This is a genomic window from Candidatus Pelagibacter sp. (genome assembly GCF_052049675.1).
Classification (GTDB): Bacteria; Pseudomonadota; Alphaproteobacteria; order Pelagibacterales; family Pelagibacteraceae; genus Pelagibacter.
In genome coordinates, this window is the sequence record NZ_JBNGZM010000001.1 from 880,001 (window position 1) to 937,032 (window position 57,032).

At 29.1% G+C, this 57,032-nt stretch carries 60 protein-coding genes, 5 tRNA genes, 2 rRNA genes and 1 riboswitch (2 of these 68 running past the window's edge); of the genes, 30 read left to right on the forward strand and 37 right to left on the reverse strand.

Annotated elements, in window-relative coordinates; genetic code table 11:
- From ACTT9L_RS04800 to ACTT9L_RS04815, 4 genes are all read right to left on the reverse strand, one after another.
- Positions 1–304, reverse strand: a 23S ribosomal RNA gene (locus ACTT9L_RS04800) (it extends 2,449 nt beyond the left edge of the window).
- Between the two features lie 131 nt (positions 305–435).
- A tRNA-Ala gene (locus ACTT9L_RS04805) sits at positions 436–511 on the reverse strand.
- 12 nt (positions 512–523) lie between these two features.
- Positions 524–600 (reverse strand) — tRNA-Ile (locus ACTT9L_RS04810).
- Positions 601–698: 98 nt separating this feature from the next.
- Positions 699–2,173 (reverse strand): 16S ribosomal RNA (locus ACTT9L_RS04815).
- Together the 16S and 23S rRNA genes with 2 tRNA genes alongside form the textbook arrangement of a ribosomal RNA operon.
- Positions 2,174–2,510: 337 nt before the next feature.
- Between ACTT9L_RS04815 and ACTT9L_RS04820 the strand changes: the two genes are divergently transcribed.
- Complete coding sequence (locus ACTT9L_RS04820) at positions 2,511–3,803, forward strand: peptidoglycan DD-metalloendopeptidase family protein (RefSeq protein ID WP_440928191.1); 1,293 nt, start codon at positions 2,511–2,513, stop codon at positions 3,801–3,803.
- Here the strand turns inward: ACTT9L_RS04820 and ACTT9L_RS04825 are convergent.
- The 5 genes from ACTT9L_RS04825 to ACTT9L_RS04845 are packed head-to-tail and all read right to left on the reverse strand — an operon-like array spanning position 3,800 to position 8,506.
- Positions 3,800–4,258, reverse strand: a complete 459-nt coding sequence (locus ACTT9L_RS04825; protein ID WP_440928192.1) for a DUF4167 domain-containing protein — start codon at positions 4,256–4,258, stop codon at positions 3,800–3,802. The genes ACTT9L_RS04820 and ACTT9L_RS04825 overlap by 4 nt on opposite strands.
- Before the next feature lie 11 nt (positions 4,259–4,269).
- Entirely contained in the window at positions 4,270–5,112 is an 843-nt protein-coding gene (prmC, locus tag ACTT9L_RS04830; RefSeq protein WP_440928193.1) for a peptide chain release factor N(5)-glutamine methyltransferase, read from the reverse strand.
- Positions 5,113–5,115: 3 nt separating this feature from the next.
- Positions 5,116–6,189 carry a peptide chain release factor 1 gene (gene prfA, locus ACTT9L_RS04835; RefSeq protein WP_440928194.1) on the reverse strand — a complete coding sequence of 358 codons (1,074 nt, stop codon included), beginning with the start codon at positions 6,187–6,189 and terminating at the stop codon, positions 5,116–5,118.
- A 3-nt stretch (positions 6,190–6,192) separates the two neighbouring features.
- Positions 6,193–7,290 (reverse strand): flavodoxin-dependent (E)-4-hydroxy-3-methylbut-2-enyl-diphosphate synthase, encoded by a 1,098-nt coding sequence (ispG, locus tag ACTT9L_RS04840; protein WP_440928195.1) that lies wholly within the window; start codon positions 7,288–7,290, stop codon positions 6,193–6,195.
- Positions 7,291–7,294: 4 nt separating this feature from the next.
- Positions 7,295–8,506 carry an aspartate kinase gene (locus tag ACTT9L_RS04845; protein ID WP_440928196.1) on the reverse strand — a complete coding sequence of 404 codons (1,212 nt, stop codon included), beginning with the start codon at positions 8,504–8,506 and terminating at the stop codon, positions 7,295–7,297.
- Between the two features lie 75 nt (positions 8,507–8,581).
- Here ACTT9L_RS04845 and ubiG point away from each other — a divergent pair, with 75 nt between their 5' ends.
- Positions 8,582–9,304, forward strand: a complete 723-nt coding sequence (gene ubiG, locus ACTT9L_RS04850; RefSeq protein ID WP_440928197.1) for a bifunctional 2-polyprenyl-6-hydroxyphenol methylase/3-demethylubiquinol 3-O-methyltransferase UbiG — start codon at positions 8,582–8,584, stop codon at positions 9,302–9,304.
- On the opposite strand, the gene ACTT9L_RS04855 is transcribed toward ubiG, so the two are convergent.
- Positions 9,301–9,729 (reverse strand): DUF1178 family protein, encoded by a 429-nt coding sequence (locus ACTT9L_RS04855; protein ID WP_440928198.1) that lies wholly within the window; start codon positions 9,727–9,729, stop codon positions 9,301–9,303. The two genes, ubiG and ACTT9L_RS04855, sit on opposite strands and share 4 nt — an antisense overlap.
- A 38-nt stretch (positions 9,730–9,767) precedes the next feature.
- On the reverse strand, positions 9,768–11,069 hold the full coding sequence (argJ, locus tag ACTT9L_RS04860; RefSeq protein ID WP_440928199.1) for a bifunctional glutamate N-acetyltransferase/amino-acid acetyltransferase ArgJ: 1,302 nt from the start codon (positions 11,067–11,069) through the stop codon (positions 9,768–9,770).
- Positions 11,070–11,134: 65 nt separating this feature from the next.
- On the opposite strand from argJ, the gene secA reads away from it, so the two are divergent.
- Positions 11,135–13,699 carry a preprotein translocase subunit SecA gene (secA, locus tag ACTT9L_RS04865; protein WP_440928200.1) on the forward strand — a complete coding sequence of 855 codons (2,565 nt, stop codon included), beginning with the start codon at positions 11,135–11,137 and terminating at the stop codon, positions 13,697–13,699.
- Positions 13,700–13,702: 3 nt separating this feature from the next.
- On the opposite strand, the gene ACTT9L_RS04870 is transcribed toward secA, so the two are convergent.
- Positions 13,703–14,797 carry an acetyl-CoA carboxylase carboxyltransferase subunit alpha gene (locus ACTT9L_RS04870; RefSeq protein WP_440928201.1) on the reverse strand — a complete coding sequence of 365 codons (1,095 nt, stop codon included), beginning with the start codon at positions 14,795–14,797 and terminating at the stop codon, positions 13,703–13,705.
- A 101-nt stretch (positions 14,798–14,898) separates the two neighbouring features.
- A riboswitch (glycine riboswitch) is annotated at positions 14,899–14,982 on the forward strand.
- A gap of 82 nt (positions 14,983–15,064) precedes the next feature.
- Between ACTT9L_RS04870 and ACTT9L_RS04875 the strand changes: the two genes are divergently transcribed.
- Positions 15,065–17,239: a malate synthase G gene (locus tag ACTT9L_RS04875; RefSeq protein WP_440928202.1), complete on the forward strand. Its 2,175-nt coding sequence runs from the start codon at positions 15,065–15,067 to the stop codon at positions 17,237–17,239.
- On the opposite strand, the gene recR is transcribed toward ACTT9L_RS04875, so the two are convergent.
- The 5 genes from recR to kdsB all read right to left on the reverse strand — a co-directional run bounded on the left by recR (position 17,214) and on the right by kdsB (position 21,503).
- Positions 17,214–17,831, reverse strand: a complete 618-nt coding sequence (gene recR / locus ACTT9L_RS04880) for a recombination mediator RecR (protein WP_075485016.1) — start codon at positions 17,829–17,831, stop codon at positions 17,214–17,216. The genes ACTT9L_RS04875 and recR overlap by 26 nt on opposite strands.
- Positions 17,832–17,834: 3 nt before the next feature.
- On the reverse strand, positions 17,835–18,152 hold the full coding sequence (locus ACTT9L_RS04885) for a YbaB/EbfC family nucleoid-associated protein (protein WP_440928203.1): 318 nt from the start codon (positions 18,150–18,152) through the stop codon (positions 17,835–17,837).
- Positions 18,145–19,797 carry a DNA polymerase III subunit gamma/tau gene (dnaX, locus tag ACTT9L_RS04890; protein WP_440928204.1) on the reverse strand — a complete coding sequence of 551 codons (1,653 nt, stop codon included), beginning with the start codon at positions 19,795–19,797 and terminating at the stop codon, positions 18,145–18,147. Before dnaX ends, ACTT9L_RS04885 begins: the two co-directional genes overlap by 8 nt.
- Positions 19,798–19,938: 141 nt before the next feature.
- A complete protein-coding gene (locus ACTT9L_RS04895) occupies positions 19,939–20,772 on the reverse strand; it encodes a prephenate dehydratase domain-containing protein (protein ID WP_440928205.1) in 834 nt (277 codons plus the stop codon).
- Complete coding sequence (gene kdsB, locus ACTT9L_RS04900; RefSeq protein ID WP_440928206.1) at positions 20,772–21,503, reverse strand: 3-deoxy-manno-octulosonate cytidylyltransferase; 732 nt, start codon at positions 21,501–21,503, stop codon at positions 20,772–20,774. Before kdsB ends, ACTT9L_RS04895 begins: the two co-directional genes overlap by 1 nt.
- Positions 21,504–21,616: 113 nt before the next feature.
- Here kdsB and ACTT9L_RS04905 point away from each other — a divergent pair, with 113 nt between their 5' ends.
- Positions 21,617–22,156, forward strand: coding sequence for a c-type cytochrome (locus ACTT9L_RS04905; RefSeq protein ID WP_440928207.1), 540 nt, complete (start codon positions 21,617–21,619; stop codon positions 22,154–22,156).
- On the opposite strand, the gene argF is transcribed toward ACTT9L_RS04905, so the two are convergent.
- Together argF and ACTT9L_RS04915 are read right to left on the reverse strand one after the other, a co-directional pair.
- Entirely contained in the window at positions 22,148–23,077 is a 930-nt protein-coding gene (gene argF / locus ACTT9L_RS04910; protein WP_440928208.1) for an ornithine carbamoyltransferase, read from the reverse strand. The two genes, ACTT9L_RS04905 and argF, sit on opposite strands and share 9 nt — an antisense overlap.
- 1 nt (position 23,078) lies before the next feature.
- A complete protein-coding gene (locus ACTT9L_RS04915; RefSeq protein ID WP_440928209.1) occupies positions 23,079–24,245 on the reverse strand; it encodes an aspartate aminotransferase family protein in 1,167 nt (388 codons plus the stop codon).
- Positions 24,246–24,414: 169 nt separating this feature from the next.
- On the opposite strand from ACTT9L_RS04915, the gene ACTT9L_RS04920 reads away from it, so the two are divergent.
- Complete coding sequence (locus tag ACTT9L_RS04920) at positions 24,415–24,909, forward strand: GcrA family cell cycle regulator (protein ID WP_440928210.1); 495 nt, start codon at positions 24,415–24,417, stop codon at positions 24,907–24,909.
- A 29-nt stretch (positions 24,910–24,938) separates the two neighbouring features.
- On the opposite strand, the gene ACTT9L_RS04925 is transcribed toward ACTT9L_RS04920, so the two are convergent.
- Positions 24,939–25,901, reverse strand: a complete 963-nt coding sequence (locus ACTT9L_RS04925) for a complex I NDUFA9 subunit family protein (RefSeq protein WP_440928211.1) — start codon at positions 25,899–25,901, stop codon at positions 24,939–24,941.
- Between the two features lie 14 nt (positions 25,902–25,915).
- On the opposite strand from ACTT9L_RS04925, the gene ACTT9L_RS04930 reads away from it, so the two are divergent.
- The 14 genes from ACTT9L_RS04930 to ACTT9L_RS04995 are packed head-to-tail and all read left to right on the forward strand — an operon-like array spanning position 25,916 to position 38,338.
- The gene (locus ACTT9L_RS04930; RefSeq protein ID WP_440928212.1) at positions 25,916–26,527 is read left to right on the forward strand and encodes a ribonuclease D; all 612 of its coding nucleotides are present in this window, start codon (positions 25,916–25,918) and stop codon (positions 26,525–26,527) included.
- Positions 26,527–27,495 carry a KpsF/GutQ family sugar-phosphate isomerase gene (locus tag ACTT9L_RS04935; protein WP_440928213.1) on the forward strand — a complete coding sequence of 323 codons (969 nt, stop codon included), beginning with the start codon at positions 26,527–26,529 and terminating at the stop codon, positions 27,493–27,495. Before ACTT9L_RS04930 ends, ACTT9L_RS04935 begins: the two co-directional genes overlap by 1 nt.
- Entirely contained in the window at positions 27,496–28,065 is a 570-nt protein-coding gene (lptC, locus tag ACTT9L_RS04940) for an LPS export ABC transporter periplasmic protein LptC (RefSeq protein ID WP_440928214.1), read from the forward strand. It abuts the gene before it with no gap.
- Between the two features lies 1 nt (position 28,066).
- The gene (locus tag ACTT9L_RS04945) at positions 28,067–28,843 is read left to right on the forward strand and encodes an ATP-binding cassette domain-containing protein (RefSeq protein ID WP_440928215.1); all 777 of its coding nucleotides are present in this window, start codon (positions 28,067–28,069) and stop codon (positions 28,841–28,843) included.
- A gap of 6 nt (positions 28,844–28,849) precedes the next feature.
- Positions 28,850–30,169 carry a 3-phosphoshikimate 1-carboxyvinyltransferase gene (aroA, locus tag ACTT9L_RS04950; RefSeq protein WP_440928216.1) on the forward strand — a complete coding sequence of 440 codons (1,320 nt, stop codon included), beginning with the start codon at positions 28,850–28,852 and terminating at the stop codon, positions 30,167–30,169.
- Positions 30,169–30,825: a (d)CMP kinase gene (locus ACTT9L_RS04955; protein WP_440928217.1), complete on the forward strand. Its 657-nt coding sequence runs from the start codon at positions 30,169–30,171 to the stop codon at positions 30,823–30,825. The genes aroA and ACTT9L_RS04955 overlap by 1 nt, the downstream gene beginning before the upstream one ends.
- Entirely contained in the window at positions 30,825–32,549 is a 1,725-nt protein-coding gene (locus tag ACTT9L_RS04960) for a S1 RNA-binding domain-containing protein (RefSeq protein WP_440928218.1), read from the forward strand. The genes ACTT9L_RS04955 and ACTT9L_RS04960 overlap by 1 nt, the downstream gene beginning before the upstream one ends.
- A gap of 19 nt (positions 32,550–32,568) precedes the next feature.
- Positions 32,569–32,862 carry an HU family DNA-binding protein gene (locus ACTT9L_RS04965; protein WP_440928219.1) on the forward strand — a complete coding sequence of 98 codons (294 nt, stop codon included), beginning with the start codon at positions 32,569–32,571 and terminating at the stop codon, positions 32,860–32,862.
- Positions 32,852–33,544 (forward strand): orotidine-5'-phosphate decarboxylase, encoded by a 693-nt coding sequence (gene pyrF, locus ACTT9L_RS04970; RefSeq protein ID WP_440928220.1) that lies wholly within the window; start codon positions 32,852–32,854, stop codon positions 33,542–33,544. Before ACTT9L_RS04965 ends, pyrF begins: the two co-directional genes overlap by 11 nt.
- Positions 33,541–34,164: a phosphoribosylanthranilate isomerase gene (locus ACTT9L_RS04975; RefSeq protein WP_440928221.1), complete on the forward strand. Its 624-nt coding sequence runs from the start codon at positions 33,541–33,543 to the stop codon at positions 34,162–34,164. The genes pyrF and ACTT9L_RS04975 overlap by 4 nt, the downstream gene beginning before the upstream one ends.
- Entirely contained in the window at positions 34,161–35,390 is a 1,230-nt protein-coding gene (locus tag ACTT9L_RS04980; RefSeq protein ID WP_440928222.1) for a tryptophan synthase subunit beta, read from the forward strand. The genes ACTT9L_RS04975 and ACTT9L_RS04980 overlap by 4 nt, the downstream gene beginning before the upstream one ends.
- Positions 35,390–36,190, forward strand: a complete 801-nt coding sequence (trpA, locus tag ACTT9L_RS04985; protein WP_440928223.1) for a tryptophan synthase subunit alpha — start codon at positions 35,390–35,392, stop codon at positions 36,188–36,190. Before ACTT9L_RS04980 ends, trpA begins: the two co-directional genes overlap by 1 nt.
- Positions 36,187–37,116, forward strand: a complete 930-nt coding sequence (locus ACTT9L_RS04990; RefSeq protein WP_440928224.1) for an acetyl-CoA carboxylase carboxyltransferase subunit beta — start codon at positions 36,187–36,189, stop codon at positions 37,114–37,116. The genes trpA and ACTT9L_RS04990 overlap by 4 nt, the downstream gene beginning before the upstream one ends.
- Complete coding sequence (locus tag ACTT9L_RS04995) at positions 37,070–38,338, forward strand: bifunctional folylpolyglutamate synthase/dihydrofolate synthase (protein ID WP_440928225.1); 1,269 nt, start codon at positions 37,070–37,072, stop codon at positions 38,336–38,338. Before ACTT9L_RS04990 ends, ACTT9L_RS04995 begins: the two co-directional genes overlap by 47 nt.
- Here ACTT9L_RS04995 and ACTT9L_RS05000 read toward each other — a convergent pair.
- The 16 genes from ACTT9L_RS05000 to ACTT9L_RS05075 all read right to left on the reverse strand — a co-directional run bounded on the left by ACTT9L_RS05000 (position 38,335) and on the right by ACTT9L_RS05075 (position 49,943).
- Positions 38,335–38,652 carry a thioredoxin family protein gene (locus ACTT9L_RS05000; RefSeq protein WP_075504453.1) on the reverse strand — a complete coding sequence of 106 codons (318 nt, stop codon included), beginning with the start codon at positions 38,650–38,652 and terminating at the stop codon, positions 38,335–38,337. The two genes, ACTT9L_RS04995 and ACTT9L_RS05000, sit on opposite strands and share 4 nt — an antisense overlap.
- A 34-nt stretch (positions 38,653–38,686) precedes the next feature.
- Positions 38,687–40,123 carry an exonuclease domain-containing protein gene (locus ACTT9L_RS05005; protein ID WP_440928226.1) on the reverse strand — a complete coding sequence of 479 codons (1,437 nt, stop codon included), beginning with the start codon at positions 40,121–40,123 and terminating at the stop codon, positions 38,687–38,689.
- Between the two features lie 6 nt (positions 40,124–40,129).
- Entirely contained in the window at positions 40,130–40,816 is a 687-nt protein-coding gene (locus tag ACTT9L_RS05010) for a hypothetical protein (protein WP_440928227.1), read from the reverse strand.
- A gap of 37 nt (positions 40,817–40,853) precedes the next feature.
- Positions 40,854–41,951: a DNA recombination protein RmuC gene (locus ACTT9L_RS05015; RefSeq protein WP_440928228.1), complete on the reverse strand. Its 1,098-nt coding sequence runs from the start codon at positions 41,949–41,951 to the stop codon at positions 40,854–40,856.
- 179 nt (positions 41,952–42,130) lie between these two features.
- Complete coding sequence (hisG, locus tag ACTT9L_RS05020) at positions 42,131–42,823, reverse strand: ATP phosphoribosyltransferase (RefSeq protein ID WP_440928229.1); 693 nt, start codon at positions 42,821–42,823, stop codon at positions 42,131–42,133.
- Positions 42,823–43,875, reverse strand: a complete 1,053-nt coding sequence (locus ACTT9L_RS05025; protein ID WP_440928230.1) for an ATP phosphoribosyltransferase regulatory subunit — start codon at positions 43,873–43,875, stop codon at positions 42,823–42,825. The genes hisG and ACTT9L_RS05025 overlap by 1 nt, the downstream gene beginning before the upstream one ends.
- Positions 43,853–45,247: a histidine--tRNA ligase gene (gene hisS, locus ACTT9L_RS05030; protein ID WP_440928231.1), complete on the reverse strand. Its 1,395-nt coding sequence runs from the start codon at positions 45,245–45,247 to the stop codon at positions 43,853–43,855. Before hisS ends, ACTT9L_RS05025 begins: the two co-directional genes overlap by 23 nt.
- Positions 45,248–45,251: 4 nt before the next feature.
- Positions 45,252–45,326 (reverse strand) — tRNA-His (locus tag ACTT9L_RS05035).
- 231 nt (positions 45,327–45,557) lie between these two features.
- A complete protein-coding gene (locus tag ACTT9L_RS05040) occupies positions 45,558–45,770 on the reverse strand; it encodes a cold-shock protein (RefSeq protein WP_023854396.1) in 213 nt (70 codons plus the stop codon).
- Positions 45,771–45,850: 80 nt separating this feature from the next.
- Positions 45,851–45,925: transfer RNA gene (locus ACTT9L_RS05045), tRNA-Phe, on the reverse strand.
- A 4-nt stretch (positions 45,926–45,929) separates the two neighbouring features.
- On the reverse strand, positions 45,930–46,145 hold the full coding sequence (gene infA / locus ACTT9L_RS05050) for a translation initiation factor IF-1 (protein ID WP_023854397.1): 216 nt from the start codon (positions 46,143–46,145) through the stop codon (positions 45,930–45,932).
- A 2-nt stretch (positions 46,146–46,147) separates the two neighbouring features.
- Complete coding sequence (hisD, locus tag ACTT9L_RS05055; protein ID WP_440928232.1) at positions 46,148–47,431, reverse strand: histidinol dehydrogenase; 1,284 nt, start codon at positions 47,429–47,431, stop codon at positions 46,148–46,150.
- Between the two features lie 2 nt (positions 47,432–47,433).
- A complete protein-coding gene (locus tag ACTT9L_RS05060) occupies positions 47,434–47,823 on the reverse strand; it encodes a DUF2948 family protein (protein WP_440928233.1) in 390 nt (129 codons plus the stop codon).
- Complete coding sequence (murA, locus tag ACTT9L_RS05065; RefSeq protein WP_440928234.1) at positions 47,820–49,097, reverse strand: UDP-N-acetylglucosamine 1-carboxyvinyltransferase; 1,278 nt, start codon at positions 49,095–49,097, stop codon at positions 47,820–47,822. Before murA ends, ACTT9L_RS05060 begins: the two co-directional genes overlap by 4 nt.
- 3 nt (positions 49,098–49,100) lie before the next feature.
- A complete protein-coding gene (dcd, locus tag ACTT9L_RS05070; protein ID WP_440928235.1) occupies positions 49,101–49,652 on the reverse strand; it encodes a dCTP deaminase in 552 nt (183 codons plus the stop codon).
- A 90-nt stretch (positions 49,653–49,742) separates the two neighbouring features.
- Positions 49,743–49,943 carry a hypothetical protein gene (locus ACTT9L_RS05075; protein WP_440928236.1) on the reverse strand — a complete coding sequence of 67 codons (201 nt, stop codon included), beginning with the start codon at positions 49,941–49,943 and terminating at the stop codon, positions 49,743–49,745.
- 101 nt (positions 49,944–50,044) lie between these two features.
- On the opposite strand from ACTT9L_RS05075, the gene ACTT9L_RS05080 reads away from it, so the two are divergent.
- Positions 50,045–50,118, forward strand: a tRNA-Thr gene (locus tag ACTT9L_RS05080).
- 2 nt (positions 50,119–50,120) lie between these two features.
- On the opposite strand, the gene ACTT9L_RS05085 is transcribed toward ACTT9L_RS05080, so the two are convergent.
- Positions 50,121–50,840, reverse strand: coding sequence for a TVP38/TMEM64 family protein (locus ACTT9L_RS05085; RefSeq protein WP_440928237.1), 720 nt, complete (start codon positions 50,838–50,840; stop codon positions 50,121–50,123).
- Positions 50,841–50,938: 98 nt separating this feature from the next.
- Between ACTT9L_RS05085 and rpmH the strand changes: the two genes are divergently transcribed.
- The 9 genes in view from rpmH to ACTT9L_RS05130 are tightly spaced (at most 14 nt apart) and all read left to right on the forward strand, a layout consistent with a single transcriptional unit that may run on beyond the window.
- On the forward strand, positions 50,939–51,079 hold the full coding sequence (rpmH, locus tag ACTT9L_RS05090) for a 50S ribosomal protein L34 (protein WP_023854404.1): 141 nt from the start codon (positions 50,939–50,941) through the stop codon (positions 51,077–51,079).
- A gap of 4 nt (positions 51,080–51,083) precedes the next feature.
- Positions 51,084–51,425: a ribonuclease P protein component gene (rnpA, locus tag ACTT9L_RS05095; RefSeq protein ID WP_075484842.1), complete on the forward strand. Its 342-nt coding sequence runs from the start codon at positions 51,084–51,086 to the stop codon at positions 51,423–51,425.
- The gene (yidD, locus tag ACTT9L_RS05100; protein ID WP_440928238.1) at positions 51,425–51,676 is read left to right on the forward strand and encodes a membrane protein insertion efficiency factor YidD; all 252 of its coding nucleotides are present in this window, start codon (positions 51,425–51,427) and stop codon (positions 51,674–51,676) included. The genes rnpA and yidD overlap by 1 nt, the downstream gene beginning before the upstream one ends.
- Positions 51,676–53,355, forward strand: coding sequence for a membrane protein insertase YidC (gene yidC / locus ACTT9L_RS05105; protein ID WP_440928239.1), 1,680 nt, complete (start codon positions 51,676–51,678; stop codon positions 53,353–53,355). The genes yidD and yidC overlap by 1 nt, the downstream gene beginning before the upstream one ends.
- Positions 53,356–53,369: 14 nt before the next feature.
- Positions 53,370–54,218, forward strand: coding sequence for an acetylglutamate kinase (gene argB, locus ACTT9L_RS05110; RefSeq protein ID WP_440928240.1), 849 nt, complete (start codon positions 53,370–53,372; stop codon positions 54,216–54,218).
- Entirely contained in the window at positions 54,215–54,886 is a 672-nt protein-coding gene (locus ACTT9L_RS05115; RefSeq protein ID WP_440928241.1) for a pyrimidine 5'-nucleotidase, read from the forward strand. Before argB ends, ACTT9L_RS05115 begins: the two co-directional genes overlap by 4 nt.
- A 4-nt stretch (positions 54,887–54,890) precedes the next feature.
- Positions 54,891–55,718, forward strand: a complete 828-nt coding sequence (dapD, locus tag ACTT9L_RS05120; RefSeq protein ID WP_440928242.1) for a 2,3,4,5-tetrahydropyridine-2,6-dicarboxylate N-succinyltransferase — start codon at positions 54,891–54,893, stop codon at positions 55,716–55,718.
- A gap of 1 nt (position 55,719) precedes the next feature.
- Entirely contained in the window at positions 55,720–56,877 is a 1,158-nt protein-coding gene (dapE, locus tag ACTT9L_RS05125) for a succinyl-diaminopimelate desuccinylase (protein ID WP_440928243.1), read from the forward strand.
- Positions 56,874–57,032, forward strand: partial view of a histone deacetylase family protein gene (locus tag ACTT9L_RS05130; protein ID WP_440928244.1) — the 5' end (the start) only. Its footprint extends 771 nt past the window's final position; only the first 159 of its 930 coding nucleotides appear in the window; the start codon lies at positions 56,874–56,876; its stop codon lies beyond the right edge, outside the window. Before dapE ends, ACTT9L_RS05130 begins: the two co-directional genes overlap by 4 nt.

Below are 57,032 nucleotides of genomic sequence, written 5' to 3' on the forward strand. Positions count from 1 at the left end.
GCATTTCCAAACTATTCAAATTTTTTTAACAAAACTGCTGGCCTAGTCCGCGTTCGCTCGCCACTACTAACGGAATCTCAATTGATTTCTTTTCCTCTGGTTACTTAGATGTTTCAGTTCTCCAGGTTGTCTCTTTAAACCTATGTATTCAGTTTAAAGTACCATATAAAATGGTGGGTTTCCCCATTCGGAAATTTTCGGATCAAAACTTACATACAGCTCCCCGAAACTTATCGCAGTATATCACGTCCTTCATCGGCTTTCAGTGCCAAGGCATCCACTACACGCCCTTAAACGCTTGATTTATGCACAGAAAAAAATTCTGTGTTGAATCAAATTTTTATTATGAACATTAGCTAATAACATTACTAATGTTCGGATATAGATATTGATATTAATTATTATTTTTTTACGATTTTTTATAACTAAGTGTTTTGGTGGAGGATAGCGGGATCGAACCGCTGACCTCCTGAATGCAAATCAGGCGCTCTCCCAGCTGAGCTAATCCCCCATGATCTTAAATTGGTGGGCCGAGAAAGACTCGAACTTTCGACCCCACCCTTATCAAGGGTGTGCTCTAACCAACTGAGCTACCGGCCCCTATGCAAAGAGAAACACTTCTTTAAGAAGAGAAATGAGGACGGTCAACATTACCTGTATATTATTTAGAATGAAATTTTACTTTCATTCATCCTTAGAAAGGAGGTAATCCAGCCGCAGGTTCCCCTACGGCTACCTTGTTACGACTTCACCCCAGTCGCTGACTATACCGTGGTCAAGGGTTTTAAACCTTGCCTTAAGGTAGAACCAACTCCCATGGTGTGACGGGCGGTGTGTACAAGACCCGGGAACGCATTCACCGTGGCACGCTGATCCACGATTACTAGTAATTCCAGCTTCATGCACTCGAGTTGCAGAGTGCAATCCGAACTGAGGTATCTTTTAAGGATTTGCTTAACGTCGCCGTCTTGCTTCCTGTTGTAGATACCATTGTAGCACGTGTGTAGCCCAACACGTAAGGGCCATGAGGACTTGACGTCATCCCCACCTTCCTCCAGCTTATCACTGGCAGTTCTTTCAGAGTGCCCAACTTAATGATGGCAACTAAAAGTGAGGGTTGCGCTCGTTGCGGGACTTAACCCAACATCTCACGACACGAGCTGACGACAGCCATGCAGCACCTGTGTTTCGTCCGGCCGAACCGAAAACTTTAATCTCTTAAAGTCGCGACGAACATGTCAAGTGTTGGTAAGGTTCTGCGCGTATCTTCGAATTAAACCACATGCTCCACTACTTGTGCGGGTCCCCGTCAATTCATTTGAGTTTTAACCTTGCGGTCGTACTCCCCAGGCGGTGTGTTTATCGCTTTCGCTGCGACACTGAAAATAAATTTCCAACGTCTAACACACATCGTTTACGGCATGGACTACGAGGGTATCTAATCCTCTTCGCTACCCATGCTTTCGTTCCTCAGTGTCAGTAATGATCCAGAAAGCTGCCTTCGCAATTGGTATTCTTTCTAATATCTACGAATTTCACCTCTACACTAGAAATTCTGCTTTCCTCTATCATACTCTAGCTGAAAAGTTTTGATGGCAGTTCCAGAGTTAAGCTCTGGGATTTCACCACCAACTTTTTCAACCACCTACGAACTCTTTAAGCCCAGTAATTCCGAACTACGCTAGGTCCCTTCGTATTACCGCGGCTGCTGGCACGAAGTTAGCCGGACCTTCTTATTCGGGTACAGTCATTTTCTTCCCCGACGAAAGAGCTTTACAACCCAAAGGCCTTCTTCACTCACGCGGCATCGCTGCATCAGAGTTTCCTCCATTGTGCAAGATTCCCCACTGCTGCCTCCCGTAGGAGTTTGGGCCGTGTCTCAGTCCCAATGTGGCTGATCATCCTCTCAAATCAGCTATTGATCACAGTCTTGGTAGGCCATTACCCCACCAACAAACTAATCAAGTGCAGGCTCATCCAATGGTGCATAAAGCTTTCTCCGTAAAGACTTATCCGGTATTAGCACAAGTTTCCTCGTGTTATTCCAGGCCAAAGGGCAGATACCTACATGTTACTCACCCGTCTGCCACTAAGTATTGCTACTTCGTTCGACTTGCATGTGTTAGGCGTGCCGCCAGCGTACGTTCTGAGCCATGATCAAACTCTCAAGTTTAAAAACGGCGCACACTAGCTTCCATATAAATTCTAAGAATAAAATTTATATGATGTTGAAGTGTGTACGACAAATTTTTGGTAACCTTAACCGTCCACACTTCTCTTCTTAAATTTAAACTTTTTAAATAGCTAATTGAGCAAAAAAAAGCCCAATATTACTTACTAATTTATTGTGTCTACAATAATTTTAGTGAGAAAGTTCAGTGCTTATAGGCTAAAATTTAAGGAAATCAAGCATTTAACATTAAAAAAATTAATAAAAATCACAGATTTTAAAGGGTTTTTTTTGATTTTTAAGTATCTCTAAACTAATAATTGAAAGTTACTCATTTTAAATGATTAAATATTTAAAAATTAAAATAAAAAAAAATATTGAGATCTTCGGACTAGTTGTTCTCACTATAGTAACCGTCATTTCTATAACTTATTTTAATTACAAAAAAAATGTAAATCACGAAAAGTATACTAATTTTATCGATAATATTTATTTTAAAAAAACATTAATCAATATTATAGAAAATCTTGAACCTAAATACAGAAAAGTTAAACATAAAATTAGATCTGGTGAAACTTTTGATAAAATTTTAGAAAGTTATTCGATAGAAAAAAATGAAATATTAAAAATAAAAGAGTCACTTAAAAAAAAAGTAAATTTAAATAAATTAAATACAAAACAAACTATTCAATTTAGTTTAGATAAAACAAATAATAAAGTTACCGAATTTACATATCAAATTTCTAACAAGCAAAAGGTATTATTGAAAAGAAACATTGAAATGGATACTTTTAATGAGGAATTGTTGTCTATTAAATTAAATAAACAAATTATCTACAAAGAAAATATAATTTTACAAAGTCTTTATAAAGCTGCAACTGAACAAGCAATTCCAGCAAACGCAATTATTGAATTTGCAAGTATTTATGGATTTCAGGTTGATTTTCAAAGAGATATAAGAAAACAAGATAAGTTTCAAATTATGTATGAAATTTTTTTGAATGAAAAAAATGAACTGATTGAAACTGGAAATATTCTTTTCGCAAATTTAAAACTTAGTGGTCAAGATAATAGATTATACTATTTTGATAATGAAGGTAGTGAAGGACATTATGATAAAAATGGTAAAAGTGTAAAAAAAGCACTAATGAAAACTCCAATTAATGGAGCAAGACTTTCATCACCATTTGGAATGAGAAAACATCCTATTGATGGTTTTAATAAAATGCATAGAGGGACAGATTTCGCTGCACCAATGGGTACACCAATAATGGCTTCGGGTGATGGTATAGTAAAAAAAGCAGGATGGTGTGGTGGTGGAGGAAACTGTGTAAAAATAAAACATAACTCAACATACCAAACTGTTTATGCTCATATGTCTAAATTTGCGCGTGGAATTAAAAATGGTGTCAGAGTAAAACAAGGTCAAACTATTGGATACGTTGGTTCAACAGGAAAATCTACAGGACCGCATTTGCACTATGAAGTGATTGTAAATGGAAAAAAGGTTAATTCACAAAAACTAAAACTTCCCTCAGGAAAAATTTTAAAAGGTAAGGAAAGAAAATTATTTGAGACTAAAAAAATTAAGTTAGATGTTCTAAAATCTGAAAAAATACTTGGTATAAACTAAATTATTTCTATCTGGGGTTTTTCATTTTTTTGTACATTGGTTTCATCACCAGATGTTTCCAATATATTTTTATCAGAATTTTGATCATTATTTTCGTCACTTTCTTCGACCCTATCTATATTATTTTCAGTTTTGCTCTCCGAATATTTTGCTTTTTTATAACTCTCTCTTTCATTCAGTATTCTTGTAAAGTGGTCAGCATGCTGTAAATAATTCTCTGACAAAATTTTATCACCATTTGATAAAGCTTCTCTAGCTAAATCATTGTACTTTTCAATTAATTTTGGAGCATTGTGATTATTTCTTCCAGGTGCTTTTCTTTTAAAATTATCATTGTTAGAGAAATTAGAACCAAATTTAGATTGATCATTATTTGTCTTAAAATTTCTAATATTTCTTCTAAAATTACCTCTTCTATTGTTATTATTATTGTTGTTATTTCTAAAGGTTACCATTTTTTATTTTTTTAAATTTTTGTACTAACAATACACCTATCATTATTAGCAAGATCTTTATGGGCACTATTTATATAAAAACCCTCATTTTTTAATAAGTTAATTACTTTATTTTTTTGATCAAATCCAATCTCTAAAATAAATTTTCCATTTTTTTTTATCAGTTCAGATGATTTTTTTATTACTTTTCTGATTTCTGATAAACCATCTAACCCACCATCTAATGCCAATCTTGGTTCAAATCTAAAAACATCTCTTTCCAAATATTTTAATTTACTTGTTTTAATATAAGGAGGATTAGAAACAATTAAATCATATTTACCTAAATTGAATTTGTCAACATCTGATTTAAATAATTTTAATCTTGAATTAACCTTAAGATTTATTGCATTTATTTTACTTATTTTTAAACATTTTTCATTTACATCTATACCAGTTCCATAAAAATTTATCTTCTCTTTTAAAACTGAAAGTAAAATGCACCCTGAACCAACTCCAATGTCTAATATTTTAACTTTATTTTTATGTTTTGTTAGTCTTAATACATTTTCAATAATTAACTCGGTATCGGGACGAGGAATTAAAGTATCTTCTGTAGTATAAAACTCTGAGTTCCAAAAGAATTTTTTATTAGTTAAATAAGCAATAGGATTGCCTAAGGATCTTTGTTTAATTAATTTATAAAAGAAATTTATATCATTTTTATTAAGAAAGTTATTTGGATTTAATAAAATATAATTTCTATCTTTGTTGATTGTTTTTGCCAATAAAATTTCAGAATCTAATTTAGGATTCGGAATAAATTTATTCTTTAAAATTTTTGAACCATGATTTATTAACAAATTTATATTCATATATTATTTTAAATTACTAAGACTTTCTTCTTGTGCTTGTAAAGTTAAAGACTCAATCATTTCATCGAATACCTCTCCTTCCAAAAATTCATCTAATTTATGAAGTGTTAAATTAATTCTATGATCTGTAACTCTACCTTGAGGGAAGTTGTAAGTTCTTATTCTTTCGGATCTGTCTCCTGAACCAATTTTTGTTTTTCGGTCTTGAGACCTTTCTTGGTCAATTCTTGATCTTTCAAGTTCATAAAGGCGAGCTCTTAAAATTTTCATACCTTTAGCTTTATTTTTATGTTGTGATTTTTCGTCTTGTTGAGATACAGATAGTCCTGTTGGTATGTGAGTGATTCTTACCGCACTGTCAGTTGTGTTTACCGATTGTCCTCCTGGTCCACCTGCTCTAAACACATCAATTCTTAAATCAGAGTCGTTGATCTTTAAGTCAACCTCCTCAGCTTCAGGTAATACAGCTACTGTTGCTGCCGAAGTATGAACTCTTCCTTGGGTTTCTGTGTCTGGAACCCTTTGAACTCTATGGACCCCACTTTCATATTTTAATGTAGAATAAATATTTCTTCCTTTAATAGAAGCTATAACTTCTTTTAAACCTCCAGCATCACTTCTTGAAATAGATATTAATTCTAAAGTCCATTTTTTTTTATGACTAACTTTTTCATACATTTTAAATAAATCAGAGGCAAATAAACTTGCCTCTAAACCACCTGTTCCTGCTCTAATTTCAATAATCGCATTTTTTTTATCTGCTTCGTCTTTTGGCAATAAAAATAATTTTAATTTTTTTTCATCAATTTCATGTTGTAAATTTAAATCAGTTAATTCTATTTCAGCCATTTTTTTAAATTCATCATCTGATGTTTGATCATTTAAGATTTTCTCTAATTCCTGTTTATCCTTTTCAAAAGAGATATGTTTTTTTGCAACATCTATGATTTCATTAATATCTGAATACTCCTTAGATTTTTCTGCATAAAATTTTTTATCTATATCCCCTGAAGAAAGCTCTTTTTCTAAAGCTGAATGTTTTTCAATTAGCTCTTCAATTGTTTTTGATGGGATCATTTTTTATTTATTTTCTATTTCTGCTGCTTTTTTTTCAACTTCTGAAATTACTTTATTTATAATCTCTCTAGTTAAAACTTTTTCACTCTGAACGCCTGATAAATAAAGCATATTATTTCCTTTACCACCGCCAGTTATACCAATATCAGTCAAAGCAGCTTCACCTGGACCATTAACAACACAGCCTATAATAGATAGTGTTATTGGAGTTTTTATATGTGATAGTTTTTCTTCTAGTATTCTTACTGTGTCTATAACTTGAAAGGCTTGCCTTGCACATGATGGGCAAGATATAATTTTTACCCCTCTGTTTCTTAATCCCAACGATTTTAAAATTTCATTTCCAATTTTTACTTCTTTTACAGGATCATCAGATAAAGATACCCTTATGGTATCACCAATACCATCTAAAAGAAGTGATCCAAGACCTATAGCAGACTTAACACTACCTGTAACAAAACCTCCAGCTTCTGTTATTCCTAAATGTAATGGATAATTCATGGCGTTAGATAGTTTTCTGTAAGCTGCAATCGATAAAAATACGTCAGAAGATTTAACACTTACTTTAAAATTAAAAAAATCTTCATCCTCTAAAATTTTTATATTTCTTAAGGCACTTTCTACCAATGCCTCTGGGCAAGGTTCTTTATATTTTTCAAGAATATCTCTTTCTAAAGATCCTGCGTTAACACCTATTCTAATTGAACAATCATTATCTTTTGCAGCTTTTAAAACATCATGAATTTTTTTTTTATCTCCAATATTTCCTGGATTGATTCTTAAACACTTTGCACCATTTTCTGCAGCTTCAATAGCTCTTTTATAATGAAAATGGATATCGGCAATTACAGGAATTTGAATATTTTTAGTAATTTCTTTTAAAGCTTTTGACGAGTCTTCATCTGGACAAGACACTCTTACAATATCAGCACCTTCCTCATGAATTGCTTGAATTTGTTTTATTGTTGCCGACACATCAGTTGTCAATGTGTTGGTCATAGATTGAACTGAAATTGGATTATTCCCTCCAACTTTTACATCTCCTACTTTAATTACTTTAGTTTTTTTTCTATCAATATTTCTAAAAGGCCTAAGGCTCATAAAATTAGTCTAGTTTAAATTCTTTGTGTAAGACCGCTAAAGCTTTTTTAACACTCTTAGAGGAAATAAGAACTGAAATTTTTATTTCAGACGTAGAAATAACAAGAATATTTATTTTTTTCAAAGCTAATGCCTGAAACATCCTATAAGTTATACCAGGTGTAGTTATCATCCCTACTCCAATAATAGAAACTTTTGATAAATCTCTATCAAAAGACAATTTTTTATATGATATTGACTTATTTTTTTTTATTAATCTCTCAGTTTTTTTTAAATCCTCAGACTTAACTGTAAATGTTAAATCAGTTTCTTTTCCATTTTGAGAGATATTTTGAACAACCATATCAACATTAATTAAATTTTTAGATAACGGTCTAAAAATTGATGCTGCTACTCCAGGTCTATCTTTAACACCTACTATCGTAATTTTAGCATCATTTTTTGTCGAAGAAATTCCAGTTATAATTTGATTACTAAAAGTCTTTTTTGAGCCTGTTATCAAAGTTCCACTTTTAAAAACGAAAGAGGATTTAACTTTGATATCAATTTTATTTAACTTTGCATCCTGTACGGAAGTAGGCTGCATTACTTTTGACCCAAGAGATGCCATTTCTAACATCTCATCATAAAAAATTTTTTTAATTTTTTTTGCTTTTTTATGTTCCCTTGGATCTGTTGTATAAATTCCATCTACATCAGTATAAATTATACATTCATCAGCTTTAATAAATTTTGCAAGCATAATTGCTGTTGCATCAGATCCACTTCTTCCTATAGTAGTAATTCTAAAATCATTATTAATACCTTGAAAACCAGTTATTATAGGTATACCGCCTGACTTAATATATTTATTTAGTTCTTTAATACCTACTGAGCTAATTCTTGCACCAGAATAAGGGCCATCTGTTAAAATAGGTAATTGCCAAGATGTCCAAGATCTAGATTTAAAACCATTATGTTTTAATCTTCCTGCAATAAGTGCACATGACACTTGTTCTCCAGTTGAAACCAGTGCATCGTATTCTGCTCTATCAAAATTATTACTAATCAGTTTGGATTTATTTACTAATTCATTTGTCACACCACTCATTGCTGATGAAACAACAACTACTTTATTTTTATTTTTTTTATAAAAAGCAATTATTTTACATACTTTTTTTATTCTATCTATACTTCCTACAGATGTTCCCCCAAATTTTAATACGATTGTTTTCATGCTAGCTTTAATTATTAATATTTAATAAATAATGGATAAAATACATCTAAATTATTATGTCAACTATTTATCAAAATGACTAGTATAAATAAAAAAGAAATAGACAAATTTTCTAAAATGGCCAATGAATGGTGGGATCCAGAAGGTAAATTCAAACCACTTCATAAATTTAATCCAACAAGAATAAAATATATAAAAGAAAATATAATTAATAATTTCAAATTAAAGAATAAATTCAGACCTTTGTCAGGAATAAATATTTTAGATATTGGATGTGGTGGAGGGTTACTATCTGAACCAATGTCAAGAATGGGAGCAAATGTAACAGGTATAGATGCATCTGATAAAAATATAAAAATTGCAAAACTTCATTCAAAAAAAAATAAACTAAAAATTAATTATTTTTGTTCTTCACCTGAAAAACTTAAAATTACAAAAAAATTTGATGTTATTTTAAATATGGAAATTGTTGAACATGTAGAGGATATAGATTTTTTTTTAAAGTCTTGCTCAAAACTTTTAAAAAAAAATGGACTAATGTTTGTTGCAACAATAAATAAAACATTAAAATCTTATATCTTTGCTATTGTCGGAGCAGAGTATGTTTTAAGATGGCTTCCGATTGGAACACACGAATGGGAAAAATTTGTTAAACCTGAGGATCTTAAAAAAATTTTAATGAAATACAATTTATCTCTAAATAAATTAGAGGGTATGAATTTTAATATTATTAAGGATGAATGGAGTATTTCTAGAGATTTATCTGTTAACTATATAGCAAAGTTTATTAAAAACTAATTTTCTTTTTCATCTATCCAAGGGATCATTTGAGCATCTATACCTTCCTCTTTTAATTCTTTCAAATCTTGCTTTGATGCATTACCGTAAATACCCTTTGATTTTTTTTTACTATTATAATGAATTGATCTCGCCTCATAGGCAAAGTTATCACCAACATAAGTAAAATTATCTTTAATAAATTTTTGATAATCTTTTATTGTTTTTTTTACTTTATTATATTTTTCTAAATTTATTTTTTCATCAGTTTTTGATTTATGACTTATTAGTCGAGGCGCCATAATTGTTTTTTCAACTTTTACTGAATTACAATTGTGGCAATTCAAAAGTTTTTTCTTTTTTAATCTTTCATACTCATTTGAAGATGCAAACCAACTATCAAATTTTAAATTACATTCTTTACAAAAAAGTTTATATTTAATCATGATTGTTAAATAATCATAAAATTTGGATTTTCAATAAATTAGCTTCTATAGTCTGCATTAATTTCAATATATTTTTTCGTTAAATCCATTGTATAAGCTGTGAAGTTTTTCTTTCCTGTAAAAATTTCAATATTTATCTCTATATTTTCTGCTTTCATATAATTTGCTGTTTGTTTTTCATCATAATTTTGATTTAATTTCCCATTTTCTATAATTATTATATCTCCAAACTTTATTAATAATTTTTTTAAATTAACTTTATGTCCTGCTTTACCGAGTGCCATTACAATTCTTCCCCAATTTGGATCTTCTCCACCAATAGCAGTTTTTACTAAAGGTGAGTTTGCAACTGAGAAAGCAATTTTTTTAGCTTCTATCTCATTTTTGCACTTACTAACATTTATTGTAATAAATTTTGATGCACCTTCTCCATCTGAAACAACTCTTTTAGCTAAGTTCAAAAGAACATTATTTAGAGCTTTATCAAAACTTTTAATTTTATTTTCATTTATGCTTTTTACTTGTGAGTTTTTAACTTCATTGGTCGCAAAAATAGTTGCCATATCGTTAGTGCTTGTGTCTCCATCACAAGTAATTGCATTAAATGTATTTGATATGTTTTTTTTTAATAACTTTCCTAAAATATCATTAGATAAAGTTGCATCAGTAAATATATACGCAAGTGTCGTAGCCATATTTGGATGTATCATTCCTGATCCTTTAGCTATTCCGTATATTTTTACTTTTTCACTTCCAATATGACATTCCTCCATAGCCAATTTTGGCTTAGTATCCGTAGTCATGATTGCAAGTGCTGCCTTCATCCAAATAAATTTATTTTGGGTATAACGAATTTTTTTGATTAAATTTGGAACATTATTAAAAATTTTTTCATATGGAAAAATTTCTCCAATAGTACCAGTGCAACCAAAAATAATATTTTTTGGTGAAATTTTTTTAGGGTTATCGTCATCTTCCTCCTGTTTTTTATTCAGTTGTTTGGCTGTTAAATCAGCTATTTTTTTTAAACTTTCATATCCTTGCTTTCCAGTGAAAGCATTTGCGTTTCTTGTATTTACAATGAGAGAATATATTTTTTTTGGTTTTTGATTTATATTCCATTTTATATTCTCAGATACTATTTTTGATTGAGTATAAACAGAAGCGTAATTAGCACCTTCTCTGAAATAGAACATTGTTAAATCATCTCTAATATCTTTATATAAATTTGCCGAAACAACTGAAATTGAAAGACCGTCTAAATGATCAAGGTCCTGAAAATCAATCATTTTAGTATTTTTTGATTGAGATGATAAAAAATTTGATAAATTAATTCCCATATTGTTTAAATTATTTATTTAATACATATATTAAACAATATAACTAAAGAATAAATCAAATAGTCATGTTTAACCCGTTAAATTTAATTACAAAATTTATCAAATCTAGCAATCAAAAAGAGCTAGATAAAATTGGTAAAATTGTTGAAAAAATAAACTTACATGAGGATGATTATAAGAATTTAAATGAAGACGACTTTCCAAAAAAAACTTATGAATTTAAAAACCTCTTAAAAGATGGAAAAACTTTAGACGAGTTACTTCCAAAAGCTTTTGCTTTAGTTAGAGAGGCCGCCAAACGAACACGAAATGAAAGACACTTTAACGTTCAGTTAATAGGAGGAGTGGCCTTACATGAGGGTAGAATTGCTGAAATGAGAACAGGTGAAGGAAAGACTTTAACCATAACACTTGCAGCATATTTAAATGCATTGAGCGGTAAAGGTGTTCACATAGTAACCGTAAATGATTATCTTGCAAAAAGAGACTCAATCGAAATGGGAAAAATTTATAATTTTCTTGGTCTTTCATCAGGATTTATTAATAATTATCAAGATGATGCTGAACGTAAAAAAAATTATAATTGTGATGTAACTTATGCAACTAATAGTGAATTGGGTTTTGATTACTTAAGAGATAATATGAAATTCTCTGAGGAGCAAATGGTTCAGAGAGATCATAATTTTTCAATAGTAGATGAAATAGACTCATGTTTGATTGACGAAGCAAGAACACCCTTGATAATTTCTGGTGCAGCTGAAGATAAAACTGCTCAATATCTAGCAATTGATAAACTAATTAGAATCTTAAATAATAAAGACTTTGAAATAGATGAAAAAGAAAAGAGTATTTTATTGACAAATGATGGAATTAATAATGTTGAAAAACTTTTTTCTAGCGCTGGTATTTTAAAAAATAATAATTTTTATGATCCAGAAAATTTACATTTAGTTCATCATGTTAATCAAGCTTTACGAGCAAATCATTTATTTGAAAAAGGTAGAGACTATATTGTTAAAGATGGAAGTCTTAAAATTATTGATGAACTTACTGGAAGAATTTTAGAAGGTAGACGTTTTGGAGATGGTTTGCATCAGGCATTAGAGGCCAAAGAAAAAATTCAAGTACAGGCTGAAAATCAAACGTTAGCTTCAATAACTTATCAAAATTATTTTAAACTTTATAAAAAAATATCTGGCTGTACCGGTACAGCCGCTACAGAGTCTGAAGAATTTTTTGAAATTTACAATCTACCCGTTGTTGTTATTCCTACAAATAAAGAAATGATCCGAAAGGATTTTAATGATTTAATTTTTAGAACGGAAAAAGAAAAGAATGATGCAATTATAGAAAAAATAATTGAGAGAAACAAATTAGGTCAGCCTATTTTAGTATTTACCTCAAGCATTAATAAATCTGAAGTTTATTCAAATATATTAAATCAAAAAAATATAAAACATGTTGTGTTAAATGCAAAAAATCATGAAAATGAGGCTGAGATAATTGCAAACGCAGGAAAAGAAAATTCATTAATTATTACAACAAGTATTTCAGGAAGAGGAGTTGATATTCAACTTGGTGGTAAAAAGGGTTCTGTACCAGAAGACCAACTTAAAATAGATAAAGATAAAATTAAATCCTTAGGTGGTTTATTTGTAATTGGCACAGAAAGAATGGAGTCTAGAAGGGTGGATAACCAAGCAAGAGGAAGATCCGGAAGACAAGGAGATGAAGGTAATTCTGTATTCTACGTAAGTCTAGAGGATGATTTGATGAGAATTTTTGGATCAGAATCTATGAATAGTATGCTTGAAAAACTTGGACTTAAAGACGGTGAAAGTATTGATCATCCATGGATTAATAAAGCATTAGAGAGGGCGCAGCAGAAAGTGGAAGCTAGAAATTTTGATATAAGAAAAACGCTTATAAAGTTTGATAATGTTCTTAATGATCAAAGGCACGTTATATTTTCTCAAAGAAGAAATGCAATGAACAGTGAAAATATCTTCGATTATTCAAATGAATTTTTAAAAGAAATATCTGATGATTTAATAAAGTTAAAAATTTCAAATTTATCTAATCCAAAAAGTAATGAATTTAGCAATAAAACAAAGCAAATAGTTGGAAAAAGCTTTGAAGAAACAGAATTTAAGGATTTAATTGAGTCAAAAGATAAAGATTTTAGAGAAAAAATTTTTAATAAATTTCAAGAAACAAGAAATGATCGGATTAAACTTCTAGGTGAGAGTCATGCAAAAGAAATTGAAAAAAGAATTTTTTTGCAATCGATTGATTTAAATTGGAAATCACATATCCAATATTTAGAGCAATTAAGACAAGTTATAGGGTTAAGATCTTATGGTCAGAGGGATCCGTTAGTTGAATATAAAAAAGAAGCATTTGAATTATTTTCAAATCTTTTAGAAAAATTAAAATTAGATTATGTAACTATTTTAATGAACTTAAAGGTAGTAATGGAGCCAAATAACGAAGAAAAAAATTCTAAAAAAATAAATCCATCTGATAATCCAAAATGTTTATTATTAATAAAAAAAAATCAAAAAATTTCTAGAAACGATAGATGTGAGGCTACAGGAAAAAAATTTAAAAACTGTTGTGGAGCCTTATAGAATTTAAATTAGTAAAAAGATTGAAGAAACTAAAATTAATCCACCAATAACCACTAACAATATTTTTTTTGATTTAAAAATTTGATCGAAATTATTTTTCTTAATTGTTAATGTACTTAAATCTTCAGTACTATTCATAAAACCATCATTTCTTCCAATTTTTAGAAATTTATTTTTTCTCTCAGTCATTATTTCTTCTGAGGATAATTCGTCAAAATAATTCAAATTTTTTGTTAAAGTTTGTCTGATATTGTTTAATATTATATCTCTATCTCTGTGCGCACCACCTAATGGTTCATCAATTATTTCATCAATAACTTTTAATTTAAGTAAATCTTTAGCTGAAAGCTTCATGGCTTTTGCAGCATCAAGCATTTTTTTTGGATCTCTCCATAGGATAGTTGCACATCCCTCAGGAGATATTACTGAATAAATTGCATTTTCTAGCATAAGGACTTTATTTGATGAAGCTAATGCAATTGCACCACCAGAACCACCCTCACCTATAATTATTGCAATTGTCGGAACTTTAAGCTCCATACAGCACTCGATTGATTTTGCAATTGCTTCTGCTTGTCCCCGCTCTTCAGCTCCTACACCTGGATATGCTCCTGGAGTGTCAATAAAAGAGATTATAGGAATATTAAATTTGTTTGCTAATTTCATTAACCTTATAGTTTTTCTATAACCTTCTGGCCTCATCATTCCAAAATTTCTTTCTATTCTGCTATCTAGATCTTCTCCTTTTTCTTGACCTATAACTAAAACAGATTTTCCATTGAATTTTGCAAATCCAGTTAATACTGATTTATCTTCCCCATAATATCTATCTCCAGAAAGTGAGATGAAATCATCAAACAGATTATCAATAAAAAATTTTGCTTTAGGTCTATCTTCGTGACGAGCAACCATTGTAGTCTGCCAAGGATCAAGATTGGAATATATATTTTTTAATTTTTCATCTATTTCATTTTGAGTACTTGAAATTTTTTGTGTATTCACTTCTGACAGTCCCTCTTGATTGTATGGATCTTTTAATTTTTCCAGTTCATTTTCTAGATCTTTAATTTCTGTTTCAAAATTTAGATAATTTTTCATGTTTTATTTATAACGGATGGTTAAAATACAAAAAAGGCAATAAAATGATATTAAATAAGGTGTAATTCTTATTAATTGACTTAAATCATTTAACAGATACAAATTCATTATCGGGAGAGACTATTTATAGCGCCGAAGGAGCAACCACCCCGGAAACTCTCAGGCAAAAGGACCGATTAAAGCATAACACTCTGGAAAGAGATTGATTTCCGCCGAAGGAGTAAAACTCTCAGGCAAAAATACAGATGGGGTACGAACTTAAGTGCTATGCAAGAAAAATACATTAAAATTCATAATCTTCAAGTATCACAAAAACTATTAAACTTTGTAAAAGATGAATTATTGAAAAATACAAATATATCTGTAGAAAATTTTTGGTTGGGCCTTGAAAAAACTCTAGATGAGCTTGTACCAAAAAATAAAGAATTAATTAGATTTAGAGAAGAATTGCAGAAAAAAATAGATGTTTGGCATATAGAAAATAAGGGTAAAGAAATAAAGCCAGATGTGTATAAAAAATTTTTACTAGAAATTGGTTATTTAAAAAATGAGGGACCTGATTTTAAAATTGAAACAGAAAACGTTGACGAAGAAATTTCAAGTATAGCTGGACCTCAATTGGTTGTACCTGTCATGAATGCAAGATATGCACTAAATGCTGCCAATGCAAGGTGGATGAGTTTATATGATAGTCTTTATGGTACAGATGTAATTGAACAGTCTGAAGATAGTGTATCTGAAAGATATGATCCTTTAAGAGGTGAAATGGTTATAAAATATGGAAGAGATTTTTTAGATAAGTACTTTCCATTAGCGGGATTGAGTTGGAAAAAAATTACAAGTTTTGCTGTAAAATCTGGAAAATTAAAAGTTTTAAAAGGTGCTGACATTTTTGATTTGGAAGACGAAAATAAATTTGTTGGACACAGAGGTGAAAGCGATAATCCATCCGCAATTATTCTAAAGAATAATAATTTACATATCGAAATTCTAAAAGACTCGAGAGCTTTTGCCGCCCAACAAGATCATGCTGGTATTAGTGACATAATACTAGAATCAGCTATTTCAACAATTTGTGATAATGAGGATAGTGTAGCAGCGGTAGACTCAGAAGATAAAATTATTTGTTATCGAAATTGGCTAGGTCTAATGAAAGGAGATCTTAAATCAAAATTTGAAAAAGAAGGTAAATTATTTGAGAGAAAATTAAATCCTCACAGAAGTTATATCTCAAAGGATGGTAAAGGTTTAAAGTTACATGGAAGAAGCCTTTTACTTGTAAGAAACGTTGGTCATCTCATGACAAACCCCTCAATTTTATTAAGTGATGGAAGTGAAATACCAGAAGGTATTATGGATGCTTTTATAACTACAGCAGCTGCGCTACATGATATTAAAAACAAAAATAATTCAAGAACTGGATCCGTTTATATTGTAAAGCCTAAAATGCATGGTCCAGATGAGACGGCATTTACAGATTTAATTTTTTCTAAAGTTGAGGAGGTTCTAAATTTACCTAAGTACACTTGTAAGATTGGTATTATGGATGAAGAGAGAAGAACATCTGCAAATTTAAAAGAATGTATTAGAAGTCTCAAAAATCGAGTTTTTTTTATTAATACTGGTTTCTTAGATAGAACCGGTGATGAAATGCATACATCAATGGAAGCTGGTCCTATGATTAAAAAAGGAGATATGAAATCATCTAAATGGATTACTGCATACGAAAACAACAATGTTGATATTGGTTTAAGTTGTGGTTTTTCTGGTAAAGCTCAAATTGGAAAAGGAATGTGGGCGATGCCAGACAAAATGAGAGATATGATGGAGCAAAAAACAAGACACTTAAAAGCAGGAGCAAACTGCGCATGGGTACCTTCTCCAACAGCAGCTGCATTACATGCTTTACATTATCATGAAATAAATATTTTTAATGAACAAAAAAAATTAAAAGATAGAGAACCAGCTAAACTTGATGATCTCTTTACCATCCCAATAGCAGATAGACCTAATTGGTCTGTAGAAGACATAAACAAAGAAATTTCTAATTCTGCACAAACTTTATTAGGGTATGTTGTAAGATGGGTCGATCAGGGTGTAGGTTGTTCAAAAGTGCCTGATATTAACAATATAGGCTTGATGGAAGATAGAGCAACACTAAGAATTTCTTCACAACATATAGCCAACTGGATTCATCATGGAATTACAACAAAAATACAAGTAACTGAAATAATGAAAGAAATGGCAAAAATAGTAGATGATCAGAACAAAGATGATCCACTTTATGTTAAAATGAGTAGTGATTATGAAAACTCTATAGCATTTCAAACTGCTTGTGATTTAGTGTTTAAAGGTAAAGAGCAACCTTCAGGTTATACTGAACCATTACTTCATTTAAATAGATTGAAAAAAAAATCTAATCTGAGTTCGAAACCAAATTAGACCTATTTTTAAAAGCAGAAAATAAAGTTCCATCATCTAAACTTTCAATTTCTCCACCAACAGGTAATCCTTGTGCTAATTTTGTAATCTTAACATTCAAGTTTTTTAAACTATCTTGAATATAATATGCAGTTGTTTGACCTTCAACTGTCGCACTGGTTGCAAGTATGACTTCTTCTATCTTATCTTTTTTAACTCTTTGTACTAAAGAATTAATTAATAAATCCTCTTTTTTTTGTCCAGCTGATGAAATAGTGCCTCCTAAAATGTGAAAATAACCTTTATATATATTTGAACTTTCTATACTCCACTGGTCAGATATATTTTCTACTACACAAATTTTTTCATATTTTTTATCTACAATTTTACAATTTTCATAATCACATTCTATTGAAATAGATTTTAAAGCCCCACAAATTTTGCATCTAGAAATATTTTTATAAACATCCGCTAATGATTTTGCTAAAGGCTTTACTAATTCATCTCTATTATTAATTAACTTTAATACAATCCGCTTTGCTGATTTAGGACCCAAGCCAGGCAATTTTGATATCAGTTTTATTAAGTCATCTATCTCATTACCATTTTCCATATCTTATAAGGGCCATTTAAAACCTGGAATTCCAAACCCGCCTGTTGCTTTTGAAATTTCCTCAGTTGTTTTTGATTTAAGTTGAGATTTGGCACTATTGTGTGCTGCAACAATTAAATCTTCAATTATGGTTTTGTCTTCTTTCATAATTTCATCAGATAACTTTATCGTTTGCATCTCTCCCTCCCCATCCAAAGTTATCTTTACAGAATTTGAACCCGAAACTCCCTCAACTTTAATTTCCTTGATCTTTTGTTGGCTTTCTTTCATTTTGGCCTCAAGTTCTTTTGCTTTATCTAAAATTTTGCTAAAATCAGTCATTATCAACTCCATCTTTTTTTGAATTTACATCTATTAATTCTGCATCCGGAAATCTATCTAAAACACTTTTAAATATTTCTGAATTTTTCATTTCATCTACTAATTGTTTTTTTTCATTTTTTTCTTTATCTTTTACTGACATTTGACCTTTTAATTTACTAAATGTAATAATCCATCTCTCACCAGTCCATTCAAAAAGTTTTGATGATAAATCTTTTACAAAATCTTTATCTAAACTTTCATTAAAAGATATTTCAATTCTATTTTTTTCAAATTTTACGAGATTAACATTTTTTTCTAATTCATATTTTAGTTTGATCTCCTTTTTTTTTAAACAAATTTCAATTAGATCATCAAATGCATTTATATTAATTTTCTTTTCTGCTTTAATTTCTGTTTGTGCTTCTGGTTTAGTTTTTTCTTCTTGTACAACATTCTTAATTTGGTTGATTGTTTTAGAAGTTAATTCAGTTTCTTTATTGTTAACTAAATTTTCACTCTTTAAATCAATCTCAACTTTTTCAACTTTATTTTTAGATTTTAGAGATGTTAAATGCATTAGTCTTATTAAGAACATCTCAATTGAAAGGTGTTGATTAGAAACTATGTCAATTTCTTCGAGAGAAGAAATGGCAAATTGCCAAAATAATATTAATACCTCTGAATCTATTTGATTTGATAAATTTTTAATTTTAGAAAATTCTTCATCATTTAATGAAAAATTTGTACTTTCTAAAGTTAAAGAATTAATATTTTTAAAGTAGTAAAGTAACTCTAAGAAATCATTAATAAAAACCTTTGGTTCGACACCTTGGTCATAAATTTTTCTATAAATACTTATTACTTTTGTTTCTTCACCTTTTAAAATTAATTCAAACAAATCTATTAATTGAGATTTATCGAAATATCCAAAAATTTTCTGAGCTGAATTTAAATCCAATTCCCTTCCATCATCCAAACTTAATAATGCTCTATCTAATAATGATAAAGCATCTCTGACAGAACCTTCCGAAATTTTTACTATAAGCTTTAAAGCATCTTCTGTTATTTTTCCATTTTCCTTATCTTTAATTTTTTTTAAATATTCTAATAATTCTGAGGATTTAATCCTAGATAAATCAAATCTTTGACATCTAGAAACAACAGTAAAAGGAATTTTTTTAATTTCTGTAGTTGCAAAAATAAATTTTAAATATTCTGGTGGCTCTTCTAAAGTTTTTAATAATGCATTAAATGCTTGTTTGCTGAGCATATGAACTTCATCTATTATGAAAATTTTATATTTTGCAGATGTTGGCCCATATCTAGAAAATTCAATCAAATCTCTTACATCATCTACGCCTGTTTTGCTTGCTGCATCCATCTCAAGAACATCGATATGATTTGAGTTTGTAATCGCATCACAATTATCACATTTAATTTTACATTTATTTTCTATTCCATTTGAGCAATTAAGTGCTTTTGCAACAATTCGTGCTGTTGTGGTTTTGCCTATTCCCCTTATTCCAGTGAATAAATATGCATTCGGTATTTTATCTGCTTTAATCGAATTGGTAATAGTTTCTGCAACAACCTCTTGACCAATAAGATCATCAAAAGTTTGTGGTCTATATTTTAATGCTAATACTTTTGAGTTATTATTCATATATTTAACAAGGAGACTAGAACCTGAATAACTGTCTCTACGACTGCTTCCGTTAAGATCTGGTCGGGTTCAAGCAGCATCCACCTCTAGCCTCCAGAACCATTATAGCAGTTAAAATTTCTAATCTACAAGAAAAGATTCTTATTTTTTTTGTCTCAAGTTATCTGCTTCAAAAACACCTAGAACGTGAAAATCCTCACAATGTAGACCTAGCTCTTCAAGAGATTTCTGAACTTTTCGATCTTCGATGTGTCCATCCAAATCACATAAGAAAAAATAAGAATCGAAACTATTTTTTTCTGGATAACTTTGTAGTTTAGTTAAATTTACACCATTAATAGCAAAACCTCCTAGTGATTGGTAAAGAGCAGCAGGCTTACTTTTCAATTTAAATAAAAAAGAGGTTATATATGTTTTATCTTTAAATTCTGGTTGAGAAATATTTTTTCCCATAACCAAAAATCTTGTCAAATTTCCACTTTCATTTTCTATATTTTTTTTAATTACTTCCAAACCATAAATTTTAGCACTTAATGAAGATGCTATAGCTGATTGCTTAACATCTTTTGTTTTAGAAATCATTTCAGCAGATCCAGCAGTATCTGCTCTAATATGTTCTGCTAAATTATTTTCTTTTATAAATTTTGAACACTGGGACAATCCTTGTGCGTGTGAGTATACTTCTTTGATATCTTTTAATTTTGCCCCAGGCTGTCCTAATAAATTATGCTCAATTTTTTGAAAATGCTCTTTATAAATATTTAGCCTATGTTTAAAAATTAAATATTCAATTCCAATGTTGCCAGTAATTCTATTTGACTCTGGAATTATAATTCTGCTATTTGGTTCATTAGATGCTTTGTTAAAACAATCATCAAAAGTTTTACAAGGTAAGATTTCTGCTTTAGGATCAATAGAAAGCGCTGCTAAATGAGAATATGCACCAAAGGTTCCCTGAAAATAAATTTTACTCATCAATTCTTATATTCCATTATTTTTTTTAAGGCTAGATAATCTTCCTTTGTATCTACCCCTACTGGAGATGACTTTGCAAGTGAAACATTAATATCAATATTATTATCTAATGCTCTTAATTGTTCTAATCGATTTTCTATTTCATTTTTAGATTGACTTAGTTGAACAAATCTTTCGAGTGAATCTTTTGAATAGCAGTAAACTCCAATATGATGATATATATTATCTATCCTCTCAGACATTCTTAAAAAAGAAATACCCTTTGGAAAGTTGTTCTCTGCTAAAGCATTTTCGGTAATAACCTTTACAATATTTTCATTTTTCAAATTTTTATTTTCTTTTATTATCGATGCAAGAGTTCCTATTTTAGAGGAATTTTGTAACATTTTATCATTCAATCTTACTAAATCTTGTATGTCTATTGCTGGTTCATCGCCTTGTAAATTCATAATAAAATCAACATCCTTGATATTTGATTTTTTAAGTGCCTCGTGAATTCTATCTGTGCCTGTTTTGTGTTTATTGCTAGTCATAATAGCGTTGAAACCATTTCCTTTAACATCGTCAATAATTTCCTGGTCCTCTGTTGCTACAATCACATCTCCAATATTGGCCTCTTCTGCTTTTTTAGATACATGTGAAATAATTGATAAACCATTTATTTTTAACAAAGGTTTACCTGGAAGCCTTGTAGCGGACATCCTAGAAGGTATAATTACTAAAGTTTTCATTATATTTTCAAATTATTATACTCATTAAACAACTATAGAGGCAAATTTATACATTAAATTTTAGCTTTTTTTTGATTTATCATGTTATACGTTCTCTACAAAATTTAGAAAAAATGGATTCTTTCGAAATAAATAAAATAGTTGCTGCAGTTTTAATGGTCGCTTTGCTTATTATTGGTATTGGAAAATTATCTGATGTTATATTTCACGTAGAAAAACCTGAAACACCTGGTTATTCAGTTGAAGTAGAAGTTGCCACTACTGTATCCACAATCAGCCCAAGCACGACGTCAGACAAAATTGATATATCAGCATTGATGGCAATGGGAGATATTGCGCATGGTGAAAAAGTTTTTAAAAAATGTGCAGCTTGTCATTCAATTGTTAAAGGAGGAAAGAATGCTATAGGTCCTGCTCTGTATAATGTTGTAGGAAGAAAAGTTGGAGCTGTTGAAGAGTATAAATATTCCAAAGCGCTATCAGCATATGATAAGAACTGGACTTTTGAAGAACTGAACGGATTTTTAATTAAACCTGCTAAATGGATAAAGGGAACAAAAATGGCATATGCAGGACTTAGAAAAGAAAAAGATAGGGCCTCTGTAATAAAATATCTAAATGAGAATTCAGACAGCCCTTTGCCGCTACCTTAATTTTCCAAAACAATATAATAAAATACTTTTTTGCACATGAACTCTATTAAGTGCTTGCTGCCAAACGTGAGATTTTTTACCTAAAAAAACCTCATCGCTTACCTCATCGCCTCTCGGTAAACAATGTAAAAAAATGCAATTTTTTTTTGCATAACTCATCAATTTTTGATCAATTTTAAAATTTTTAAATGCTTGTATTTTTTTCTTCTTATTAACTTTGTCATTTAAAGAAATTACTTTATCAGAAAAAATTACATCTGCCCCAGATATTGCTTTTTTAGGATCGTTATAAATAAAAATTTTTTTATTATTTCTTTTGACCCAAGCTCTAACTGTTTTTCCTGGTTCAAATTTTTTTGGACAACCAATACTTAGTTTAAAAGAAAATTTTACTGATGCAGCTATTAAACTATCCAAAACATTGTTTGAGTCTCCTATCCAACAAATATTTAATTTTGAAATAGGTTTTTTCATTATTTCTTCAACTGTAAAAATATCAGATAAAACTTGTGTAGGATGTGACGACGGGCTTAAACCATTAATAATTGGTATTGATAAATGTTTTTTGAAGTCTTCTATCTTTTTATCACTATCAGTTCTCATCATAAATCCATCACCATAAGTAGAGAGGATTTTGGCAGTATCTGCAATACTTTCTCCTCCATGACCTAAATGAAGCTCGTTAGATCGAAGAGTTAAAGTGCCCCCTCCTAGCTGTTTTATTGCTAAATAAAAACTAATTCTTGTTCTCGAGCTAGCCTTCTCAAACATTTGTATTAAAATCTTTCCTTTAAGAGGTGCGCCTTTGTCAACCTCAAGAGTACTTATCTTTTTTCTTAAACTTTTTCTTTTTTTAGCATCAGTAATGATCTTTCTCAGATCATTTTTTGGTATATCTTTTAAATTTATGAAATGTTTCATATTATTTTAATTGTAAACAAACCTTTTCGATAATTTTAATGGCTAAATCTATTTCATTTTTTTTAACATTTAATGGAGGTAGAATTCGAACAACATTTTCTGCTGCTCGAATAGTCAATAACTTATTATCCATCAATTTTTTAATAAATACATTTTGATCTTTATATAACTGTATACCAATCAAAAAACCTCTTCCTCTTATTTGCTTAATTATATTTGGATATTTTTCCTGAACTTTATTTAATTTAAATAAAAAATATTTTGAAAGACTTTTTATATTATTTAAAAATTTCTTATTTGATATAATATCCATTACTTTATTTCCAACAGCCATTGCTAGAGGATTTCCTCCAAATGTTGATCCATGGGTACCTGGTGTCATCCCTGAAGCAACTTTTTTATTCATTAAAACTGCTCCGATAGGAAATCCTCCACCTATTCCTTTTGCGATTGGCACAATGTCAGGTTTTACTTTTGATTTTTCAAAAGCAAAGAAATCACCAGATCTTCCTATTCCACACTGAACTTCATCTAGTATTAATAATATTTTTTTCTTATTACATAATGCTCTTAACTCTCTTAAGCACCAATCAGGGATAACTTTAATGCCACCTTCACCCATTATAGTTTCAACCATAATAGCAGCTGTGTATTTATTAATTTTCTTTTTAAGAGAATTATGATCACCAAAGTTGAAGTGATCGAACCCTTTTACTTTTGGACCAAATCCCTCTGTCATTTTCTTTGACCCACTAGCAAAAATTGCCGCTAAAGTTCTTCCATGAAATGAATTTTTAATGCATAAAATTCTATTTTTATTTGGTTTGCCTATAGAGTAAAAATATCTTCTAGCAACTTTAATTGCTGCCTCCGTAGCTTCAGCCCCACTATTTTGAAACATTACATAATCAGCAAACGTTTTATTACATAACTTTTTAGCTAATTTTTCTCCCTCAGGAATTTGAAAAGCATTAGATACATGCCATAATTTTTTCGATTGATCTTTTATAGTTTTTACTAATTGAAGATGTGCATGGCCTAAAGAATTAACCGCTATTCCCTGCACAAAATCTAAATATTTTTTTTTATCTGTGGAATATAGATAACTACCTTTGCCGTATTTAAAGGAAATTTTTTTTCTATTATAATTTTTTGCCAAATAACTCATAAATTTAATTTGTTTTATAAAGTTTAATTATTAATACAAGTTGGGATTGAAAACATTTACATACTTACTAATTAAATTTAGTGTTGATAAGTCTCATTTTTTGATTGTTTAATTTTATTTTATAACAGTATATTGTTGTTTAATATAAACACAGTACAACATATTGATTATGAGCTGGACTGAAGAAAAAATTGCTAAATTAAAAGAACTTTGGGGTAAAGGCAATACCGCAAGCCAAATTGCTGAGATTATTGGTGGAATGAGTAGAAATGCCGTAATAGGAAAAGCCCACAGACTAAATTTGTCAGCAAAAATCAAAACAAGAACAGCTACCTCAAATCAGTTTTTTGAAAATTCTTTAGAAGAAAAAAGTAAAAAAATTAAAAGAGTACGCAAAAGTAAATTTAAGTCATTAATTATAGAAAAAGATTTTGAACCAGAAAATCCTAAACAGTTAGAAGATTTAGATGAAAGTGTATGCAAATGGCCAATTGGACATCCTGATGAAAAATCATTTTATTTTTGTGGAAGATCTTCCCTTAAAGATTTTTCATATTGTAAGTTACATTTGCTTTACGCGTATCAGCCCAAAGGTAAAAAAGAAGATGTTTCTGAAAAAGATGAAAATTTAGAATTTATTGGAAAAAAAATAAAATCGGCTTAGTTGCATTGATTAGATTTTGAAACTAAATTTTATTCCGTTTTATACTTTTCGGTAGAGAATTGTCCTCCGTCCCTCCACATATAACAATATTTTTTAACTTCATTTTCAAAATATCTTAAACTTGGAATTCCGATATCTGAATTTGTTTTATATTTTCCAGATGGAATATTATCGTATTTTAATAATTTCAATTGGTCTCTAGTCAATAAAGGTTTAGGCATTATTTCAAATAATCTAGCAGTTAGCTCAGCAACTGGTAGAGGAAGAGGTAATAAAATTCTTTTTTTATCAATTAGTTTCAATAATTTTTCTATTAATTCTTTAAATGTAAATATTTCAGGACCAGAGCATTCTATTATTTTTGAGTATAAATTTTTTGAAATGATATTATAAATTATATCCGTTAAGTCTGAACAGTGAATCGGGGCAAATTTAGTTTTGCCATTATAATAAAGAGGAAAAAAAGGCAGTCTATTCAAAAGTGTCATAAAATTAGTTGAAAAATTATCATCAGAGGAATAAACAACAGAGGGTCGAAGAATTGTAGCCAGAGGAAAATTTTTTAAAATATTATTTTCTCCTTCTAATTTACTTTTAGCATAATCTGAATCAATTGCTTCATTTATACCTAAAGCTGATAAATGAACAAAATGTTTAATTTTGTACTCTTTACACAATTTTGCCAACAAAGACGGAAAAATAGTATGAATATTTTTAAATGTGTTCCCCCCTTTTTTTTCAAATAAAATTCCAATTAAATTAATACAAACATCAGATGTCTTGAAAAGATCTCTAATTTTTTTTTCATCAAAAATATTTGCCTCAACTATATTAATATAACCAGCGTTTGCTTGTGTTTTTATAATATAACTTTTTTGATGAATATTCCTTGTTACAACAGTGACAATGTAATTATTCTTAGTAAGTTTTCTAATTAAGTTTCTGCCAATTTGACCACTTCCACCAAAAATTAGACAATTTTTTTGTTTCATATATATATTTAGTAATGAGTATTAATATTAAATTGTATAAAAATGATCTACCAGATGATTTAAAATTAGGCAATATAATAGCTATTGATGGAGAGTTTATGGGTTTAAATGTCAGAAGAGACCCTCTGTGTTTGATCCAATTATCCTCAGGAAATTCAGATGCACACATAGTTCAATTTGATAGAAAAAATTATGAGGCTCCAAATTTAGTTAAATTACTAAACAGCAATGATATAACTAAAATTTTTCATTATGGCAGAGCTGATTTAGCACATATCAAGTATTATCTAAAAATTGAAACAAACAATATATTAGACACTAAAATTGCATCAAAGCTAGCTAGATCATATTCAGATAATCACTCTCTTAAAACTCTAATAAAAGAATTTATAAATATAGATATAAGCAAACAATTTCAAAACTCAGATTTTGGGGGTGAACTTACACCAGCGCAACTAAAATATTGTGCAAATGATGTGATATATTTACATAAAATTCATGAAGAATTAAAAAAAATATTAGAAAGAGAAAGTAGAATTGAATTGTATAATAATTGCTTAAAATTTTTAAAGACAAGAGTAGAGCTTGATTTGGCTTTATTTAAAGATGATATCTGGTCTCACTGATGAACAAAAACAAATTTATAATAAATGCTAAAGATGTAATTAACCTTGAAATTTTAGCATTACAAAAATTAAAAAAAAGTTTAAATAAATCATTTAATGATGCAGTTAAGCAAATTGCTAAATGCCAATCAAAAGTAATTTTATGTGGTGTAGGAAAAAGTGGTCTGATTGCATCAAAAATTGCTTCTACTTTAGCATCAGTTGGAACCCCCTCATTTAATTTATCTGCAAGCGAAGCTTCTCATGGTGATCTAGGAATGATTTCGAAAAGAGACATCTTGATACTAATGAGTAATTCCGGAGAGACAAATGAGCTTAAAAACATTATTCAGTATGCAAATAGAAATAAAATATTATTAATTGGCATTGTATCAAAAAAAGAATCTGTTCTTTATAGAGCTTCAGATATAAAACTTTTAATACCTAAAGTTATTGAAGCAGGAGGAATAGTTCCAACTTCAAGCACTACAGTACAACTTGCCCTAGGTGATGCTCTAGCCATTTCAACAATGCAATACAAAAAATTTGGAAAGATGGATTTTAAAAAATTACATCCAGCTGGGAGTTTGGGGGCGCAATTAAAAACTGTTGAAGATATAATGTTAACGGGAAACAAAATACCTTTTATAAGCGAAAATATTAAAATGAATAAAGCACTTAATATTTTGAGTGAAAAAAAACTTGGAATTTTAATTGTAATTAACAAAAAAAAGAAAACTATTGGAATTATTACTGATGGTCAAATAAGACGTTTCAATTTAAAAAATTCTAATTTACATAGTAAAACTGCTGCAGAAATAATGACAAAAAATCCAATAAGTGTTGATAAAAATATATTAGCTGCAAAAGCTTTATCAATTATGAATAGTAAAAAAATTACGTCCTTATGTGTATATGAAAAAAAAAATAAATTTAAAACAATTGGAGTGGTTCATATACATAATCTTTTGCAATCAAATATTTCATAAATGTATAAAAAAATAATTAGTATAATTATTATAATTATATTGGTAGTTTTTTTATCAATAACTTTACAAAAGAAAACGAATTTTGATAAAAAAGTCGAGGTTGGGGAGCAGGTTTTAGAAACAAAGACTTATAGTTCGAATATTATTGAAAATGTTGAATATACTTCAAGAGATGCTAATGGAAATGAATATATTATTACTGCGCAAAAAGGTGAGGTAGATATAAGTAATAATAATATTATTTTTTTAGAAAAAGTTAATGGAATTATTAAATTAAACAATAAAAATCAAATAACCATTTCATCTGATTATGGAAAATATAATATTAATAATTTTGATACAATTTTTTCTAAAAATGTATTAATAAATTATTTAAATAATAAAATTACAGGTGAATATTTAGACTTTTCAATCAATAGAAGTACTATGATAATGTCAAAAAAAATAGTTTATTCAAACCTTAATGATACAATCGAAGCTGATGTAATAGAAATTAATATTAAAAATAAAGATACTAAAATATTTATGTATAATAAAAATAATAAGGTGTCTTTAAAAAAGATTAATTAAAATGGGTGTTGTAAAAAAATTTAGAATTAAATCATTTAAAAAACAAAGACCATTGATTGAGTTTGAAAATGTATCTTTATCATATGGAAATAGGTTAATTTTAGATAATATAAACTTTAAAGTAAACCAAACAGAAATTTTTGGGATGTTGGGTCCTAACGGGGTTGGCAAATCTACTATTTTTAATCTAATGACTGGACTTATTTCTCCAAAAAGTGGAAAAATAAAAATAAATGGTGAACTTGTTAATGACTACCCAATTTACTTAAGAACCAAAAGATTTAAAATTGGTTACGTTCCACAATATGGTGGATTCTTTGGTGATTTAACTTTATTTGAAAATTTAAAAGCTATCGGTGAAATTGTAATTGATGATAAAAATACAATTATTAACAGAATAAACTATATTATCTCAAAATTTGAATTTGAAAATATTAAAGATATCAAAGCTAAATTTCTTTCTGGCGGACAGAAAAAAAAACTTGTTATTGCACTTGCCTTATTAAGTGAGCCTAGAGTACTTTTACTAGATGAGTGTTTTGCTGCACTAGATATTTTAACAATAAAAATGATTCAAGAAATAATTGTAAATTTACAACAAGAAAACCAAATAACTGTTTGTATCTGTGACCACCAAGCAAGAGATCTATTGGCATGTGTTGATGTAGCAATTATATTAAGTAACTGTAAAATAGTCGCCCAAGGATCACCATCAGGTCTAATTAAAGATATTAATGCCCAAAATGCTTATTTTGGAAGTTCTTTTAAGATCAACTAATTTATAATGTCCAATAAAATCATTATAAAAACAAAAATTAAAAATTTTAATAAAAAGATATATGTTAGTGGAGATAAAAGTTTGAGCATTAGATGGGTCCTATTTGCTTCGTTAGCAAAAGGTATTTCCAAAGCAAAGAATTTATTAATTTCACAAGATGTTATCGCAGCAATAAACATTATTAAAAAATTAGGAATTAAAGTTCAGTTTAGTAAAAAAATTTGTAAAATTTATGGTAAAGGGATTGATGGATATAAATATAAAAAAAATTTAAACTTAAATGCACAAAATTCAGGGACTCTTGGAAGACTAATACTTGGATTATTAATTAATACCCCTTTTCCAATCAAACTATTAGGAGATCAAAGTTTGTCTAACAGAGATTTTAAGAGAGTTACAGATCCTTTAAGCGAATTTGGAGCTAAATTTAAACTACATAAAAATAAAAACTTACCACTAACAATCTATGGATCTAATAATTTAAAACCTATTATTTATAGAGAGAATAAAGGATCAGCTCAGTGTAAAAGTTCAGTAATTTTAGGCAGCATGAGAGCTAATGGAATTAGTACAATAATAGCAAAAAAATCAAGAAATCATACTGAACTACTTGCTAAATACCTAAAATTGCCGATTAAAATAAATACCTTTAAAAACTATGATTTAATTAAGGTTAATAGAGTAAAAAAAATTAAAAAAATAAATTATGAAATTCCTTCTGATATAAGCTCGAGTGCTTTTTTTATAGTTTTAACTGCACTAAATAAAAATTCTAAACTTACAATTAAAAATGTAAATATTAATTCATCTAGAACTGGCATAATAACCATTTTAAAAAAAATGGGAGTTAATATTATCTTTGAAAATAAAAAAATTTATAAAGGTGAAAAAATCGCTGACATTAAAGTTAATGGTGCAAAATCTTTGAAAGCTATTAATTGTCCTTCTAAACTTAACAGTGGTGCAATAGATGAATTTTTAGTTATATTTCTGGCTGCGGCAAAGGCAAAAGGTATATCTTATTTTAAAAATCTAGGTGAATTAAATCAAAAAGAAAGTCCTAGACTGAAATGGGGTAAATATATTCTAACACAATTAGGAATAAAAACAGCTGTGACCAAGGATTCTATCAAAATTTTTGGTAACCCAAAATTAAATATAAATAAAAAAATTATAATTAAAAATTATCTAAAAGATCATAGAGTATTTATGACAAGTGTCATAGCAGCACTATCTTTTGGTGGAGAGTGGAGTATATACGATAAAAGTTCTATAAATACATCTTTTCCTAATTTTTTAAAAATAATAAATGAATTAAAAAAATAATGATTAAAAGAAAAAATATAATAAAGATTGCAATCGATTCCCCTGCAGGTGCAGGTGCAGGTACATTAGGAAAAGCTTTGTCTAAACATTATAATCTTTTTTATCTTGATACAGGGAAAATATATAGATTTATTGCATATTTAAATTTGAGATATCCAAAAAAATTTAATTATCAATTTATAAAGTACAAAATTAAATCTTTAAAAGTAAAAGATCTTGCAAATAAAACTTTATTAACCAATGAGGTGGGTATAAAAGCTTCTGTAATTTCAAAGAAGAAAAAAATTCGAAAAATCGTACATTTATTTCAGATTAATTTTGCTTATAATCCGCCTAATAAATATAAAGGGTCTTGCCTTGATGGAAGAGACATAACTTACAATATAGTTCCTGATGCAGATTTTAAATTCTTTATAACAGCAAATTTGAAAACAAGAGCTTTAAGAAGATATAAAGAGTTAAAAACTATAAATAACAAGATAACTTATTATGAGGTGTTAAAAAGCATTAAAATACGTGATAAAAATGATTATAATCGTAAAATTGCACCTCTAAAGAAAACAAAAGATTCACTATTGATTAATACGACAAACCTTAATAAAAGGGCATGTTTTTTAAAAATAAAAAAAATAATAGATAGGAAACTTAATAATTAATGGAAATATATAAAGATCTCTCAAATCCAGCCTCTCAAGAATTCGAAAAATTACTTAATAGCCAACTGTCAAAAATTCAAATAGAAGAAGGTAAAATTATTAACGGTAAAATAAATAAAATTACTGAAAAGTTTGTATTTCTTTTTGTTGAAGGTCTTAAATCTGAACCAGTTTTAGATATAAATGAATTAAAAAGTATGGGCCTATCTGAGAAAATTAAAATTGGAGAAACTATTCCAGTTTTGTTAGAAAAGATTGAAGATAAACACGGAGAGGTACTAGTTTCCGCTAGTAAAGCTCAAAAAATTAAAGGTTGGGATAAGTTAGTTGAAGCTTATGAAAAAAATGAGCCTATCATGGGTAAAATTACTTCTAAATGCAAAGGTGGTTGTATAGTTGAACATATAGATACAGGTTCGTTAATGTTTCTACCTGGTTCACAAATAAGTGATAAGCCTCTTAAGGATATAAGCCATTTAATGAATGAGCCCCAAAAATTTGCTTTAATTAAACTAGATAAAGTCAGAGGAAATGCCTGTGTTTCTAGAAGAGAAATTATTTCTTCATTTAAAAAAGAGGATAAAGCAAAAATAATTGAAAAATATAAAGTTGGAGACATTATAAAAGGTGCAGAGGTTAAAGGTTATAGCAATTTTGGATGCTTTTTTAACGTAAATGGAGAATTAGATGTTTTAGTCCATTTACAAGAAATTTCATATTCAAGAGTTAATCATCCAGATGAGGTATTCAATATTGGAGAAAAACATGATTTAAAAGTTATAAGCGTGGATATGGAAAAGTTGCAAGTAGGTTGCTCTGTAAAACAGTTATCTCCTGATCCCTTTGAACATATAGAAAATTATGAATTAAATAAAATTTATAAAGTAAAAGTTGTAAAACTAATGGACTTTGGTGCATTTTGTGAATTAGAGCCTGGTTTAACTACTTTGCTGCATTCTAGTGAATTAAGTTGGACAAAAAAAAATTTGTCTGCAAAAAAAATGTTTAAAGTTGGAGACGAAATCGATTGCGTTATAACAGAAATTGACAAAGACAAGAGAAGAGTTGCGATATCACACAGACTAACAAAAGAGAATCCTTTTGACACTTTTGAAAAAAAATATCCTGTTGGAACAATAGTTGAAGGTGAAATTGTAAATAAAAATGAATACTCTTTATTTGTTAAAATTGAAAACTTGGATGTGGATGCTTTTTTACACTGTAACGATTTAACATATTTAAATAATGGCGAAGAAGAATTGAACAATTATAAAAAGGGTCAAAAAATTAAGGTAAAAGTTCTAGAAATTAAATCTTCAGAACAGAAAATAAGAGTTGGTTTAAGACAAACTCAAACTGATCCTTTTGATTGGTTCAAAGATAAAGTTAAAAATCAAACTATAACTGTTAAAGTTATATCAACGGATAACAAAGGTTTAATAGTTAGACCTGAGGGATGCGAAATGGATTTTCAAATCAAAAAATCGGCAATTGCAATTAATACTGCTGATGCTAGACCAAGCAGATGGACTGGAGGTGAAAAACTTGATTGCGCTATAGCTGAGCTAGATTTCAGTAAGAGAAAAGTTATACTTAGTATTAAATTATTAGAGGAAATAGAAAAGAAAGAAGCACTTGAGAAATATGGATCAGAGGGTTCTGGTAAAAATCTTCCATTCTCCTCTTTGTCTGAGGATTTAAAAAAAAAAGAAGAAGAAAAATAATTAATAAAAAAGGCTAAATTTGGCTGTTGTAAAATCAAATCTTTTAAAGCAACTCTCAAACAACTATCCTAATTTTCTTAAAAAAGACCTTGAAAAATTTACAAATATAATTTTGCTAGAAATTAAAAGAGCTCTCAAAAGAGGTGACAGGGTAGAATTGAGAGGTTTTGGTGTCTTTTCCACTAAAATACAAAAAGCTAGAATATCAAGAAATCCTAAAACAGGTGAAAAAGTTAATACTCCTGAAAAAAAAACTATTCACTTTAAAATGTCTAAAGACTTATTTAAAAAATTAAATAATCATGAAGAATAAAACTATTTTTGTTGCATGTGACACATCAAATTTAGAAAAAATAAAAAAAATAATTTCTCAAACAAAAACAAATAAACTTAAAATCATTCCAAAATTTGGCATCCAATTCTATTACTCAAAACATGGAAGAAAATATTTAGAAAAAATTAAAAATGATTTTTGGTTAGATTTAAAAATTAATGATATTCCACAAACAGCTTTATCTGCAATTGATAGCTTAAAAGATTTAAAAAAATGTAAATATATTACTGTCCACGCGAATGGTGGGTTACAAATGTTGAGGGCAGTAAAAAAAAAAGCAAAAAAAATAAATAAAAATTTAAAAATATTATGTGTTACAGTTTTAACAAGCCTAAATAATAAATCTTTAAAAGAGATAGGCTACACTAAAAGTGTTAAACAATTAGTTCTTAAACAAATTGATCTTATAAAAAAATCTGGTTGTGATGGAATAGTTTGTTCAGCTCAAGAAGCCATGATGGTAAGAAAAAAAAATAAAAACTTATTAATTATAACCCCAGGAATAAGATTACCAGGAGATAGTTTAAATGATCAAAAAAGAATAATGACACCTCAAGATGCTTTTAGAAATCAAGTGTCAGGAATTGTTATAGGAAGATCTCTTACAAAAGGTAATATAAAAAATAATACAAGAAGACTTTTAGATCATCTTAATAAATGATTAAAGGTTCAAAAATTTGTGGGATAAAAGATCTTAGTACTTTAAACTTTATAATAAACTATCCATATCCTCCAAATTTTATTGGGTTTATTTGTAATTATCCAAAAAGCTCTAGATATGTATCAATTACTGATTTAAAAAAGTTGTTAAATGTAAAAAAAAACAAAAGTGAATTTGTTGCTGTTTTGGTAAAACCAAACAATCAAATATTAGAGGAAATAAAAAGTTTACCTTTTGATTATTATCAACTGTATGACTGCACACCAGATGAAATTAAATTTATTAAACAAAAATATAAAAAAAAAATTATTACTGCTTTTACAATAAAAAATAAATCTGATGTTGATAATTACAAATCATATTATGATGTTACAGATATTTATTTATTTGACAGTAAAGGATATGAAAAAAGTGAAAGATTTAACCATAATCTAATTAAAAATATTAAACTCAATAAAGAATTAATGTTAGCTGGAAATATAAAATATGATGATAATCTTAGAAATTATGAAAAAATCGCTAATTATTTAGATTTATCTGGAGGCCTAGAAACTTCTGGATTAAAAGATACATCCAAAATAGAAATTTTTTTAAATAATTTATATAAACTAAAAAAATGAAACTTAAAAAAAATATTCCTTTAATTGATCAACATGATCGTTATGGGTTTTGGGGAAGCAAATTTGGTGGGAGCTTTATTCCTGAGACTTTAAAGAAACCTATAGAAGATTTAACAAAAGAGTTTTCAAAACTAAGAAATAATAAAAAATTTTTAAAAAAAAGAGATTATTATTTCAAGAATTATATAGGATCACCTACATCATTTGTAAAATTAGAAAATTTGTCTAATCACTTAGGTGGTGCTCAAATATGGGCTAAGATTGTTTCTGAAGCTAATGGTGGAGCCCACAAAATATATAATGCAACTGTTCATGCTTTAATTTGTAAAGCCATGGGTAAAAAATATATCGTTGGAGATACAGGTGCAGGTTATGCTGGTAAAATGTTAAGTATGGCTGCAAAGAAATTTGGTCTAAAATGTAAAATTTTCATGGGTGCAAAGGACATCATTAGACAAAAGCCAAATTGTGATGCTATGAGAAAAAATGGTGCTGAAATAGTTCCTGTATATTCAGGTAGTCAAACCTTAGTCGATGCAGTCAGTGAGTGTATGAGATATTGGGTATCAAATTGTGACACTACACACATGTGTGTTGGAAGTACAGTTGGTCCAAATATATTTGTAAAAATTTGCGGATGGAGCACTGCACAAATTTCAAGAGAATTAAAAATACAAATTAAAAAAGAATTCAAAAAAATTCCGAAAAAAATTAAATTAATTAACTGTGTGGGAGGTGGAAGTTCAGCATATGGTTTTTGGAGTGAATTTATAGATTTTAAAAAATCACAAATAGAATTAGTTGGCGTAGAGGCTGGAGGTCCAAAAAAATCGAAACTCCATGCTGCTCCTTTAAGCAGAAATGCTAAAATTGGAATTTTACATGGCGCAGCTTCTTATGTTTGTCAAAACAATGAAGGTCAAATTAATGACACTGAATCAATTAGTGCTGGATTGGATTACCCAGGTGTCAGTCCAATACATTGTTTTTTAAAAGATACAAAAAGAGCCAGATACACTTATGCAACTGATGAGGAAGCACTAAAAGCACATGTGATGGTAACTAAATTTGAAAAACTTAATCCAAGTTTAGAACCTAGTCATGCATTTGCTGAGGCGATAAAAATTGCGCCAAAATTAAGCAAAGACACAATTATAATCGTTAACTCTTGTGGTGATGCTAAAAAAGATAGAGATATCTTAAAAGAGAGACTTGGTAAAAATTAATGAGTTCATTAATTAATAAGGCCTTCTCAGATGCAAAGAATGAAAAAAGGCCTGCTTTACTGACATATACTGTAGCTGGAGATAATACTAAAAAAAAATCTTTAGATATATTAAAATCGATCTCAAATTATGCAGATATTTGTGAATTAGGTTTTCCACACAACACTCCTATAGCTGATGGTGGACAAATACAAACAAGTGCTTATCGAGCAATTAAAAATGGTATTAAAATTCATGATGTATTTTCAATTGCAAAAAATTTTAAAAAAATAAAAAAAAATAAACCAATTATACTGATGGGCTACTACAATATGATCTATCAATACAATGAAAATAAATTTTTAGAAAAATGTAAAAAATCAAAAGTTGATGGTTTAATAGTCGTAGATTTGCCATATCCTGAAAATAAAAATTTTGCATCAAAGTGCAGAAAGAAAGGAATTAATTTTATTCAATTAGTTTCGCCAACAACTTCAAAGATAAGATTAAAAAAAATCATAAAAGATTCCCACGATATGATTTATTATATAAGCATGTTATCTACAACAGGTGGAAAGCTCAAAGTATCCCCAAAGAAAATATTAGAAAAATACAATAAAATAAAAAAACAAAATAAATTAAAAAATGTTGTTATAGGTTTTGGAATCACCGAAAAAACTATTAAATCTCTTAAAAAAGCTGATGGTTTGGTGGTTGGTAGTGCAATTTGTAAGGAAATCTCTAAATCAATTGAAAAGAGACAAAATGCTGTCACAAATGTTACTAATATCGTTAAAAGATTAAAAAATAAAATTTTATGAACTGGATAACAAAAATTATTAAAGCAGGTGAAAAAATTAAAACTGCTATACGTGAAAGAGCTACAAAAGAAGATATTGCAAAAAGTGATTGGACATCTTGTTGCAAGGGTCCAATTTTAAAAAAAGATTTAGAAGAAAACTTGTGGGTATGTCCAGATTGTAAACGTCATCATAGAATAAAACCACATCAAAGATTTGATATTTTGTTTGGAAAAAATAATTATGAGATTTTCAAAACTCCAATACCAAAAGACGATCCACTAAATTGGACAGATTCTAAATCTTACAAAGAAAGATTAAAAAGTGCTCGGAAAAAAACAGGATTAGAATGTGGAATGATGGTTGCCTCTGGAACTATAAATAATATTAAAATTACAGCTGTAGCTTCTGATTTTGATTTTTTAGGCGCTTCAATGGCAGCTGCAGAAGGTGAGGCTTTTTTATATGGAATACAACATGCAATAGAAAATCAAACACCTTTTTTATGTATTAGTGCAGGTGGAGGAATGAGAATGATGGAAAGTTTAATTTCATTATCTCAAATGACAAGAACAACTCTTGCAATTAATGAATTAAAGAAAAATAGTCTTCCATATTTAGTTTGTATCACTGATCCAACAGCAGGAGGTATTACTGCATCATATGCTATGTTAGGTGATATTCATATTGCAGAACCAGGAGCTTTAATTGCATTTGCAGGTGCACGAGTCATTCAAGGAACTGTTAAAGAAGAACTTCCTGAAGGTTTTCAAAAAAGTGAATATGTTGAAAAAACTGGTTTTGTTGATTTAATCGTTGAGCGAAAAGAACTTGCATCTAAAATAGGAACTTTATTATCAATATTGTTAAAGAAGAATTCTGATATAAGTGCTGAACAAAATGAAACTTCAGAAGATAGTCAGTCGCTTACAAGAGCTGCATCCTAAAGAAATAGATTTAAGTCTAGATCGTATTCAAATTCTATGCAAAAAATTAGGAAATCCTCAAGATAAAATCAAAGCAATTTCAATTATTGGTACTAATGGAAAATATTCAACCATCCAAGCAATGTTATCAATTTTAAAAGAAGCAAATTTCAAATGTAATGTCTATACAAGCCCACATATCAAAAGTATTAACGAAAGGTTTGTTTTTAGTAATGAAGAGTTGAATGATGAAGATTTAGCAAATTTACTTGAGGAAATTGAAAATGCTAACAATAATGAACCGATTACTTTTTTTGAAATACTTACTGCAGCTTATTTCTTAAAAGCATCTCAATACCCAGAAAATATCAATTTAATTGAGAGTGGATTATTTTTTAGATTTGATGCTACCAATATCTTGAAAAATAATCTTGCTAGTGTTTTAACGTCTATTGGCCTTGATCATTTAGATTGGTTGCCTGAAAATGATCAAAATGTTGAAAGAATTATTTTTGAAAAAACATCAAGTCTTTTAAAATCAAATATTATAGTAGCAAAACAAAGTACTAATCAAATCACGGATAATATTAAAAAAACAATATCAAATAATAGATCAAGTAAGGTTTTCCATAATGAAAATTATAGTTTTACAATGCAAGAAAATGACTTCTTTTATTATGAAGATCAATTTGGAGGAATAAAGTTACCTATGCCAAATGTTAAGGGTCAATTTCAATTAGAAAATGTGTCAACAGCTATTGCAACCCTAAGAACTTTGAAAGATTTGAATATTAAAGATGATCACATAAAAAAAGGTGTTTTAAAAATAAATAGTATTGCGAGATTACAAGAAATTAAATCTGGAAAACTTAAAGCACTTGTAAAAGATCACAAACTTTTTGTTGATGGATCTCACAACCCTTTGGGCGCAAAGGTTTTGAATGAATACTTGGAAAGTTTAGATTGTAATAAACATATCATTCTTGGAATGATGGCTAATAAAGATCATAATGAATATGTGAGTTTCTTTAAGAATATTGCTACATTGACTACAATAGATATACCCAATCAACCTAATTCAATTAAAGGAGAAGAGCTTAAAGATAAGCTAAATCACTTTTCAAATATAAATTATGAAGAAAGTATAGAGGACGCTATAAAGTCAATCCCAGTAAAAGAAAACGATATAATACTGATTACTGGGTCTTTATATCTCGCGGGTGAAGTTTTAAATTTAAATTAGATATTTTTATCTAAAAATTCTTTCATATGACTTTCGGGAACTCCACCAACTTTTCTATCTACTTCAACACCTTTTTTATAGATAATAACTGTTGGAACACCTCTGATCCCTGCTGCACTTCCAGTATTTATTCCACCATCCTCAACATCAGCATAATAAAAACCAGCCTTATCTTTATATTCATCAGATAATTTATCCATTACTGGTTTTAGTGCTTTACATGGACCACACCACTCAGCTGAAAACTGAATGACTGAAACATCTTCATTTTTAATTTTAGTATCAAAATCTTCGTCTTTAAAATTTGTAAGCATAAATCCTTTCTATTAATTAGAGCTTTAAAGTCAACTAGGCAATTTCATATTTTTTTTCTATAGACATAATAAATTCATTTATTTCATCTAATTTTTTTAGTTCTTCTTCATCATCCTTATTAGAAGCCTGGTCTCGCAAAGTATCAATTTCTTGATAAGCCATTCCAATAGTTTGCCATTTTTCTTTATTTTTACTTAGAATTCTTCTAGCAATTTCACTTTTTATATTTTTATATAAATCTGGTGGCAAAATATGTGGTGCTTCTTGATAAAGAATTTTTTGCCCAAACCAACTACATCTTTTATCTTGAAACTTATCCAACATTCTTAATTTATCTTCCCAAGAAGAGCTATGCCAAGTTTTAAACAATTGGGTATCTTTATTAGGAATAAATTTTTCATATAAAGTTTCCTCTGGTAATAAATCTTCTTGAGCGTGAGTTTGAGCTTTTTCTTCAGCTGCTTCTCTATTAATGATTTGAATATTTTTACAAAAATTTTCACTATTTCTAACCATTTTTGCTCTTTTTCGAATGGTCTCTAAATCCAAGTCTGTATACGCCTTTTCCTTTAATGCAAACTTTTTATCTAACACAACTGGAGCTTTGTTTGTTTTGATTACTCTAAATGCTTTTGGACTAAACTTTTTTAAATAAACTTTAAGATCATTTACTGATAAATTTAATAATGGTTCAGGATCTCTTCTTAAATCAAATAAATATCCCCAAGATGAGTAAGATGGATGAAAACAATGATCTGGATGTAATGTAGAGACAAGGTACATCATATTTTTTCCTTTAACATTTTCAAATATTGAATAAATCCCCTCACTTTTTAAAATAGTTTCAACGCTATTTTTTGTCGAAGTGCTTAAGAAATTTTCCCAATTATCTTTGTGTTTATCTTTTATAATTCTAAGAATTTTTAAGCTTGTGAACGCATCATGATATGCTGTGTGTTGTTGAGATGTATCAAATCCTTGTTGTCTAGCTAAACCTTCTAAAGCAAGACTTTCGTTGCCCGCCTCGGTTAATTCAGTCTTTAAAGTTTCAGGATTTAAAGTTTGAGCTACTCTTGCAACATGTAAACCATCATGTTCTTTATTGGGTGATGAGTGTGTAATATATGGATACCTGTTACCTTTAAAAAAATTAAAGTGAAACATCCTCCTATCAAAATTTAAGTTACTCCACCCCATAAACAACGCTGGTGCAGCTTTTGAAAAGAAGTTTTCAACGGCTCCTAAAAAATCATAATGCGAATAATTTCCTTTAGTAAGTAAATCAATACTTGTTGAATTGACTAATAAGGCCTTTGCACTTGGAACCTCGCCTTCAGGCATTCTGCCACGAATATTAAGCTTACCAATTTCTTTTAGGTTTTTATCGACAACTACAGCACCTACTTCAATTATTGAGCCCCAAATTGTGCTATTGGTTGTTTCTGTATCGTAAATTACTATTTTATCCATAAAATCCTAAATTAAATTTGATAACTCATTAAATTTTTTTAATCTCCCCAAAAACAAATTTTGATAAACAATTAAATCATGCCCTTGAATTTTAAACTCTTGGAATAATTTATCTACTGTGCAAACCAAAATTACACAAGAAGTGATATTGGAGTTATACACAATATTATGTGCTAATGAATATGCACCTGTTTGAAGAAGCCATGAATCTATATACTCAGCTTTTTTTGGTTTATTACTTTGTTTAAAATCAATGATTGTTTCTTTTCCTTCATACACTCCAACACAATCAGCAGTACCTGCATACTTCTCTGGGTAATAAAGAGTGCATTCAACTCCCCAAATTTCATCCAATCTATTTTTTAAACCTTTTTCTATAATTTCTTTAGCCATTAATTTGTGTTGTTCGTTATCCTCAAAAAAACTTAAATTCTCTCTTCCAAGTAAATAAGACTCTAAATAGTTGTGCATTTGAGATCCCCTGCTACTTGCTGCTTTTGTAATTGCTTCAGCTTCTTTTTGCCCAGTTCTTTCTCTCCAATTTGCCAATGCCGCTTTATCTTCTTCAGATCGAGTTGCATCTAAAATTGAAGTGACACTTGGTAATTTTGTTTCCCCCAATAAGTATCTTCTAATGCCATCAACTGTTGCTCTTGAAGATTTTGGATAATCATATTTTTGATTCCACTGCATGAGATTTCTTATAGACGTTATTACGGAAAAAAAGAAATTAATTTTTAAGCTGCCTATTTCGTTCAATAAATTTTTCCACGTTTTCAGTTTGTACAGCTTTCTCAACCTGCTCGGGATCTTTAATGTTTTCTAAAGTTCTTGAAATTGATCTTGCATCTGTTCCAAATTTATCAACAACTCCCATAGCATCTTCTAACTTTTTTCTAAGAACTATAATGTTGTCAAAATGTTTAGAAAATCTTGTACTGATTGTTTTCAAATGATTATAAATTTCTGTTGCTCCTTTTTGAACTTTCAATGATTGAAATCCCATATGTAAAGATTGTAAGTAAGCAGAAAGAGTATTAGGCCCACATATTACGACTTTATATTTTTTCATTAACTCTTGAGTTAACAATTCTTTTGTACTTGGATCTTGGTATTCAGTTAACTCTTTGTATAAGCTTTCTGTAGGAGCATACACAATTGCAAAATCAGTAGTTTTTGGTGGAACAATATATTTTTCATTAACGCTTTTAGCTTTTGCTTTAAACGCTGAGGCTAATTTTGCTCTAGCATCTGCAACAGCCCTTTTGTCTTCCGCGTCATGACCATCGGTAATTGCTTTGAATTTTTCTACTGGAAAATGACTATCAACAGGAACCAAAACATCTCCTTGAAGCTTAATTGCAAACTCAACATTTTCACTTGTGTCCTCTTTCATTTTTGCATTTGTCATGAATTGAGAAGCTGGCAGCAAATCTTTAATTAATGCATCTAAGCTAAATTCCGCAAGAGTTCCATACTTCTTAACCCCAGCTAAAATTTTTGTTATCCCCTCTTGGCTTTGATTTAATAATTGAACTTGCTGATTAAAATTTCCAACTTTTTCTTCTACCTTGGTTAAAGTTTCAGTCATATCTTTAGTAACCCCAGTTGATAGGTTGTTAAATGAAGTCGACATTGCACCAAGTGAGCTGTTGATCGTAGTATTTAAGGTATCTTTTAAACTTGAAATTTCTGATTTTAAATTAGCTATTTCTTCACCCTCTTTATTCTCGTTTTCCTGATTAGGCTTAGTTTTTAAATTTAGATAAAGAATAGCTAAAACACCCCCTAACAATAAAACTAGCAAAATTAATAATATAGTGTCCATGATTCTAATTCTTTTATTTTATAGTAAATATTTGATTAATGTATTTAAATATTTAAAAATACTTTATGGAACTAATTTTAGTATTAAAAATATTCTTCATTATTTGTGTTATTGTTGCGCTTTATGCAATTATTAGAAATCTTGATATTATCAAAATTATACTAATTTATTGGAAAGACTTAATTTTTAGAAAGTAATTTTAATATTTTTCTTAGGCCTGTTTTGTTATTTGATGACTTAGAAATCATCATACAAGCCTCTGATCTAAGTATCTCTCCATCCCTTAAAATACGTAGATTATTTGCTTTTAAAGTTTCCCCAGTAGACGTAATATCTGTAATTATCTCCGAAGAGCCTGTGAAAGGATAAGCTTCAGTTGCACCCAAACTATCAATTAATTTAAATTGGGTAACACCCTTTGAAAACAAAAATTGCCTTGTTAAATTTGGATATTTTGTTGCCACTCTTAATCTTTTCTTTTTCTTATCTTTAAATTCAAATGCAATTTCCTCTAAATCTGCAACGGTTTGTACATCTATCCAAGGATCTGGGATTGCCACTACCAATGTAGCTTTACCAAAATCATACTTTTTAATAACATTAATTTTCTTTTGAGTATTTATTTCACTCTCTTTCAATAAATCGAAGCCAGAAAAACCTATATCCAAAGATCCGTCTCCCAATCTTTCGATAATCTCTCTTGCATGAAGATATAAAATCTTAATATTTTTAAATTGTTTTATTGATCCTAAAAGATCTCTTTCTCCTCTTTCAGAAATGAGATTTAATTTTTTTTTTTTAAAAATGTTTAAAACATCTTTTCTAAGTCTGCCTTTGCTTGGGATTCCAATGTTTAAAATATTTTTTGTCATTAATAATTTAAATTTAAAGCAGCACCAACTGCTGGAGTTTTTTTTTTTGATCCTAAGTCAGAAATTAAACCATCATAACGACCACCATTTATTATATTTTTTAATGAGTTTTTAGATTTAATATCAATTTTAAAGACCATTCCGGTGTAATATTCTAGTTGCCTTCCAAAGGATGCTGAAAATACTACATTCAATTTTGAAACCTTGTTATTAGAAATTGGAAAAAATTTTTGATCTACAGCTAAATTTATTTTGTTTTTTTTAAAAAATTTATTTAACTCAATTGCTGCTTTATTTATGGGACATTTAATTTTTAAAAAATCTTTTATTATTTTTGAAACATTCTTTCCTTTACTAGCTCTTCTAGGATCTTTTATTTTCTGATCAAACCTTTTTAATATTTCATTAATTGTTCTTCCTGCAACAATATTTGAGAAATCTTCTTTAAACATTTTCACGTAACGCTTTTTATCTATTTCTACAATTGTCGGATCAACATCTGAATTAGTTTCTAATCTTTTTAATAAATCATTGAAATATTCCTCTCTCCAGAAGTGTCTGGATAATCTTAGTTTCCATCTCTTTGGAATATCTAATTTTGAAATTAATAAATTAAATATTTCAACATTTCCAATAGTGAGTGTTCCTGAAGAATATTTAATATTTTGAAGTGATTTAAGAGATGTATTTATAATTTCTTTATCATCATTTTTTTCATCCTTAGATCCCAAAATTTCAAATCCAATTTGATTTCTTATGATTGAGTCTTTTTTGTTTTGTGATTTTCGATAAGCTTGACCGCTATAAAAAATTTTTTCCTTGCCGTTTAAATTATTTTCTAAATATCTTAAACAAGATGCAATCGTTAAATCTGGTCTTAAGCATAACTCGCTTCCATTCTGATCAGTAAAAGAAAAAATAAATTTTCTAAAATTTTCTCCAGATCTTTGAACAATGTGATTAGCCTCGATTACTGAGGGTAAATCAATATATTTAAAACCCTTAGATTTTACTGATCTAAGGATATTTTCAGATAAGTTTTTTGACTTCATTAATTAAATTTTCTTTTGGAAATGTTTTATTGTTTTCACCCTTAACACCTTTAAGGCTTTTTATCGTGACTGTATTTTCATTAAATTCATTTTCACCACATATTATCGCAACATCTAACTCACGTTTATTTGCTAAGGTTAGTTGCTTACCTAAATTTTTCTTTATATCTAAAAATATTTCAGCATTGATATTATTATTTCTTAATAGATCTAAAATTTCATAGTAATTTTGAATATATTTTTCATCCATCACACAAACTAAAACTGGTTTTTGACTATCTACTTTTATTTGGTCTAATTGCATCAAAGCAAATAACAATCGATCAACTCCAAAACTAATTCCGGTACCTGGAATATCCACACCTTTAAATCTCGAGATTAATTTTGCATAAGCTCCTCCTGAACAAATACTACCTATATCGACCTCTTTACCCTTATTATTTGTAACTTTAAAATTAAGATTTGTTTCAATAATAAAATCTGAGTAATAAGCTAATCCCCTAACAATTGTAAAATTTGTTTTGACCTGATTTAAATTTGAACTGTAACCCAATACTTCAAATACTTGTTCTATTTCCTTTATACCTTCTTGAGACAATGAATTTTTTAATGTTTCTTTTAATTCTTTTAAATCTTTAATTTTTAGAAAATTAAGTATTTCGGAAGCTTGTTCGCCGTTTAAATCTGCACCCTTAGTGATTGCACCACTTATATCTTTTCTCTCTTTTTTAAGAAGATCTTCAACACCTTTTAAACCAAAACCTGGTTTATCTAATTTATCAATTGCCCTAATTACTTTTGCCTGCTTTTCTTCTGATATTTTTAAATCATCAATTAATCCTTGGACTATTTTTCTATTACTAACATTAATTGTAAATTGATCTTTTTTTAGACCACAATCTAACAAAGTACTTGATATTAAATTACAAAGCTCTGCATTTGCTTGAGCAGGATTAACATTTCCCACAATATCGAAATCTGCTTGCATGAATTCTCTGTATCTTCCGTTACCAGCCTTTTCATTTCTAAAGACATTTTGAATAGCGTACCTTTTAAAGATTGATGGAAGCTCCTGATTATTTTGAGCAACAAATCTAGCTAGTGGGCTTGAAAGATCATACCTAAGAGTAATACTTTTTTCTCCATCCTGAAATGAGAATACATCTGACATAGGATTAGTATCATCTTCTGCCAAAAAAGATCCTATATTTTCACTTATCTCAAACGAAGGGGTCTCCAGAGCCTCTGCTCCAAATTTAATAAAATTACTCTCAATAGCTTTTAAAAGCTTTTTTTTGAGAAGAAGTTTTTTATCCCAACGATCTTCAAATCCTGGAGGTAATCCAGGAATTAATTTTTTTTCTTTATTCATTTTTTGGTACCCGGGCTGAGAGTCGAACTCAAACTTAAAGTTCCACAAACTTCCGTGCTAACCATTACACCACCCGGGCTTATCCTCTATGTTTTTATCTTATTTTATGTGAATTTAAAATTATAATATAAATAAATAGCCTACTGGCTATGGAAACAGTTTCTGTGAGTACTTCTAAAAGTCTTTCTGTATGTAATATTTATATTCATGAGCAGTCTTTTAGACAAAAAAAATTAATATTCAAGCTCTAAATAGAAAAAGGACGTTTATCTATTTGATAAATAAAACGCCCTTTAAAATAATTTCTAAATTAGTCTATTTTTTTTAAATTAACTGCAGAAGGACCTTTGGGACCATCTTCTAAAGTGAATTCAAGTTTATCACCTTCATTGAGATATCTCATACCAGCAGCTTTTACCGCTGAGGCGTGAACAAAGGCATCTTTTTCTTTATCATCTCTTTCTATGAAGCCATATCCCTTTTTACCATTATACCATTTAATTTTTCCTTGTAGTGTACTCATCTTATTTCTTAGTCCTTTTGTTATTTATTATCTATTGAAGTTAATTTCTTTTACGATTATTTCAAGATGAAACTTTGTGGTGGTGGCTGAGGAAGGATTCGCACCTCCGACACAAGCCTTTTCAGGGCTCTGCTCTACTCCTGAGCTACTCAGCCTTATTTATCCCCTAAATATAATTCTTCCTTTAGTAAGATCGTAAGGTGTCATTTCAACTGTCACATTATCACCTTGGAGAACTCTAATTCTGTTTTTTCTTAACTTACCAGCTGTATGGGCAGTAACGGTATGTCCATTTTCTAATTTTACTCTAAACATAGCGTTAGGAAGTAGGTCTATCACCGTACCTTTAAATTCCAGTAAGTCTTGTTTTGACAAATTTATTTTCTCCTAATTCGTTTTACTACAGATTGAGCGTGTCCAACCAACCCTTCGTAATTTGCAAGTGTTATAACTGATGGTCCAAGACTTTCAATACCCTTTTTTGATAAGTTTATGTATGAAATCCTTTTATAAAATTCATTTACACTTATACCGCTTGAGTATTTTGCAGAACCATTAGTTGGTAATACATGGTTTGATCCAACATTATAATCAGTCATTGCCATCACTGCATATTTTCCTAAACATATTGATCCTGAATTTTTAATTTTTGGAACTAACGATTTATAATTTTTAATATTTAATTCTAAATGTTCTGGTGCAATTTTATTTACAACACTTGTTATTTTAGCATCTGAAGAAATATACATAAGAATTCCATTGTTAATCAAACTTCTTCTTGCAACAGAAGCTCTTGGAATTTCTTTTAATTGTTTAGTAATTTCAATTTTTATTTTATCTAGCAAATTTTTATCTTTTGAAATCAAAATACATTGTGCAAGAATATCATGTTCAGCTTGTCCAATTAAATCACTTGCAACCCACTCAGGATTTGAAAATTTGTCACAAACAACAGTCACTTCTGAGGGACCTGCAGTCATACCTTCAATTCCAACAACACCAAAAACTTCTTTTTTTGCTGCTGCAACATATGCGTTTCCTGGTCCAACTATTTTATGAACTTTTTTAATTTTTTTAGTCCCATAGGATACTGCTGCAATAGCTGAAGGACCCCCGATTGAATAGATTTCTTTTATTTTGCATTTTTTTGCTGCATATAATACGGCTGGATTTTGTTTTCCTTTATGGCCTGGATTAATCATAACTATTCTCTTAACACCTGCTACAATTGCTGGGATAGCATTCATCAATACACTGGATGGGTATGAGGCAGTAGAACCAGGAACATAAATTGCCACAGACTCTAAAGGTACATATTTATATTCAAGTTTGTTTTTTAATTTATCTTTATAAGAAATATTTTTAAATTTTTGAAGTGAATGAAATTTATAAATTCTATTATAAGCCGTATCAATTGCTTTCTTTACTTTTTTATCAAGTGAATTTATAGATTTTTTTATTTGTTTTGAGCTTGGAATAATTATGTTGTTTTTGTTAAATCTTTTCTCGTATTTTAATAATGCTTTATCTCCATTTTTTTTAACATCTTTAATAATATTTGTTACAGAAACAGAGTTTGATTGAATTTTTTTTTTTCTTTGTAAAAGCAAATTATCTAATAATTTATCAAAATTTTTACTTTTACTATTTAATATCTTCATAGCTATTTAATTTCACTTTGATCCTCTAATCTTGCTTCAATTGTTTCTGTAGTTAAAGCAATATGAGAATTATTATTAAAAATAAGATTTATTTCATAAACATCATTATTTTTCAAATAATCTATACCTACTAATTCTAAAATCGCTCCTTGTTTTGTTTGATCTATGTTCTTAGATCTTACTTTATCAACAAAATCAAACCTCAAGATACTATTAACTTTTTTATCCTCATTTTCATTTTCGACTTTAACTCTCTCAATTGACAATAAAAATACTTTATTAAATGCAAGGTACTTAATATCTGAAATTTTAACTTTAGCTGCTGAACTGCAAGCTGAAATCATCTGTAATCCCTCTTGATCACTTGCAATTATTTTGGCTAAATATTTCACTTTTTAAATCTTTTAATTTTAACACCAATTTTTTTTAGTTTATTTTCAAAATTTTCGTAACCTCGGTCACAATGATAAACCCTCGTCACTATTGTGTTGCCTTTTGAAACGATACCAGCAAGCACTAAAGCAGCCGATGCTCTTAAATCACTTGACATTATTTCTGCTGCTATAAAGTTTGTATTACCTTCTATCTTTGCGGTTCTGTTTTTTATAGTTATTTTGGCTCCAAGTCGCTGAAGCTCCATTGCATGTAAAAATCTACCTTGAAATATATTTTCTGTAATTGAGCTTATACCACTAGCCTTACAAAGAAGGACCATAAATTGAGGGGCAAGATCTGTAGGAAATCCAGGGTACTCCTTGGTGGTAATATTTCTTATACTTTTTATTTTTTCTGGTCCTTTGACATGAATGCTATTTTTGAATAATTTAATTTTTGCTCCAACTTTTTTTAATATATTTAATTCAGTTTTAATTAACTTTGGATCAAAATTCTTAATTAATAAATCTCCTTTTGCTAGTGTAGCTGCAACACAAAAAGTTCCAGTTTCAATTCTATCACCCATTACTGAATATTTTGTTTCTTTTAGAGAATTTACACCAATGATTTGACAGGTTCTTTTACCAATCCATTTAATTTTAGCGCCTGCAGAAATTAAAAAATTTGTTAAATCTAAAATTTCTGGTTCGCATGCTAAGTTATACAACAAAGTTTTACCTTTTGCCAAAACTGAGCTCATTATTAATTGCTGACTAGCACCTACGCTAATTTTTGAAAACTTAATCTTATTACCTTTTAATTTACCATTAGATTTAGCATGTATATATCCTTTTTTTATTTCATATTTCATTCCAAGTTTTTTTAAGGCCTCCAAATGTAAATTAATTGGTCTACCAGAATTACCATTCAAAACACATCCACCAGGAAAACTGGAGATAGACTTATGATATTTGGCAACTAACGGTCCAAGCACGAGTATTCCTGCTCTCATTGTTTTCACAATTGAATAAGATGCAAACTGCTTTTGCTTTTTCGTCTTTGTAATTTTTACTATTTTTTTATTGTTTAAAAATTGAACTTTTGATCCAAGAGATTTTAATAAGTTCAGCATTGTATCGATATCTCTTACTCTAGGTAAGTTTTCGATTATTACAGGTTTATCAAACAAGAGTGTTGCAGCAAGTATTGGTAAAGCAGCGTTTTTAGCGCCTGAAATCGAAACTTCACCTCTCATCACTCGACAAGGACCAGTGATAGAAAATTTATCCATAAATTATTTTGATTTTGCTAAAGTAATTCCCGTTTGACCTTGATACTTTCCATCTCTGTCAGCATAAGAAACTTCTGGCTGTTCTCCTTGAAAAAAAAGAATTTGGGCTGCACCACTATTTGCATAAAGCCTAATACTATTTGAAGTATGATTTGAGAATTCTAAAACTAAAACACCTTCCCAACCTGCCTCTAATACCGTTGGTGGAACACCTAAACCGCACCTTGCATAAGTTGATTTTGCTGTCACAAGACCAGTAACATTTCTTGGCATTTTAAAATATTCAAGACTTGCAGCAAGTGCAAAGCTATTGGGTGGGATTAAAATAGACTTTTCATCTTTTACTGTAATAAAGTTATCCTCACTGAAATTTTTTGGATCCGCTGTAGCTCCTTTAATATTTGTAAAAATTTTAAATTCAGATCCACAACGAAGATCATAACCAAATGGATTAACACCATGACTAATTCCATTAGCAACACTTTTATTCACAAAAGGACTAATCATTTCATCTTCCTCTGCTAATTTTATTATTTGCTTATCGTTTAGTATCATTTTTCTTTTTATTCTTTTTTTGAAAAAGCTTTCTTTTCTTTAAATTTTTTCTAAGCGCTAAGCTTAAACGCTCATTTTTATCTTTAGAACTCATTCTTTATTCGGGTTAGTAAGGAAATCTAAAGAAATTGGTTTGTTGGGATCTAATGCAGGTGTTTTTTCCTCTTTTTTTTGGGGGCCTTCTTTAGCTAAACGTTTAGCTTTTTTTTCTGCAAGCTTTTTTTCTCTTTTAGCTTGCTTTTCCATAAGCTTATTACCTTTAGTTGATTTGTAATCGTAATGAATTCCCATAACATTTATTTCAAACAGATATAAATCAAAATTATCAAAAAATTAAGGCAATAATTTGTAAAAAATGCTTTATTATCAATAAATTATAAAAACTTTTTATCGCCCCCATAGTTAAACGGTATAACGTGTCCATGGTAAGGATAAATTTCAAGTTCGATTCTTGGTGGGGGCACCAAACTATTTGTTATAAAAAAATTTTCTTATTATTACTGTAATTAATACCAAAAACAAAAAAGCAATTATAGGAACATAAATATCTGGAGATGAAATTAAAGCACCAAATTCAGGAGCCTCTTCATTTTGATCAATAATTTTTTCTAGCCCGCTACCAAGAGAAACCCAAATAAATACTTGGGGCACGATACCAACCAAGGTTGCAAAGAAAAAATTAATTGCTTTGACATTAAAAATACAAGGTAAAATATTAGAAATAGCAAATGGTATTCCACCTACAAAACGATAAATTAATAAATAATTAAATTCTGACTTTTTGAATTTTTCTTCTAGATTTTTATACCTATCAAGAAATTTTTCTTTTATAATATCTTTTAAAAAAAAATTAGCAAACAAATATACACCTGTTGCTCCAATAGACATACCTAGAACAACAAGAGACACACCAATCCATTTTCCAAAAACGAAACCTGCAAAAAGAGCTATTGGAGTAGCAAACCCTGAAGCAAGAGTCCAAATAACACAGAATAAAAAAAATAAAAAACCTATTAAAAATATATTTGCCTCACGGAGTTCAAAAAAATAATCTCTATTATTTTTAATAAAATCATAACTAGTTAGTTCTTCTAGGGAAAACTTAGTAAAGAAAAAATATAAAAATAATAAAACAGCTGAAACATAGAATAAAGCAATAAAAATTTTGATTTTTTTTGTTTTTTCCATAAATATTAATAATAAAATTTAAATCTTCTAATTGCTATTTATAAATTAAGTTAATATAAAGAGCCAAATTTTAACAATAATTTAATCGAATTACACTTATGAAAAGAACCTATCAACCCTCAAACAAAAAAAGAGCTCGTAAACACGGCTTCAGATCAAAGATGAAAACCAAAGGTGGTAAAAAACTTTTGGCTAGAAGAAGAGCAAGAGGAAGAAAATCACTAACAGTTTCTGTATAGAATAATGAAAAGCAAAATACTTGCTCTTTCAAAAAACGAGGAATTTAAAAATTTACTTAAACAAAAAAAGATTACCAATAAATACGTAAGTATTTTTTTTGGAAAATTATTAAATAAAGATAAAAAAAGACTAAATATCAGTTTTGTGACTAAAAAAAAAATTGGTAATGCAGTAAAGAGAAATAAAATTAAAAGAAGATTAAGAAACATTATGAATGAAGCTGTTAAAAAAGTAGAGATAAACTTTGATTATTCATTTCTTGTTATAGCCAAGTCTTCTATGCTAAATAATGAATACAAAATTATAAAAGAAACTCTTTTTCAGGATTTTGCAAAAATAAAATAATGAATATATTTACTTTAATTTTAATTAAATTTATCAAAGCTTATAAATATTTGATTAGTCCATTATTGGGTCATTCTTGTAGATATTTACCAACGTGCTCTGAATACAGCATAGATGCTTTAAAAGAATACGGTTTTTTTAGAGGTTTATTAATTAGTATAAAAAGAATTTTATCCTGCCATCCAATAAAATTTTTAGGGGGTGGCGAAGGGTTTGATCCAGTTAAAAAAGAAATGAAGGACAATAAATAATGGAAACTAGAAATATAATTGCTGCCATAAGTTTATCAGCTGCTGTAATTATATTATACTCTCTATTTTTTGCACCACCTCCTGTAACGAAAGAAAATTTAACTAAAAAAACTAAGACTGAACAGAATTCAGATGCGCCTAGTCTTGATCAAAAAGAAAATTTAGCCGAAATTTCACGAGAAGAAGCACTACAACAAAGTGAAAGAATTCAATTTGAGAACCAAAGTATTGTTGGATCTATTTCATTAAAAGGAGCCGCAATAGATGATCTAACCTTCAAAGAATATAATGTTAGTTTAGAAAGTGATGAAAAAGTAAAATTTCTTGCACCACGAAGCTCTAAAGAAGGTTATATAATAGAAAGTGGTTTTATAACTACTGATAAAAATATCGATATTCCAAATGCAGACTCAATTTGGTCAGTTTATGGAAATAATAAATTAACTGATCAATCTCCTATAAAACTAAGTTGGACTAATGATCAAGGTATTACTTTTGAAAAAGAAATTGCATTAGATGATAAGTTTTTATTCACAATAAAACAAAGAGTTATAAATTCTACTGACAAAAACTATGACTTCTATTCTTATGGACAAATTATAAGAAATCAAATCCCTGAAGGTTTAACCGATTTTTACATTCTTCATGAAGGCCCAATCGCTACATTAGATGAAGAATTAATTGAGGAAGATTATGACGATATTGAAGAGAAAAAATTTTCAAGAACTGCCCAAAAAGGGTGGTTAGGTCTAGGAGATAAATATTACATATCAACTCTAATTCCACCGAGAGAAAAAGAATTTAAAACTACAATGGATTACAAAAACAAGTATAGAATAAACTTTGTTACAACAGAACCATTAGAAATAACTGGAAACTCCTCTATAGAAGAAAACTTGCAAGTAATAGTAGCTGCAAAAAGAGTTGATGTAATTGATGGGTACGCAGAATCATTAAAAATTGATAAATTTGATCTTACGATTGATTGGGGTTTCTTATATTTTTTAACACGTCCTTTGTTTACTGCTTTAGAATATTTCTTTAAAATATTCGGTAATTATGGATTGGCAATTATTGCTGTTACTATTTGTATTCGTGTAGCATTTTTTCCACTTGCTAATTTTTCATTCAGAAGCATGGCTAAAATGAAAGCTCTTCAGCCTGAGATGGCAAGACTAAAAGAAGTACACAAAGATGACAAGATGAAACTGCAACAAGCAATGATGGCTCTTTACAAGAAGGAAAAAGTTAATCCTATGTCTGGATGTTTACCAATTCTGATTCAAATACCTGTATTTTTTGCTTTATATAAAGTTTTATTTGTAACAATAGAAATGCGTCATATGCCTTTTTATGGTTGGATCCAAGATTTAAGTGCTAAGGATCCTACTTCTATATTTAATTTATTTGGATTGTTTCCTTATGACGTACCTTCTTTCCTTGTAATTGGAGCATGGCCAGTTGCTATGGGGGTATCAATGTGGGTGCAACAAAAGTTAAATCCTGCTCCAACAGATCCAATGCAAGCAAAAATATTTATGTTCTTCCCTCTATTTTTAACAGTAATTCTTGCACCATTCCCAAGTGGGCTAGTAATTTATTGGACAGTTAATAACATTTTAACAATGGCTCAGCAGGTTGTAATAATGAAACGTACAACAGTTAAAACTGTAACCTAATTAAAAAATAATAAATGGACCTTGAAAAGATATTACCTAAAGATGGGCCACCAATTAATGAAGTAACTAAATATATTGAAAAATATAAAAATGATTTAATAGTAATTAAATACGGTGGAAATGTTTTAATTGATAGAAACGTATTTAATAATTTTATAACTGATCTTAGTGTTTTAAATAAATTAGGCCTTGCAACTGTGGTAATTCATGGTGGTGGACCTAGAATTAAAAGAGAGCTAGAAAAATCAAATATTCAATCAAAATTTATAAGAGGATTGAGAGTAACTGATAAAAATATAATTGATATTGTTGAAGCTGTTTTGATCGATTTTAACGATGACATTGTTAATTCTTTAAAAAACAAAGGAACAGAAGCAATCTCTATTCACACAAAAAATAATAATATTATTAAAACTATACCAGAGGCAGAGGAACTAGGATTTGTAGGAATACCAAATGAGATTAATATTCAGCAAATACTAAATATAATTAATCAAAATAAAATTCCTATAATTTCACCATTAGGATTGGGTAAAGAAAACCAAACATATAATATTAATGGAGATACAGCTGCAATGGCTATAGCAAAATCTTTAAAATCTAGAAGACTATTGTTAATGACGAATGTTGACGGTGTTTTAGATAAAAATAAGAAATTAATAGATGAAATTTCTTCATCTAAGGTTCTTGAAATGATTAAAGATGAAACAATTACAGAAGGTATGATACCTAAAATAAACGCATGCTTAGATGCAGTGAATAATGGTGTGAAAGCAGTTGGTATTATCAACGGCACAAAGCCACATTCATGTTTATGGGAAATATTCTCTGATAAGGGTTCTGGAACTCTAATAAGACAATGAAAGAATTAAAGAATATCAAAAACATATTATTTGATTGTGATGGCGTACTCTACAGTGATCTTGAAGGGGTATTCGGTCAAGTAAGTAAAAAAATGACTCAATATATTTCAAATAAATTAAATGTAGATTTAAAAAAAGCAAAAGAATTACAAACAAATTATTTCCACAAATATAACACTAGTCTTAATGGTTTAATGATACATCACGATATACCTCCAGAAGAATTTTTAGACTACGTGCACAATATTAATTTAGATTTTTTAAAAAAAGATACTGTTTTAAAGAATGAGCTAAAAAATATTAATCTAAACAAATTTGTGTTTACAAATGGTAGCAAAAAACACGTGAAAAATATAACTACTCATTTAGGAATTGAAGATCAATTCGATGGAGTATTTGATATTGTTGATGCTGAATACAGTCCAAAACCTGAGGCAAAAGCATTTGATCTTATGGTCAAAAAATTTCAAATCGATCCAAGTGAAACCATTTATATTGAAGATATCGCAAAAAACTTATCTATTGGAAAAGAAAGAGGGGCAAAAACAGTTTGGTTAATCAATGATGAATACTGGGGCAAAAAAGAGTCTGATAAAGAATACATTGATTACAAAATAGAAAATCTTTCTTTATTTTTAAAAGAAATAAGGTTATTAAAAAACTCATAAAATTATGAGTATAGAAAAAATTATAAACGAAGCTTGGGAAAATAAAGACCAAGTAGGCCAAAATTCAGATAAATCTTTAAAGGATGCTGTTAATCAAATTATTGATGATTTAGATGGTGGAAAAGCAAGAGTAGCTGAAAAGATCAACGGCGAATGGGTTACTCATCAGCATCTTAAAAAAGCTATCATGTTAAGCTTTAGAATGTATCCAATGGAAAATTTAAATGGTCCATACAGCAGCTGGTATGACAAAGCTCATTTACTTAAAGGAAAAACAGCTGGATGGACAAAAGAAGATCATGAAAAAGCTGGTTTTAGAATGGTGCCAAATTCACCAGTAAGAAAAGGATCATTTATAGGAAAGAATGCGGTTTTGATGCCGTGTTATGTAAATATCGGAGCATATATTGATGAAGGGACGATGATGGACACGTTTAGTCGTGCTGGAAGCTGTTGTCAGATTGGAAAAAATTGTCACATCTCAGCTGGCACTGGCGTTGGAGGTGTATTAGAACCTGCTCAAGCATTACCAACAATTATTGAAGATAATGTTTTCTTAGGCGCAATGTCCGAAGTAGTGGAAGGCGTAATAGTTGGGGAAGGCTCTGTTCTGAGTATGGGGATGTATATTGGGCAATCTACTAAAATTGTTAATAGAAAAACTGGTGAAATAACTTATGGAAAAATTCCACCTTATTCAGTGGTAGTTCCAGGATCCTTACCAGATAAAAACAATCCACAAGCACCATCTTTGTATTGTGCGGTAATAATTAAACAAGTTGATGAAAAGACGAGATCAAAAACATCAGTTAACGATCTTTTAAGAGATTAAAATGCAAACAATAAATGAATTACAATTAGCTAAAGAGCTAATTAGGTTTCCATCTATTACAAAAACTGATGCCGGTGTTATTAAATTTTTGGAAAAAAAATTAAAAAAAATCGGCTTTAAAACTAAAATTCTCGAGTTTAAAGATAAAAATAGTTATCCTGTAAAAAATCTTTACGCAAGACTTGGTACCGCAAGTCCAAATTTTTGTTATGCTGGTCATTTGGATGTAGTACCACCTGGTAATTTGAATGATTGGATTGTTAATCCATTCAAACCTACTGTTAAGAAAGGATACTTAATCGGCAGAGGTGCAAATGATATGAAAAGCTCAATAGCTGCATTTGTTACTGCGGTAAGTAATTTTTCTAAAATAAATAAAAAATTCGCTGGGTCTATTAGCCTTCTAATTACTGGGGACGAAGAAGGAATTGCAATTAATGGAACAAAAAAAGTTGTTGAGTATTTGAGAAAAAGAAAAGAAAAAATAGATTTTTGTTTGGTTGGAGAACCTACAAATCCAAATAAATTAGGAGAAATGATAAAAATTGGTCGTAGAGGTAGTATGACCGGAAAATTGTCTGTCATTGGTATTCAAGGTCATGTCGCTTACCCAAATAGAGCTAACAATCCGTCAACAGCTTTAGTTCGAATACTCAAAGAGTTAAAAGAAATTAAATTTGATAAAGGTACAAAGGATTTTCAACCTACAAATTTGGAAATAACAAAAATTAATATTGATAATTCAGCTGATAATGTAATTCCAGGATTAGCTAGTGCTTCTTTTAATATTAGATTTAATAACAAACATACATCACATAAATTAAAGAATAAAATAAACAAAATAATTAAACAAATTTGTAATAATAATAAATCAAAATATGAAATAGAGTATAGTGTTTCTGGTGAAGCTTTTTTAACTAAGCCTAACAAAACTACATTTATGATTCAAAATACAATTAAAAAAGTTACTAAAATTAAACCAAAATTATCAACAACTGGTGGTACTTCAGATGCTAGATTTATAAGAAAAATAGCTCCATGTTTAGAATTTGGATTAGTAGGAAAAACTATGCATAAGGTAGGAGAATGTGTGTCCTTATCTGATTTAAAAAGATTAACTTTAATTTATACTAAAATCTTAGATAATTACTTTAAGTGAAAACTGGTTTTATTACATCAGATACATCTCAAAATCATGATACAGGTCCTGGGCATCCAGAACAAATAGCTAGAGTATCAGTCATAGTAGAAAATTTTAAAAAACTTAATAATAGAAATCTTATATGGAAGAAACCGTCTAAAGTTTCAGATGAT

Excerpts from the sequence above, each read along its gene's own strand:
- ACTT9L_RS05015 (WP_440928228.1), bottom strand. The coding sequence starts at position 41,951 with ATGGACACTATATTATTAATTTTGCTAGTTTTATTGTTAGGGGGTGTT.
- ACTT9L_RS05010 (WP_440928227.1), bottom strand. The coding sequence starts at position 40,816 with ATGCAGTGGAATCAAAAATATGATTATCCAAAATCTTCAAGAGCAACA.
- prfA (WP_440928194.1), bottom strand. The coding sequence starts at position 6,189 with ATGATCCCATCAAAAACAATTGAAGAGCTAATTGAAAAACATTCAGCT.
- ACTT9L_RS04905 (WP_440928207.1), top strand. The coding sequence starts at position 21,617 with ATGGATTCTTTCGAAATAAATAAAATAGTTGCTGCAGTTTTAATGGTC.
- ACTT9L_RS04935 (WP_440928213.1), top strand. The coding sequence starts at position 26,527 with ATGAACAAAAACAAATTTATAATAAATGCTAAAGATGTAATTAACCTT.
- ACTT9L_RS04875 (WP_440928202.1), top strand. The coding sequence starts at position 15,065 with ATGCAAGAAAAATACATTAAAATTCATAATCTTCAAGTATCACAAAAA.
- ACTT9L_RS05085 (WP_440928237.1), bottom strand. The coding sequence starts at position 50,840 with ATGGAAAAAACAAAAAAAATCAAAATTTTTATTGCTTTATTCTATGTT.
- ACTT9L_RS04975 (WP_440928221.1), top strand. The coding sequence starts at position 33,541 with ATGATTAAAGGTTCAAAAATTTGTGGGATAAAAGATCTTAGTACTTTA.
- hisD (WP_440928232.1), bottom strand. The coding sequence starts at position 47,431 with ATGAAGATATTAAATAGTAAAAGTAAAAATTTTGATAAATTATTAGAT.
- ACTT9L_RS04925 (WP_440928211.1), bottom strand. The coding sequence starts at position 25,901 with ATGAAACAAAAAAATTGTCTAATTTTTGGTGGAAGTGGTCAAATTGGC.
- secA (WP_440928200.1), top strand. The coding sequence starts at position 11,135 with ATGTTTAACCCGTTAAATTTAATTACAAAATTTATCAAATCTAGCAAT.
- yidC (WP_440928239.1), top strand. The coding sequence starts at position 51,676 with ATGGAAACTAGAAATATAATTGCTGCCATAAGTTTATCAGCTGCTGTA.
- ACTT9L_RS05040 (WP_023854396.1), bottom strand. The coding sequence starts at position 45,770 with ATGAGTACACTACAAGGAAAAATTAAATGGTATAATGGTAAAAAGGGA.
- pyrF (WP_440928220.1), top strand. The coding sequence starts at position 32,852 with ATGAAGAATAAAACTATTTTTGTTGCATGTGACACATCAAATTTAGAA.
- ACTT9L_RS04930 (WP_440928212.1), top strand. The coding sequence starts at position 25,916 with ATGAGTATTAATATTAAATTGTATAAAAATGATCTACCAGATGATTTA.
- dapD (WP_440928242.1), top strand. The coding sequence starts at position 54,891 with ATGAGTATAGAAAAAATTATAAACGAAGCTTGGGAAAATAAAGACCAA.
- ACTT9L_RS04845 (WP_440928196.1), bottom strand. The coding sequence starts at position 8,506 with ATGAAAACAATCGTATTAAAATTTGGGGGAACATCTGTAGGAAGTATA.
- dcd (WP_440928235.1), bottom strand. The coding sequence starts at position 49,652 with ATGATACTAAACGATAAGCAAATAATAAAATTAGCAGAGGAAGATGAA.
- hisG (WP_440928229.1), bottom strand. The coding sequence starts at position 42,823 with ATGACAAAAAATATTTTAAACATTGGAATCCCAAGCAAAGGCAGACTT.
- ACTT9L_RS05005 (WP_440928226.1), bottom strand. The coding sequence starts at position 40,123 with ATGGATAAAATAGTAATTTACGATACAGAAACAACCAATAGCACAATT.
- trpA (WP_440928223.1), top strand. The coding sequence starts at position 35,390 with ATGAGTTCATTAATTAATAAGGCCTTCTCAGATGCAAAGAATGAAAAA.
- murA (WP_440928234.1), bottom strand. The coding sequence starts at position 49,097 with ATGGATAAATTTTCTATCACTGGTCCTTGTCGAGTGATGAGAGGTGAA.
- ACTT9L_RS05075 (WP_440928236.1), bottom strand. The coding sequence starts at position 49,943 with ATGGGAATTCATTACGATTACAAATCAACTAAAGGTAATAAGCTTATG.
- recR (WP_075485016.1), bottom strand. The coding sequence starts at position 17,831 with ATGGAAAATGGTAATGAGATAGATGACTTAATAAAACTGATATCAAAA.
- ACTT9L_RS04825 (WP_440928192.1), bottom strand. The coding sequence starts at position 4,258 with ATGGTAACCTTTAGAAATAACAACAATAATAATAACAATAGAAGAGGT.
- dapE (WP_440928243.1), top strand. The coding sequence starts at position 55,720 with ATGCAAACAATAAATGAATTACAATTAGCTAAAGAGCTAATTAGGTTT.
- argJ (WP_440928199.1), bottom strand. The coding sequence starts at position 11,069 with ATGGGAATTAATTTATCAAATTTTTTATCATCTCAATCAAAAAATACT.
- ACTT9L_RS04960 (WP_440928218.1), top strand. The coding sequence starts at position 30,825 with ATGGAAATATATAAAGATCTCTCAAATCCAGCCTCTCAAGAATTCGAA.
- rpmH (WP_023854404.1), top strand. The coding sequence starts at position 50,939 with ATGAAAAGAACCTATCAACCCTCAAACAAAAAAAGAGCTCGTAAACAC.
- ACTT9L_RS04990 (WP_440928224.1), top strand. The coding sequence starts at position 36,187 with ATGAACTGGATAACAAAAATTATTAAAGCAGGTGAAAAAATTAAAACT.
- kdsB (WP_440928206.1), bottom strand. The coding sequence starts at position 21,503 with ATGAAAACTTTAGTAATTATACCTTCTAGGATGTCCGCTACAAGGCTT.
- ACTT9L_RS05115 (WP_440928241.1), top strand. The coding sequence starts at position 54,215 with ATGAAAGAATTAAAGAATATCAAAAACATATTATTTGATTGTGATGGC.
- ACTT9L_RS04885 (WP_440928203.1), bottom strand. The coding sequence starts at position 18,152 with ATGACTGATTTTAGCAAAATTTTAGATAAAGCAAAAGAACTTGAGGCC.
- ACTT9L_RS04995 (WP_440928225.1), top strand. The coding sequence starts at position 37,070 with ATGAAACTTCAGAAGATAGTCAGTCGCTTACAAGAGCTGCATCCTAAA.
- ACTT9L_RS05000 (WP_075504453.1), bottom strand. The coding sequence starts at position 38,652 with ATGCTTACAAATTTTAAAGACGAAGATTTTGATACTAAAATTAAAAAT.
- rnpA (WP_075484842.1), top strand. The coding sequence starts at position 51,084 with ATGAAAAGCAAAATACTTGCTCTTTCAAAAAACGAGGAATTTAAAAAT.
- argB (WP_440928240.1), top strand. The coding sequence starts at position 53,370 with ATGGACCTTGAAAAGATATTACCTAAAGATGGGCCACCAATTAATGAA.
- ACTT9L_RS04920 (WP_440928210.1), top strand. The coding sequence starts at position 24,415 with ATGAGCTGGACTGAAGAAAAAATTGCTAAATTAAAAGAACTTTGGGGT.
- hisS (WP_440928231.1), bottom strand. The coding sequence starts at position 45,247 with ATGAATAAAGAAAAAAAATTAATTCCTGGATTACCTCCAGGATTTGAA.
- ACTT9L_RS04955 (WP_440928217.1), top strand. The coding sequence starts at position 30,169 with ATGATTAAAAGAAAAAATATAATAAAGATTGCAATCGATTCCCCTGCA.
- ACTT9L_RS04820 (WP_440928191.1), top strand. The coding sequence starts at position 2,511 with ATGATTAAATATTTAAAAATTAAAATAAAAAAAAATATTGAGATCTTC.
- aroA (WP_440928216.1), top strand. The coding sequence starts at position 28,850 with ATGTCCAATAAAATCATTATAAAAACAAAAATTAAAAATTTTAATAAA.
- ubiG (WP_440928197.1), top strand. The coding sequence starts at position 8,582 with ATGACTAGTATAAATAAAAAAGAAATAGACAAATTTTCTAAAATGGCC.
- ACTT9L_RS04895 (WP_440928205.1), bottom strand. The coding sequence starts at position 20,772 with ATGAGTAAAATTTATTTTCAGGGAACCTTTGGTGCATATTCTCATTTA.
- dnaX (WP_440928204.1), bottom strand. The coding sequence starts at position 19,797 with ATGAATAATAACTCAAAAGTATTAGCATTAAAATATAGACCACAAACT.
- ispG (WP_440928195.1), bottom strand. The coding sequence starts at position 7,290 with ATGAGCCTTAGGCCTTTTAGAAATATTGATAGAAAAAAAACTAAAGTA.
- argF (WP_440928208.1), bottom strand. The coding sequence starts at position 23,077 with ATGAAACATTTCATAAATTTAAAAGATATACCAAAAAATGATCTGAGA.
- yidD (WP_440928238.1), top strand. The coding sequence starts at position 51,425 with ATGAATATATTTACTTTAATTTTAATTAAATTTATCAAAGCTTATAAA.
- lptC (WP_440928214.1), top strand. The coding sequence starts at position 27,496 with ATGTATAAAAAAATAATTAGTATAATTATTATAATTATATTGGTAGTT.
- ACTT9L_RS04870 (WP_440928201.1), bottom strand. The coding sequence starts at position 14,797 with ATGAAAAATTATCTAAATTTTGAAACAGAAATTAAAGATCTAGAAAAT.
- ACTT9L_RS04945 (WP_440928215.1), top strand. The coding sequence starts at position 28,067 with ATGGGTGTTGTAAAAAAATTTAGAATTAAATCATTTAAAAAACAAAGA.
- prmC (WP_440928193.1), bottom strand. The coding sequence starts at position 5,112 with ATGAATATAAATTTGTTAATAAATCATGGTTCAAAAATTTTAAAGAAT.
- ACTT9L_RS04915 (WP_440928209.1), bottom strand. The coding sequence starts at position 24,245 with ATGAGTTATTTGGCAAAAAATTATAATAGAAAAAAAATTTCCTTTAAA.
- ACTT9L_RS05025 (WP_440928230.1), bottom strand. The coding sequence starts at position 43,875 with ATGAAGTCAAAAAACTTATCTGAAAATATCCTTAGATCAGTAAAATCT.
- ACTT9L_RS04980 (WP_440928222.1), top strand. The coding sequence starts at position 34,161 with ATGAAACTTAAAAAAAATATTCCTTTAATTGATCAACATGATCGTTAT.
- ACTT9L_RS04855 (WP_440928198.1), bottom strand. The coding sequence starts at position 9,729 with ATGATTAAATATAAACTTTTTTGTAAAGAATGTAATTTAAAATTTGAT.